Origin of the sequence: Aeromonas sobria, from assembly GCF_050266975.1 — a bacterium.
GTDB lineage: Bacteria > Pseudomonadota > Gammaproteobacteria > Enterobacterales > Aeromonadaceae > Aeromonas > Aeromonas sobria_B.
In genome coordinates this window covers 1-54,598 of the sequence record NZ_JBKISU010000033.1, presented here as the reverse complement: position 1 = coordinate 54,598, position 54,598 = coordinate 1, and the positions used below count along the sequence as shown (strand labels likewise).

The 54,598-nt window shown below is 64.7% G+C and carries 48 protein-coding genes, 1 pseudogene and 1 other annotated feature; of the genes and pseudogenes, 26 read left to right on the top strand and 23 right to left on the bottom strand.

Annotation, left to right across the window (positions count from 1 at the left end):
- Positions 1-298: 298 nt before the first annotated feature.
- On the top strand, positions 299-802 hold the full coding sequence (locus ACLHZ1_RS17055; protein WP_427263045.1) for a DUF6232 family protein: 504 nt from the start codon (positions 299-301) through the stop codon (positions 800-802).
- Positions 803-973: 171 nt separating this feature from the next.
- On the opposite strand, the gene ACLHZ1_RS17050 is transcribed toward ACLHZ1_RS17055, so the two are convergent.
- Positions 974-2,365 carry a DEAD/DEAH box helicase gene (locus tag ACLHZ1_RS17050; RefSeq protein WP_427263044.1) on the bottom strand — a complete coding sequence of 464 codons (1,392 nt, stop codon included), beginning with the start codon at positions 2,363-2,365 and terminating at the stop codon, positions 974-976.
- Positions 2,366-2,686: 321 nt separating this feature from the next.
- Here ACLHZ1_RS17050 and ACLHZ1_RS17045 point away from each other — a divergent pair, with 321 nt between their 5' ends.
- A complete protein-coding gene (locus tag ACLHZ1_RS17045) occupies positions 2,687-3,496 on the top strand; it encodes a substrate-binding periplasmic protein (protein ID WP_427263043.1) in 810 nt (269 codons plus the stop codon).
- An 80-nt stretch (positions 3,497-3,576) separates the two neighbouring features.
- Here ACLHZ1_RS17045 and aroC read toward each other — a convergent pair whose 3' ends face one another.
- Positions 3,577-4,665: a chorismate synthase gene (gene aroC / locus ACLHZ1_RS17040; protein ID WP_427263042.1), complete on the bottom strand. Its 1,089-nt coding sequence runs from the start codon at positions 4,663-4,665 to the stop codon at positions 3,577-3,579.
- Positions 4,666-4,677: 12 nt separating this feature from the next.
- On the bottom strand, positions 4,678-5,613 hold the full coding sequence (prmB, locus tag ACLHZ1_RS17035; RefSeq protein ID WP_427263041.1) for a 50S ribosomal protein L3 N(5)-glutamine methyltransferase: 936 nt from the start codon (positions 5,611-5,613) through the stop codon (positions 4,678-4,680).
- Between the two features lie 78 nt (positions 5,614-5,691).
- On the opposite strand from prmB, the gene smrB reads away from it, so the two are divergent.
- Positions 5,692-6,216: an endonuclease SmrB gene (gene smrB, locus ACLHZ1_RS17030; RefSeq protein ID WP_427263040.1), complete on the top strand. Its 525-nt coding sequence runs from the start codon at positions 5,692-5,694 to the stop codon at positions 6,214-6,216.
- A gap of 305 nt (positions 6,217-6,521) precedes the next feature.
- Here smrB and ACLHZ1_RS17025 read toward each other — a convergent pair whose 3' ends face one another.
- The 6 genes from ACLHZ1_RS17025 to ACLHZ1_RS17000 form a co-directional block, all read right to left on the bottom strand.
- Positions 6,522-6,908, bottom strand: a complete 387-nt coding sequence (locus ACLHZ1_RS17025) for a GFA family protein (RefSeq protein WP_427263048.1) — start codon at positions 6,906-6,908, stop codon at positions 6,522-6,524.
- A 663-nt stretch (positions 6,909-7,571) separates the two neighbouring features.
- Positions 7,572-8,756, bottom strand: a complete 1,185-nt coding sequence (locus tag ACLHZ1_RS17020; protein WP_427263039.1) for a methyltransferase — start codon at positions 8,754-8,756, stop codon at positions 7,572-7,574.
- Positions 8,757-8,889: 133 nt separating this feature from the next.
- On the bottom strand, positions 8,890-9,219 hold the full coding sequence (locus tag ACLHZ1_RS17015; protein ID WP_041997156.1) for a YbaB/EbfC family nucleoid-associated protein: 330 nt from the start codon (positions 9,217-9,219) through the stop codon (positions 8,890-8,892).
- A gap of 114 nt (positions 9,220-9,333) precedes the next feature.
- The gene (dnaX, locus tag ACLHZ1_RS17010) at positions 9,334-12,006 is read right to left on the bottom strand and encodes a DNA polymerase III subunit gamma/tau (protein WP_427263038.1); all 2,673 of its coding nucleotides are present in this window, start codon (positions 12,004-12,006) and stop codon (positions 9,334-9,336) included.
- 303 nt (positions 12,007-12,309) lie between these two features.
- The gene (gene apt / locus ACLHZ1_RS17005) at positions 12,310-12,855 is read right to left on the bottom strand and encodes an adenine phosphoribosyltransferase (RefSeq protein ID WP_427263037.1); all 546 of its coding nucleotides are present in this window, start codon (positions 12,853-12,855) and stop codon (positions 12,310-12,312) included.
- 122 nt (positions 12,856-12,977) lie between these two features.
- On the bottom strand, positions 12,978-13,355 hold the full coding sequence (locus ACLHZ1_RS17000) for a YbaN family protein (protein ID WP_408793198.1): 378 nt from the start codon (positions 13,353-13,355) through the stop codon (positions 12,978-12,980).
- A gap of 190 nt (positions 13,356-13,545) precedes the next feature.
- Here ACLHZ1_RS17000 and dusC point away from each other — a divergent pair, with 190 nt between their 5' ends.
- From dusC to ACLHZ1_RS16980, 4 genes are all read left to right on the top strand, one after another.
- A complete protein-coding gene (dusC, locus tag ACLHZ1_RS16995; protein WP_427263036.1) occupies positions 13,546-14,490 on the top strand; it encodes a tRNA dihydrouridine(16) synthase DusC in 945 nt (314 codons plus the stop codon).
- 58 nt (positions 14,491-14,548) lie between these two features.
- Entirely contained in the window at positions 14,549-15,376 is an 828-nt protein-coding gene (locus ACLHZ1_RS16990) for an AraC family ligand binding domain-containing protein (RefSeq protein ID WP_427263035.1), read from the top strand.
- A 75-nt stretch (positions 15,377-15,451) separates the two neighbouring features.
- The gene (locus ACLHZ1_RS16985) at positions 15,452-16,417 is read left to right on the top strand and encodes a DMT family transporter (RefSeq protein WP_427263034.1); all 966 of its coding nucleotides are present in this window, start codon (positions 15,452-15,454) and stop codon (positions 16,415-16,417) included.
- An 81-nt stretch (positions 16,418-16,498) separates the two neighbouring features.
- Positions 16,499-16,867, top strand: a complete 369-nt coding sequence (locus ACLHZ1_RS16980; RefSeq protein ID WP_427263033.1) for a conjugal transfer protein TraR — start codon at positions 16,499-16,501, stop codon at positions 16,865-16,867.
- Positions 16,868-17,006: 139 nt separating this feature from the next.
- On the opposite strand, the gene rnd is transcribed toward ACLHZ1_RS16980, so the two are convergent.
- From rnd to ACLHZ1_RS16945, 7 genes are all read right to left on the bottom strand, one after another.
- Positions 17,007-18,119 (bottom strand): ribonuclease D, encoded by a 1,113-nt coding sequence (rnd, locus tag ACLHZ1_RS16975; protein ID WP_427263032.1) that lies wholly within the window; start codon positions 18,117-18,119, stop codon positions 17,007-17,009.
- An 85-nt stretch (positions 18,120-18,204) separates the two neighbouring features.
- Positions 18,205-19,965, bottom strand: coding sequence for a long-chain-fatty-acid--CoA ligase FadD (gene fadD, locus ACLHZ1_RS16970; protein ID WP_427263031.1), 1,761 nt, complete (start codon positions 19,963-19,965; stop codon positions 18,205-18,207).
- 178 nt (positions 19,966-20,143) lie between these two features.
- Positions 20,144-20,995 (bottom strand): alpha/beta fold hydrolase, encoded by an 852-nt coding sequence (locus ACLHZ1_RS16965; RefSeq protein WP_427263047.1) that lies wholly within the window; start codon positions 20,993-20,995, stop codon positions 20,144-20,146.
- A gap of 15 nt (positions 20,996-21,010) precedes the next feature.
- On the bottom strand, positions 21,011-21,544 hold the full coding sequence (locus ACLHZ1_RS16960; protein ID WP_427263030.1) for a Slp family lipoprotein: 534 nt from the start codon (positions 21,542-21,544) through the stop codon (positions 21,011-21,013).
- A gap of 29 nt (positions 21,545-21,573) precedes the next feature.
- The gene (gene tsaB / locus ACLHZ1_RS16955) at positions 21,574-22,275 is read right to left on the bottom strand and encodes a tRNA (adenosine(37)-N6)-threonylcarbamoyltransferase complex dimerization subunit type 1 TsaB (RefSeq protein ID WP_427263029.1); all 702 of its coding nucleotides are present in this window, start codon (positions 22,273-22,275) and stop codon (positions 21,574-21,576) included.
- A 23-nt stretch (positions 22,276-22,298) separates the two neighbouring features.
- The gene (locus tag ACLHZ1_RS16950; protein WP_427263028.1) at positions 22,299-24,251 is read right to left on the bottom strand and encodes an ATP-dependent DNA helicase; all 1,953 of its coding nucleotides are present in this window, start codon (positions 24,249-24,251) and stop codon (positions 22,299-22,301) included.
- Positions 24,252-24,310: 59 nt separating this feature from the next.
- Positions 24,311-24,571, bottom strand: a complete 261-nt coding sequence (locus tag ACLHZ1_RS16945; RefSeq protein ID WP_427263027.1) for a hypothetical protein — start codon at positions 24,569-24,571, stop codon at positions 24,311-24,313.
- A 186-nt stretch (positions 24,572-24,757) separates the two neighbouring features.
- Positions 24,758-24,883: a sequence feature (His leader region), on the top strand.
- Positions 24,884-24,912: 29 nt separating this feature from the next.
- Here ACLHZ1_RS16945 and hisG point away from each other — a divergent pair.
- The 9 genes and pseudogenes from hisG to ACLHZ1_RS16900 all read left to right on the top strand — a co-directional run.
- Positions 24,913-25,809, top strand: a complete 897-nt coding sequence (gene hisG, locus ACLHZ1_RS16940) for an ATP phosphoribosyltransferase (protein WP_427263026.1) — start codon at positions 24,913-24,915, stop codon at positions 25,807-25,809.
- 12 nt (positions 25,810-25,821) lie between these two features.
- Positions 25,822-27,147, top strand: a complete 1,326-nt coding sequence (gene hisD / locus ACLHZ1_RS16935; protein WP_427263025.1) for a histidinol dehydrogenase — start codon at positions 25,822-25,824, stop codon at positions 27,145-27,147.
- Positions 27,144-28,211 (top strand): histidinol-phosphate transaminase, encoded by a 1,068-nt coding sequence (gene hisC, locus ACLHZ1_RS16930; protein ID WP_427263024.1) that lies wholly within the window; start codon positions 27,144-27,146, stop codon positions 28,209-28,211. The genes hisD and hisC overlap by 4 nt, the downstream gene beginning before the upstream one ends.
- A gap of 11 nt (positions 28,212-28,222) precedes the next feature.
- A complete protein-coding gene (gene hisB / locus ACLHZ1_RS16925; protein ID WP_427263023.1) occupies positions 28,223-29,356 on the top strand; it encodes a bifunctional histidinol-phosphatase/imidazoleglycerol-phosphate dehydratase HisB in 1,134 nt (377 codons plus the stop codon).
- 79 nt (positions 29,357-29,435) lie between these two features.
- On the top strand, positions 29,436-30,059 hold the full coding sequence (gene hisH, locus ACLHZ1_RS16920) for an imidazole glycerol phosphate synthase subunit HisH (RefSeq protein ID WP_427263022.1): 624 nt from the start codon (positions 29,436-29,438) through the stop codon (positions 30,057-30,059).
- Between the two features lie 5 nt (positions 30,060-30,064).
- Complete coding sequence (gene hisA, locus ACLHZ1_RS16915; RefSeq protein ID WP_427263021.1) at positions 30,065-30,838, top strand: 1-(5-phosphoribosyl)-5-[(5-phosphoribosylamino)methylideneamino]imidazole-4-carboxamide isomerase; 774 nt, start codon at positions 30,065-30,067, stop codon at positions 30,836-30,838.
- Complete coding sequence (gene hisF / locus ACLHZ1_RS16910; protein ID WP_427263020.1) at positions 30,838-31,611, top strand: imidazole glycerol phosphate synthase subunit HisF; 774 nt, start codon at positions 30,838-30,840, stop codon at positions 31,609-31,611. Before hisA ends, hisF begins: the two co-directional genes overlap by 1 nt.
- Positions 31,604-32,239, top strand: coding sequence for a bifunctional phosphoribosyl-AMP cyclohydrolase/phosphoribosyl-ATP diphosphatase HisIE (gene hisIE / locus ACLHZ1_RS16905; RefSeq protein ID WP_427263019.1), 636 nt, complete (start codon positions 31,604-31,606; stop codon positions 32,237-32,239). Before hisF ends, hisIE begins: the two co-directional genes overlap by 8 nt.
- Positions 32,236-32,349: pseudogene (locus tag ACLHZ1_RS16900) on the top strand (bifunctional phosphoribosyl-AMP cyclohydrolase/phosphoribosyl-ATP diphosphatase HisIE); the annotation flags it as partial. The gene hisIE and the pseudogene ACLHZ1_RS16900, both read left to right, overlap by 4 nt.
- A 78-nt stretch (positions 32,350-32,427) precedes the next feature.
- Here ACLHZ1_RS16900 and ACLHZ1_RS16895 read toward each other — a convergent pair.
- Positions 32,428-32,748: a hypothetical protein gene (locus tag ACLHZ1_RS16895; protein WP_427263018.1), complete on the bottom strand. Its 321-nt coding sequence runs from the start codon at positions 32,746-32,748 to the stop codon at positions 32,428-32,430.
- A 66-nt stretch (positions 32,749-32,814) separates the two neighbouring features.
- Positions 32,815-33,492, bottom strand: a complete 678-nt coding sequence (locus ACLHZ1_RS16890) for a helix-turn-helix transcriptional regulator (protein WP_427263046.1) — start codon at positions 33,490-33,492, stop codon at positions 32,815-32,817.
- 58 nt (positions 33,493-33,550) lie between these two features.
- Here ACLHZ1_RS16890 and ACLHZ1_RS16885 point away from each other — a divergent pair, with 58 nt between their 5' ends.
- On the top strand, positions 33,551-33,952 hold the full coding sequence (locus ACLHZ1_RS16885; RefSeq protein WP_427263017.1) for a hypothetical protein: 402 nt from the start codon (positions 33,551-33,553) through the stop codon (positions 33,950-33,952).
- A 158-nt stretch (positions 33,953-34,110) separates the two neighbouring features.
- A complete protein-coding gene (locus ACLHZ1_RS16880; protein ID WP_427263016.1) occupies positions 34,111-34,395 on the top strand; it encodes a hypothetical protein in 285 nt (94 codons plus the stop codon).
- A gap of 154 nt (positions 34,396-34,549) precedes the next feature.
- On the opposite strand, the gene ACLHZ1_RS16875 is transcribed toward ACLHZ1_RS16880, so the two are convergent.
- On the bottom strand, positions 34,550-36,172 hold the full coding sequence (locus ACLHZ1_RS16875) for an acyl-CoA synthetase (RefSeq protein ID WP_427263015.1): 1,623 nt from the start codon (positions 36,170-36,172) through the stop codon (positions 34,550-34,552).
- Positions 36,173-36,507: 335 nt separating this feature from the next.
- Here ACLHZ1_RS16875 and ACLHZ1_RS16870 point away from each other — a divergent pair, with 335 nt between their 5' ends.
- The 5 genes from ACLHZ1_RS16870 (at position 36,508) to ACLHZ1_RS16850 (ending at position 45,981) form a co-directional block, all read left to right on the top strand.
- The gene (locus ACLHZ1_RS16870; protein ID WP_111910563.1) at positions 36,508-37,047 is read left to right on the top strand and encodes a glycine zipper 2TM domain-containing protein; all 540 of its coding nucleotides are present in this window, start codon (positions 36,508-36,510) and stop codon (positions 37,045-37,047) included.
- Between the two features lie 273 nt (positions 37,048-37,320).
- A complete protein-coding gene (locus ACLHZ1_RS16865; protein WP_427263014.1) occupies positions 37,321-40,248 on the top strand; it encodes an AAA family ATPase in 2,928 nt (975 codons plus the stop codon).
- A gap of 521 nt (positions 40,249-40,769) precedes the next feature.
- Positions 40,770-41,882, top strand: a complete 1,113-nt coding sequence (locus tag ACLHZ1_RS16860; RefSeq protein ID WP_427263013.1) for an efflux RND transporter periplasmic adaptor subunit — start codon at positions 40,770-40,772, stop codon at positions 41,880-41,882.
- A complete protein-coding gene (locus ACLHZ1_RS16855) occupies positions 41,879-44,983 on the top strand; it encodes an efflux RND transporter permease subunit (protein ID WP_427263012.1) in 3,105 nt (1,034 codons plus the stop codon). The genes ACLHZ1_RS16860 and ACLHZ1_RS16855 overlap by 4 nt, the downstream gene beginning before the upstream one ends.
- Positions 44,983-45,981: a lipid A deacylase LpxR family protein gene (locus ACLHZ1_RS16850; protein WP_427263011.1), complete on the top strand. Its 999-nt coding sequence runs from the start codon at positions 44,983-44,985 to the stop codon at positions 45,979-45,981. The genes ACLHZ1_RS16855 and ACLHZ1_RS16850 overlap by 1 nt, the downstream gene beginning before the upstream one ends.
- A gap of 149 nt (positions 45,982-46,130) precedes the next feature.
- Here ACLHZ1_RS16850 and ACLHZ1_RS16845 read toward each other — a convergent pair whose 3' ends face one another.
- On the bottom strand, positions 46,131-49,349 hold the full coding sequence (locus ACLHZ1_RS16845) for an ExeM/NucH family extracellular endonuclease (protein WP_427263010.1): 3,219 nt from the start codon (positions 49,347-49,349) through the stop codon (positions 46,131-46,133).
- Positions 49,350-50,101: 752 nt separating this feature from the next.
- Between ACLHZ1_RS16845 and ACLHZ1_RS16840 the strand changes: the two genes are divergently transcribed.
- Positions 50,102-50,680, top strand: coding sequence for a PhnA domain-containing protein (locus ACLHZ1_RS16840; RefSeq protein ID WP_427263009.1), 579 nt, complete (start codon positions 50,102-50,104; stop codon positions 50,678-50,680).
- A gap of 253 nt (positions 50,681-50,933) precedes the next feature.
- Entirely contained in the window at positions 50,934-51,116 is a 183-nt protein-coding gene (locus ACLHZ1_RS16835) for a hypothetical protein (protein ID WP_408793137.1), read from the top strand.
- Positions 51,117-51,354: 238 nt separating this feature from the next.
- Here ACLHZ1_RS16835 and ACLHZ1_RS16830 read toward each other — a convergent pair whose 3' ends face one another.
- A complete protein-coding gene (locus tag ACLHZ1_RS16830) occupies positions 51,355-52,356 on the bottom strand; it encodes a Wadjet anti-phage system protein JetD domain-containing protein (protein ID WP_427263008.1) in 1,002 nt (333 codons plus the stop codon).
- Positions 52,357-52,388: 32 nt separating this feature from the next.
- Positions 52,389-53,261 carry a PhzF family phenazine biosynthesis protein gene (locus ACLHZ1_RS16825; RefSeq protein ID WP_427263007.1) on the bottom strand — a complete coding sequence of 291 codons (873 nt, stop codon included), beginning with the start codon at positions 53,259-53,261 and terminating at the stop codon, positions 52,389-52,391.
- A 186-nt stretch (positions 53,262-53,447) separates the two neighbouring features.
- Between ACLHZ1_RS16825 and ACLHZ1_RS16820 the strand changes: the two genes are divergently transcribed.
- Positions 53,448-53,651 (top strand): hypothetical protein, encoded by a 204-nt coding sequence (locus ACLHZ1_RS16820; RefSeq protein ID WP_427263006.1) that lies wholly within the window; start codon positions 53,448-53,450, stop codon positions 53,649-53,651.
- Between the two features lie 635 nt (positions 53,652-54,286).
- On the opposite strand, the gene ACLHZ1_RS16815 is transcribed toward ACLHZ1_RS16820, so the two are convergent.
- Positions 54,287-54,490, bottom strand: coding sequence for a DUF1440 domain-containing protein (locus tag ACLHZ1_RS16815; protein WP_427263005.1), 204 nt, complete (start codon positions 54,488-54,490; stop codon positions 54,287-54,289).
- Positions 54,491-54,598 lie beyond the last annotated feature (108 nt).

The window sequence follows — 54,598 nt, the reverse complement described above, 5'->3', positions numbered from 1 at the left end:
CGATGTGGTTGAGGATTAGTTCGTGGTTAAACATGGGGATAGTCTGTTGGGTATTAGCTGGTCAAGGATGGCGATCATACCTCAGAAGCCGCGCCACGCCTCGCTCATATGAGGGGATGGTTAAGGTCATCTGGAGTACCACTGGAACGGCAGCGCCATCGCCAACGTGCTGGAGATCAGGCTGTATGGGGAACCATAATTCACAAAGGAAAAGAGCAGAGGATCAGGCCGATACAAATAGCTATGTAATGAAATTGGCTTTTTTTGGAACCTTTGAATTGACCATCTGGACTGAAAAATGCACTCTATTTATCGACGTTTATTCAGTTGTGGCGCGCTACATTTCATGATTTCTTCTCTTCTTTCATGTAATGCAGCTGAAATTTGTAAACATTATGCATTTAATCTGTCACGGATTATGGGTGGATTTATGGAAGAAAAGATCTTTTTTAATCAGGGAAATGTTAGCGTCAGTAACAGCCGGTTTATTGTAGATGGTCAAACGTACGCAATGAATAATGTGACGTCCGTCAAGTCGGGCGTAATAGAACCTAACAGAACAGGTTCCATCATCCTTGGTATCATTGGTCTATTAATGTTGTTTGGAGGTAGTGGGGGTTGGCTCATTGCAGGCTTGGTACTACTGGGCCTTGCCGTTCTAGCTTGGAAAGGCAGCAAAAGGCAGTTCACTGTACTTTTGAACTCATCATCAGGTGAAAACAAAGCCCTAGTAAGCACTGATGAATCTTACATAAGAACAGTAATTAACTCTCTGAACGATGCAATTGTAAGTCGAGGGTAAACTCACTGCATCCAACACTGTCTGTCGCCCCTCCAACGGTTCTGGTATCTAAAACAGCTTGCTAGAATGATGCTCTGTTTTTGAACCAACAACAGATACTGAAAAGCCCCGCCAGATTGGTGGGGCTTTTTATTTCAACCGGACAGCCGGGGAGCCTGGCTCTCTGGTCGCTTACTGGTTGTGGCTGGCGCGGCGGGGGCGACGAGCCTGGGCCGGCTTGCCGGCTGCGGCGCCGTCGGGACGTGCACCGTTACCGGAGCGCTGGCCACCGGCACCGCCGGAGCGGCCACCGCCATTGCCGGAACGGCCGGCGCCCTGACGCTGGCCCTGACCCTGCGGACGGGGCGCGCGGCGCGGCTCGCTCGGATCCCGCGGCTCTTTGCGCAGCGGCGCACCGATACCGCGGGCGATGTTGTCCAGGGTTTCGCGGGAAGCCTCGAAGCCGGCCACCTGCTCGCAGGGGATATTTTGCTTGGTCAGACGCTCGATGGCCTTGATGAGCTTGCCCTCATCGGCCGCCACCAGGGAGATGGCATGACCGGTGGCGCCGGCACGGCCAGTACGGCCGATGCGGTGCACATAGTCTTCCGCCACGTTGGGCAGCTCGAAGTTGACCACTTGTGGCAACTTGTCGATGTCCAGGCCGCGTGCGGCGATGTCGGTCGCCACCAGCACCTTGACGCTGCCATCCTTGAAACCGGCCAGGGCACGGGTACGGGCACCCTGGCTCTTGTTGCCGTGGATGGCGGCGGCGCTGACGCCGTTCTTGTCCAGGGTCTCGGCGACCCGGTTGGCCATGTGCTTGGTGCGGGTGAACACCAGTACCTGCTGCCAGTCGTTGCTGGTGACCAGGTGGCTCAGCAGACCGATCTTGTTGGCCTTGTCGCAGGGGTGCACCAGCTGCTCGATGCGCTCGGCCGTGCTGTTGCGCGGCGCCACTTCGATCACCGCCGGGTTGTCCAAGAGGCCGGTGGCCAGCTCGCGGATCTCGTCGGCGAAGGTGGCGGAGAAGAGCAGGTTCTGGCGCTTCTTCGGCATCAGGGCCAGGATCTTGCGAATGTCGCGGATGAAGCCCATGTCGAGCATGCGATCCGCTTCATCCAGCACCAGGATCTCGACTTCGTCGAACTTGACGGCGTTCTGGTTGTAGAGATCCATCAGGCGGCCCGGGCAGGCCACCAGCACGTCCAGGCCACGGCGGGTCGCCATCATCTGCGGGTTGATGCTGACGCCACCGAACACGACGTGGCTGCGGATCGGCAGGTGTTTGCCGTAGTTGCGCACGCTCTCGCCCACCTGGGCGGCCAGCTCGCGAGTCGGGGTCAGCACCAGGGCGCGAATGCGGTTCGGAGAAACCTTGCGCTTGCTGTCGGTCAGACGTTGCAGCATGGGCAGGGTGAAGCCTGCGGTCTTGCCGGTCCCGGTTTGGGCCGCCGCCATCAGGTCACGGCCAGCCAGGACGGCCGGGATCGCTTGTTGCTGGATGGGGGACGGAGTGTCGTAGCCTTGTTCGGCGACGGCACGGAGCAAAGGCTCGGCCAGACCGAGGGAAGTAAAACTCATAGTTACCTGCTAGGGATTTGGGGCGCCGGGGATTTGTGGTGGGGCTCCTCTGCCGAGCCGATGCCATCTCACAAGATCTGGGCCTATGGAGAAAACAACGATTTCCCCGGGGAGCAGAGCAAAGGGGAAAGAATAGAGGCGCAGTCTAACGGAGTTGGCGCAGTTACACGAGAAAAATGTGATAAGCCTCCCAGCATGGTTGGAAAAGCCGACTATGTCGGGGCAGAATGGCCATGATGGCACTCGTTGGCATCAACCACAGTCGCAACGGACCCGCGAGGGGGTCCATGGAGCGCGACACACAGCAACAGGGAGGTCTGCTTGTTCGGGATACATACCATCATTGGCCGCGCGCTTGGCCTCGGCCTGCTGCTCGCCCTGAGCCTGCCTCTTGGCGCCAAGGAAACACTGTCGGTGGCCTGGAGCCACTGGCCACCCCTGAGCCAGATCGATGCCAACGGGGAGATCGGCGGCCTGGACGTGACCCTGACCCGCCAGATCCTGAAAGACGCGGGTCTGACCCCCAGGTTTCGCAACCTCCCCTGGGCCCGCACCCTGCATCTGATTGAGCGTCGCCAGCTCGACGTGGCCATGGGGGCCCTGGATACCCCGGAGCGCCGACGCTTCGCCCGCTTCTCCGCCCCCTACCGGCGCGCCAGTTTCGTGCTGCTCAGCCATCTGCCTGCGCCAGAGGCCGCCGACCCCTGGCGGGGGATAACGGGCCTCGCGGATCTGTGCCGGCCTTCGGGGCTGCGCCTTGGCAAGCTGCGGGGCACCCGCCCCCTGCCCCTCGGCGCCCCCTGCCCCTCCCTCGGGGCCGCCCGCGAATACAACTCGGACGACAGGCTGATCGCCCTCTTGCTGGCGCGGCGCCTCGATGGGGTCATCATGGAGTGGCAATATGCCCACCACCGGCTGACCCAACTGGGGGCCAACGACTTCATCCGCTGCCAGCTGCTGTTGCACCAGCAGCCGGTCAGCCTGATGTTCGCCAGGGAGGCGGTGAGCGACGAGGAACTTGCCCGCATCGATGCCGCCATCGCCGCCCTGCCCCCGTTGGACGCGGCGTTTGCCCCGCCAGTGTGCCGCCTCGATGGCAGCCGGGCCCGGGATGACGTCGCCCGAGGCTGAACCCTCCAGACATGAGAAAGGCGACCCTGGGGTCGCCTTTTAAACAAAGAGAGTGATCAGCCGCCAGTGCGACCTGGTGATCAGCGCAGCTGCGGCGTGGCGGTATGCACCCCGGCATTCTGGGCGCGGTGGCGCAGCAGGTGATCCATCAGCACCAGGGCCAGCATGGCCTCGGCGATAGGCACGGCGCGGATGCCGACGCACGGATCGTGACGACCCTTGGTGATCATCTCGGTGGCCTCGCCGCTGGTATTGATGGTCTTGCCCGGCACTGTGATGCTGGAGGTGGGCTTGAGCGCCATGCTCACCAGGATATCCTGCCCCGAGGAGATGCCCCCCAGGATGCCGCCCGCATGGTTGCTGGCAAAACCGGCCGGGGTCATCTCGTCGCGGTGCTCCGAGCCTTTTTGCTCCACCACGGCGAAGCCGTCCCCTATCTCCACCCCTTTCACCGCATTGATGCCCATCATGGCGTGGGCGATGTCGGCATCGAGCCGATCGAACACAGGCTCGCCCAAGCCCACCGGCACGTTGCGGGCGATGACAGCCACCTTGGCGCCTATGCTGTTGCCCTCTTTCTTGAGGGCGCGCATGTACTCGTCCAGCGCCTCCAGCTTGCCCGCATCGGGGAAGAAGAAGGGGTTCTGCTCGATCTGGCTCTGCTCGAACGCCTCGGCCTTGATGGGGCCGAGCTGGGAGAGAAAGCCGACGATCTCGATGCCGTGCACCTGCTTCAAGTACTTCTTGGCGATGGCCCCCGCCGCCACCCGCATGGCGGTCTCGCGGGCCGAGGAGCGGCCGCCGCCGCGATAGTCACGCTGACCGTACTTCTGGTGGTAGGTGTAGTCGGCGTGACCCGGACGAAACAGATCCTGTATGTCCGAGTAATCCTTGGAGCGCTGATCGGTGTTCTCGATGAGCAGTCCGATGGAGGTGCCCGTGGTCCTGCCCTCGAACACCCCGGAGAGGATCTTCACCTCGTCCGCCTCGCGGCGCTGGGTGGTGTAGCGGGAGGTTCCCGGCTTGCGCCTGTCCAGATCGACTTGCAGATCCGCTTCGCTTATCTCCAGTCCCGGCGGGCAGCCGTCGACCACGGCGCCCAGCGCCGGGCCATGGCTCTCGCCGAAGGTGGACACCCGAAAGAGTTGGCCAAAACTGTTCCCTGCCATGCTTGCTCCTGCTCAGTTCTTGTAGATGGCGAAATGATCTTGATACTGCACCAGCTCGGCGCGGGTCATCACGAACACCCCGTGGCCGCCGTGCTCGAATTCGACCCAGGTGAAGGGCACCTCGGGGAACTGGGCCTCCAGGTGGATCATGCTGTTGCCCACCTCGACCACCAGCACGCCGTCATCCTTGAGGAAGTCCGCGGCATGGGCCAGCAGGCGCTTGGTCAGCTTGAGGCCGTCAGAGCCCGACGCCAGGGCCAGCTCCGGCTCGTGACGAAACTCGTCCGGCAGATCCGACATGTCTTCGGAGTCCACGTAGGGCGGATTGGAGACGATGAGATCGTACTTGTCGCCGGCCGGCAGGTCCCGGAACAGATCCGAGCGGATGGGGATGACTTGCTGCTCGAGCCCGTGGTCATTGATGTTGCGCTCGGCCACGTTGAGGGCATCGACGCTGATGTCGATGGCATCCACTTCCGCGTGAGGGAACTCGTGGGCCATGATGATGGCGATGCAGCCGGAGCCGGTGCACAAGTCCATGATCCGGGTCGGTTCATGTTTGAGGAAGGGGGCGAAGCGGTTGGCCACCATCTCGGCGATGGGGGAGCGGGGAATGAGCACCCGCTCGTCCACGTAGAACTCCCAACCCGCATACCAGGCCTTGTTGGTCAGGTAGGCGGCGGGGACCCGCTCCTGCACCCGGCGGATGATGAGCTCGGCGATGCGATGACGCTCGGTCGGGGTCAGACGGGAGTGGCGCATGCCCGGATCCACGTCCGGCGGCAGATGCAACGCAGGCAGTACCAGCTGCACGGCTTCATCCCAGGCGTTGTCCGTACCATGGCCGTAAAAGATACCGGCGTCGTTGAAACGACTCATGGCCCAGCGCAACATGTCCTGGATGGTGTGCATCTCGGCAACCACCTCGTCGATAAATATCTTGTCCAAATCCACCTCCAAGTCGAGTAATATCCGGCCCGAGCCCCGTATAGTGGGCAAGATGCATACCTGATAAATGAGTCTCTGATGAAAAAAACGCCCTCACCCACAGACGAGGAGAGCCTGCTGTTTCGCGAGGCGATCAAAGGTACCCGGAAAATCAAGCAAGATACCTTAAGGGCCGAGTTGCGCCCGGTCAAGCAGAAACGCGAATTGCGTGAGAGCCGCGAAAAGCTTGGGGTTGACCACTTTTTCAGCGATGAATATCAGCCCCATCTGGAAGAGGATGGACCGACCCGCTACGTCCGTTCCGATGTCTCGACATTCGAGCTCAAGAAGCTCAAGCGCGGCAGTTATCCACCGGAGATTTATCTGGATTTGCACGGCATGAACCAGCACCAGGCCAAGCAGGAGCTGGCGGCCCTGCTCACCCTGTGCCGCAAAGAGAACATTCATGTCGCCTCTGTGATGCACGGCATCGGCAAGCATATCTTGAAGCAGCGCATCCCGGGCTGGCTGGCCCAGCACCCCGATGTGCGCGCCTTCCATCAGGCCCCCCGCGAATGGGGCGGCGACAGCGCCATCCTGGTGCTGCTGGATATAGAAGAGTAAAGCAGCGTCACCAGACGGGCAAAACAGCGTCAAAGGAGGCGCACGCTGCGCCAAGGCTGCAGAGCATTGCCCCGCCCCTTGCCAGACAGCCCTACCATGCCCTTGTCACAACCTGGCCCCAGCCCCCGGGCAGCGCCAGGCCACTTGCCTTCAGAGTGCACGAACAGGGCGCCCTAGATGTGTAAACCCACCAGAGGGGCGCCCTGGCTCTGCTCATGGCGCATCGCGACTCGCCTCGGCTCGGCTCGGCTCGGCAATCAAGTCATCCTTTGCCGGGGCAAGGAGAGGCGCCTGCCCCGGTGGACTCAGGGCTTGGGGGCAAACAGATCGAACACCTGCTGCCCGGTCAGGGTGGGCGTCTCGTTCTTGAGCGCATAGAAGTCCGGCTTCTCGTCGATGAAGACCTGACTGGCCAGCTCGAAGTGCTGCGTCTGGAACAGACCGGCGGACAGGATGTACTCGTCCGTCGGCAGCAGATGATAGAACAGATGGGTGCCGCAGGTGGGGCAGAAGCCTCGCTCCGCCCACTCCGAGGAGCGGTAGGCCACAGGGGCGAGCCCCTCGAACCGCACCCCGCTGCCGCAATGGACCGCGAACATGGGCCCCCCCGACCAGCGCCGACACATGGCGCAGTGGCCCCCCGTCTCCTGGGAGAAGTGGGCGAAGGCGGTGATGATGGATTTCTTGCAGATGGCATCGGCGTCGCGGCCATCGGTGTACTCCCCGCAGAACGCCGGGAACTTGCCCACCGCCCGCAAGAAACGCTCATAGGTGTATTCCGGCGCCGCCATCTGGGTCAGAAAATCCCATTCGGCCTCGGGGAATACCCGCTCGACCCGCTTGACGTTGTCAGGGTTGCTCGCCGCCCTGGGGTAAATGGCCTCGACGACCCTGTTGGGCCGGGTCGCCAGCGCCTTGGCCCAGAGGGCATACATGGGGTTGGCCGTCTTGGCCTGCGCCTGCGCCTCGATATCGGCCTGGGCGATCAGATAGCCCCCGGCCTGCTCGGGATCGGGCTGGATAGTCATGGCGGCATGACCTGGCAGGGCGCAGGCCGCGGCCACCAGCCAGGCGCAACGGGTGATGTTCAACATGGGCAACTGTCCTTGTCTCAGATGAAAACTCAGCCGAGCATAGACAGGTCAACAACTAAATTCACAGAGGAAAATAAGAAATCTGATGGATGTGTGAGCCGACTCACTGCCCGATGAGCCGACCCGCAAGGGGGATAAGCCGCCCCCAGGCAGACAAGCGCTGGGGAAGCGGGGCGAGGCAAAGAGGTAAACACGCAGACAGTCGGGTGGTGAAGCCCATCCCCATCGTCAGCCAGAACAGAGCAGCCCCCCGCCCCGCCTTCAGCCACGCACGGCGCGGATCAGCAGGTTGCGCGGGGTCATGGGCTTGGCGCAGAACTCGCCAAGTTCCACCCGGTAGCCCTGCTCTTGCAGGAAGAGGGCGCGATCCAGCCCGAGCCAGATCTCCAGGGGGCGGCGAAACAGGTGACGCACCAGCTCCATGCGGGCGACATCCCCATAGCGCGCCTCCCCCCGGGCCAGCAGGCCGTCGTAGTCGAGCCCGGCAGGCAGGGCTATCCCCTTGCGCTCGGCGGCCCAGCGGCAGAAGGCCTCGAAGCTGCCGGTGAGCAGGCTCTTTTGCATATTGGGCACAGGCAGGTACTCATCCACTCCCCTTACCTGGCGCTGCAGGCAGTCAAAGCCCAGGCGCCACACCACCTCCTGCTCCCGCAGCCGGGCGATGCGGGCGCCACCGGTGACCGTCTCTTGCAGGGGCAGGCGCAAGTCTGCCTTGCTCAGCCCCAGGGCACTGGCCTGGGCCGCCCGGGAGAGGGGGCGATAGTGGGTTCCCCGGATCAGGTGATAGCAACAGGGGGAAAGGGTCACGCCGCGGGCGCCGCGCGCGGCCACCCCCTCCAGCAGATGGGTATGCAGCTCGCCACAGGCATGGAGCGCCAGGGCGTGATGTTCGGGGGCGATCAGCGCCACCGATTCGGCGGCGAAGGCATCGGCCTCGATGAAGCGCATGCGGGCGCCGTCCCGCTCGGCGAGCCTGCGCCCCTCCTCGCACAACTGCCCCTGCCACTCCAGGCTGGTCACCTCGGCACGGCGGTGCACCGAGAGCAGCCGGCCCAGGTGCCCCTTGCCGGCGCACCACTCCAGGTAGGGCCCCTCATGGGGGGGCAGGCAGCCGGTGAAGGCCTCGATCTGGGTCTGCTTGCGACCCGGCATGTGCAACGCCATGGCCTTGCCGCACTCGACGGGCTCGGCCTCGAAGCGCGTCAACTCGCTCAGGGCCTGCAACTCGGCCCCTTGGGGGATCCAGGGGGCCAGCAGGCTGGCCAGGGCACTCATGTCGCCATCGAGCCGGTTCAGCTGCGCCAGGCTCAGGCCATCGAGCAGGGCCGCCAGCTCGGGGGCCTCGCCGGCAAAGGCGATCGCCAGGTGATGATAGGGCTGGTATTGCCACCAGGGGCGACAGAGGGTCAGCAGGTGATCGAGGCGTTCGAAGCGTTGGGCCAGCACAAGGGGCTCCCTGAGGGGAAAAAGAGAGGGCGCCATTGTAGCCATCCTGCGCCAGATTGCACCCGCCATGATGGCCGGCGCCCAATAGAAGAGGGGCCACAGGGGCCCCTCTTTGACTCGGTTGGCAAGCGCCTTAGAACGGCAGCTTCATGCCCGGGGGCAGCTGCATGCCACCGGTCAGCTCGCCCATCTTGCTCTTGTTCTGCTCTTCGACCCGGCGTACGGCGTCGTTGCAGGCGGCGGCCACCAGATCTTCCAGCAGCTCCTTGTCATCTTCCATCAGGGAGGGATCGATCTCGATGCGACGCACGCTGTGGCTGCCGGTCATGGTGACCTTGACCATGCCAGCGCCCGCTTCACCCGTCACTTCCATCAGGGCCAGCTGCTCTTGCATCTTCTGCATGCGCTCTTGCATCTGTTGGGCCTGTTTCATCAGGTTACCCATTCCACCTTTACCAAACATATGTCGTCTCTCGCGTTGAAATCCGGCGCACCTGGCCGGGCGTTAGGCTCGTCTGTCCTAGATGGGGACGGCCGAGCGGCATTTCAAGCGGGGAGCGCACTCCCCGCACCTGATTCAGCGATTGAGGGGCTCGATACTCTCCATGTGGAGCTCGGCACCGAATCGCTGACGTAAAAACTGCACATTGGGATCCTGCTCCAGATCCCGCCCCGCCTGCTCGAGCACCCCGAGGTAGAGGCGATGCTCGATCTCCAGCGGCGTCTCCCGCTCGGCCACCGTGCCCAGGGTCACCTCGATGCGCACCTCGCGGCCAAGCTCTGGGCCTATGATGGCCGCGAGCTCGGCCAGGGCGCGATCGCTCACCAGGTGACGCTGCTCAGGCTTGAGGGTCAGCAGGACCCGCTCCTCCTGCTGGCTCATCACCGCATTGATGGCGAGCTGGCGCAGTCGGCCCCCCACCCGGGTGCGGGCGATGAGCTCGCTCCAGGGATCGCCGCAGCTGGCGAGCAGGCTGGCGGGGATGAGCCGGCTCGGCTCGTCCCCCACCTCCTCTTCCTGCTCGCTCTCGATGGCGTTCCAGTCGATGGTCTCAAGGGCCGGGGCCGCCGTCTCTGCCGGGGCCAGGGCGTCTCGCCCTTCAGCCGAGTGCGGGGCGGGGGCGAGCCCGGTCGCAGGGGCAGAAGGGGCGCCATGGTCGACGGGCTGCTGCGCTCCGGTAGAGGGGCCGTCGGGATCCCAGGGGGGAGAGTCCGCATCCCTCGTCCCCTTGCTGCCACTGCGTGGTGCAGGGGCGCCATCGCGCTCCCTCGGCGCCGCCAACGCGGGCGCAGGCGCGCTCGCCGCCCCCTGGGCCAGGTACTCCTGATAGGCCTGAAGGTCGCCCTCCTCCTCGTCCCGCTCGCTCGGCTCATCATAGGGCCAATCCCCCTGCCAGGGGGTCTCCCCTGCCGAAGGGGAGGCTGGCGCCGCGACCGGGCTCGGGGCCGGGATGGCGGCGGGCGCCTCGGCTGCGTCACGCCTAGGCGAGGCAGCCTCCGGACGGGGCTGGCCTGCCCCTTGCGAGGCCCGCAACCGGCTGCGCAGCATGTTGCGGGTGCCCAGCAGGCTCATAATGCCGCCCCCGGCGCTCTCCTCGCCCAACGCGGCGTCGGCTGGGGCGACTGTCGCCACCGGGGCCGACGCTTCCCCCTGCCGGGGCGCCGAGGGGCTCAGCCCCATCGGCTCCCCCCTGTCGGTGCTGGCGGCAGGCGGCTCCCCGCTCCCGGACGGGCGCGCTGGCGACTCTGCCTGCGGACCCGCAGGCATGCTCCCGATCTGGGCAGAAGGCGCGTCTCGATAACCCATCTCGCTCGCCGCCTGCAACAACGCCGCCTGCTCGGCAAAGAGCGGGGAGAGCGCCTCCCCTGTCTCCTCTGGCGCCGCAGCCGGGCCGGGTGGGGTCGCCACCTCGCTCTGCCCTGGCCGCGCCAGGGGAGCGGCAATCTCGCCCGCTCCCGCGCCCTCGGCTGGCGAAGGACGGGCCTTCTCGGCCTCGGTTGGCGGGAGAGGCGCAGGCGTCAGGGCGGCGCCGCTGTCATGGGCAACCGCCGGGGCCTGCGGGGCGGCGGGCTCAGCCGGTTGCGGCTTTCCCAACCCCAGGGGAGCGGCCCCCTGCCCCGCCTGCGCCGGCAGGGCACCCAGGCTCGCCGGGTGTATCGGGTCGCGCCGGGGCGAGAAGGCGAGCATGCGCAGGCAGGTCATCTCCAGGGCGGTGCGACCGTCCGGGGCCCAGGGCAGATCCTTGCGCCCCCCCAGCACTATCTGGTAGCAGAGCTGCACCTCCTCCGGCCCCATGGCCTTGGCGAGCTGGGTCAGGGCGTCCGCCTCCATCCCCTGCTCCTGCACGCTGGCCGGCAGCAGTTGTGCCAGGGCGATGCGATGGAGCAGGGCTTCCAGCTCGGCATGGAGCTGATCAAAATCCGGCCCCAGGGTCGCTATCTCCCCTATCTTGGCCATGGTGGCCTGGGCATCCTGGCGCAGTATCGCCTCCAGCAACTGGTGCAGGTGGTGATGGTCCAGGGTGCCGAGCATGGCCAGCACGCTCGCCTCCCCCACCCGGCCGTTGCCATGGGCCAGGGCCTGATCGGTGAGGCTCAGGGCGTCGCGCATGCTGCCATCGGCCGCCTTGGCCAGGGCCTGCAAGGCGCGCGGCTCGAACGGTTGCCCCTCCTGCTCCAGCACCCATTCGAGCTGCCGGGCGATCTGGGTCTGATCCAGGCTCTTCAAGTGAAACTGCAGGCAACGGGAGAGGATGGTGATGGGCAGCTTCTGGGGATCCGTGGTGGCCAGCAGAAACTTCACATAGGGGGGCGGCTCTTCCAGGGTTTTGAGCAGCGCGTTGAAGCTGTGACGCGACAACATGTGCACCTCATCGATGAGGTAGACCTTGAAGCGGCCGCGGGCCGGGCGATATTGCACGTTGTCGAGCAGCTCCCGGGTGTCTTCCACCTTGGTGCGCGACGCCGCGTCGATCTCCAGCAGATCGACGAAGTTGCCCTGATCGATCTCGCGGCAGGTGTCGCACACCCCGCAGGGGGTGCTGCTGATCCCCTGCTCGCAGTTGAGGCTCTTGGCCAGGATGCGGGCTATGGTGGTCTTGCCCACGCCACGGGTGCCGCTGAGCAGATAGGCATGGTGCAGCCGCCCCTGATCCAGGGCATTGGTCAGGGCGGTCAGCACATGTTGCTGGCCCACCACTTGCTCGAATGTATGGGGGCGCCATTTACGCGCCAGAACCTGATAGCTCATAGAACCTTTGGATGCGGGGATGACAGGGCATTGAGGCCGAATGCTAACACAAATGGCGAGAGCCCTGTAACGGCGATGGCGCCAAGTTGCGGCAAAGCCTGGGATAAGTGCCGCTATTTCAACCAGATAGACGAGCAAGCCACCCCGTTGGCGGCGTCAATCCGCCCCTGGCGGCAAGATGGGGCGCCCCATAAAAGAACAGGGAGCCCGATCCATCGTGGCTCCCTGTGTCAGGCAGGCGGCAAACGCCCCTGTTCGTTCAAATCCCCTGCGCCGCTCGTTCATTCGAGCCGCGAGCGCCCCTTAGGCACCGGCCAGCTCGACCAGGGAGACCACCTTGATGCCGGCGTCGGTCAGGCGGGCATCCCCACCGAGGGACGGCAGGGAGATGATGAAGGCGGCATCGGCCACCTCGCCACCGGCGCGGCGGATGAGCTTGACGGTGGCATCGACGGTGCCGCCGGTGGCCAGCAGATCGTCCACCACCAGCACCTTGTCACCGGGCACGATGGCATCGGTGTGCAGTTGCAGGGTGTCGGTGCCGTACTCCAGGTCGTAGGACTCCTCGATGACGGCGCGGGGCAGCTTGCCCGGCTTGCGCACCGGCACGAAGCCCAGCCCCATGGCGAAGGCAACGGGGGCGCCGAAGATGAAGCCGCGGGCCTCGGTGCCGACGATCTTGGTGATGCCCTGATCACGGTAATGATCGGCCAGCAGATCGATGGTGGCCTTGAAGGCCTCGGCATTCTCGATCAGGCTGGTGATGTCACGAAACAGGATCCCGGGCTTGGGATAGTCGGGGATGGTCTTGATGCTGGCTTCGATAAATTTCAGGATGTCCGGATTCATGTGATGACCGCTTATTTTTCGACCCGGCACCGGCCACTGCGGCGACGGGAAAACAAAAAGGCCCATCGTGCAAAAACGACAGGCCAACTCCATAGCATTATTGCCGCGATAGCTTAGGGACTTCACTTCTTCATTGCAACCGGCTCCAACACAGGCAAACGTATTAACCAGGTGAGCAGGATCACCATGATGGCAATCAGCAGCCAGCGCACCCAGTCGACGGGCACCAGGGCCAGGGAGAAGGCGAAGCTCGCCAGGATGAAGAGGATGGCGCGGCGCCTGGCATCCCGCCGTATGCCCCTGTGGGCCTGCCAGTCGCGGATGGGGGGGCCAAACCAGGGATGGTGCAGCAGCCAGTGGTGAAAGCGCGGCGACGAGCGGGCAAACAGGGCGGCCGCCAGCAGCATGAAGGGGGTGCAGGGCAGCAGGGGCAACACCAACCCGGCGAGGCCGGTGACAAAGCTGAGCCAACCCAGACCAAACAGCAACCAAGATTTCATCCCCGCCTACCTCCCCTCATTTCACTGCTCTGCTGTTGCCATCCTAGCAGCTCAGGCCCGGACCACCTAGCCGGCCCGGTGCCGCCTCTGCGCCCCGCCGGGGGCATCTGGCCATCTCGAGGCTGACAGCGGCAGGCGTTGCCACTACAATCTGGCGTCCATTTCAGCCCTTGCCCTCGGAAAACCGGTTATGCGCGTAATTTTGGCCCCCATGCAGGGGGTGCTCGATCACCTGATGCGGGAGGTGCTCACCTCCGTCAACGATTACGACCTGTGCGTCAGCGAATTCGTGCGGGTGGTCGATCAGCTGCTGCCCACCAAGGTCTTCTACCGCATCGCCCCCGAACTCAGGCAGGGGGGCAAGACCCGCGCCGGTACCCCGGTGCGGGTGCAGCTGCTGGGCCAGCACCCCGAGTGGCTGGCGGAGAATGCGGTGCGCGCCATCGCCCTCGGCTCCCCCGGGGTGGATCTCAACTTCGGCTGCCCCGCCCCCACGGTCAACAAGAGCAAGGGGGGCGCCGTGCTGCTCAAGGAGCCGGAGGCCGTCTATCGCATCGTCAAGGCGGTGCGAGAGGCGGTGCCGGCCCATCTGCCGGTGAGCGCCAAGATCCGCCTGGGCTACGATGACAAGTCGCTGTTTCTGGAAAATGCCCACGCCGCCAGTGACGGGGGCGCGGTGGAGCTGGCGGTGCACGCCCGCACCAAGCGCGAGGGCTATCGCCCCCCCGCCCACTGGGAGTATGTGGATGCCATCCGCCGCGCCCTGCCCATCCCGGTCACCGCCAACGGCGAGATCTGGAACCACGAGGATGCCCTCACCTGCGCCCGGGTCTCGGGCTGTGACAGCCTGATGGTGGGACGGGGCGCCGTCTCCCTGCCCAACCTGGCCCGGGTGATGAAGACGAACTGCCCCCACATGAGCTGGTCCGAGGCCCTGCGCCTCATGGTGAGCTACACAGAGCAGGATCTCGCCGGGGAGAAGGCGGACTACTACCCGAGCCGGATCAAGCAGTGGTTCTCCTATCTCAAACGCGAGTATCCCCAGGCCGATGCCCTGTTCACCGAGGTGCGCCTGCTCAAGCACGCCGACGAGATCCGCGATCGCCTGCTGGTCGAGAGCGAACGCCACCCCTGAGCCGCACGGGCCTGCCGCCCCGCAGTGCCTTATGAAGGCTCAATGACAGGAGGTCAGAATGCAGGGAGTACCGGTCACCTTTACCCATCAGCACGACAGGGCCGATTTTCGCGCCCTGCCGGGGCAGCCTGCGACCGAGCTCTATCGCGCCCACATCCAGCACCATATCTTCGATCCCCATAGCCACGAGGGGTTTGGCCTCGGTGTCATCGAGTGCGGGGCCGAGCGCTTTCGCTATCGTGGCAGCCAGCTCCTGGCGGGCCCCGGCAGCCTGGTGCTGATGAACCCCGATGAGCTGCACACGGGCGAGGCGGCCTGCGAGCAGGGGTGGCGCTATCGCATGCTCTATCTGCCCGCCGATCGGCTCGAGGCCATCAGCGGCGAGCGCGGCTGGTATTTCGCCGACGCCGTGCGAAGCGACCCGTGCACCGCCCCCCTCCTGCAGGCGTCCCTGGACGCCCTCTGGCATTGTGACAGCGAGCTCGCCGCCGACGGCCTGCTGCTCACCGTGTGCGAGACCCTGCGTCCCCACGCCCGGGCCCTGGCGGCCCCGCGCGAAGCGGTCCACCCTCTTGGCCGCGCCATCGACTATATGCAGGCCTATTTCGCCCGCCCCATTACCCTGGCCGAGCTGGCAGGAGCGGTGAACCTCAGCCCCTACCACTTTCAGCGCAGCTTCAAGGCCCGCTTTCACGTCACCCCCCAGCAGATGTTGATGGCCATCCGCCTGCAGCGAGCCAAGGGGTGGCTGGCCGCCGGCATGCCCGCCGCCGAGGTGGCCGCCGCCTGCGGTCTGGCCGATCAGTCCCACCTCAACCGCGCCTTCCTGCGCCGCTATGGCACCACCCCGGTGCGCTACCAGAAACAGGTGCAGGCTGGCCGCTAAAGCGCAATCTGGTTCAATACGCCGCCCTTACCCCCCTGCTAGGCTGGCCTCCTTCTTCTTGACCGGATATGAAACATGTTGATCGGAGTCTTGTTTGCCCTGCTGGCCGGCCTGATGTGGGGGCTCATCTTCGTCGCCCCCCTGCTGGTGGACGGCTATCCCCCCGCCCTGCTCGCCAGCGGCCGCTACCTCGCCTTCGGCCTCATCGTGCTGCCACTCGCCTGGCAGGCCCGCAAGCACCTGGCGGCCCTCTCGGCCAGCGACTGGCGCGAGGCCCTCGCCCTCACCCTGGTGGGGAACCTCATCTACTACTTCTGCCTGTCGGGGGCCATCTTGCGCATCGGCTCGCCCCTGGCGGCCATGTTGATCGGCACCCTGCCGGTGGTGACGGCCCTGGCCGCCAACCGCCTCTATGGCGCGCGGGACGGTCGTCTCTCCCGCGCCCGCCTCTACCCGGCCCTGCTGCTGATGGTGGCTGGCCTCTACCTGGTCAACCGCGCCGAGCTGACCTGGCACACCGAGGCACGCACCGATCAGCTGCTCGGGCTCGCCCTGGCGGTGGCCGCCGTGCTGTGCTGGACCTGGTATCCCCTGCGCAACGCCCGCTGGCTGCGCGAGCACCCAGGCCGCAGCCCGGCGCTCTGGGCCACCGCCCAGGGGCTGGTGACCCTGCCGGTGGCGCTCATTGCCTACCTCGGCAGCCTCGGTCACCTTGCCCTGAGCGCGCCGGACTTCCCCCTGCCCTTCGGGCCGACGCCCCTGCGCTTCGTGCTGTTGATGGGGGCGGTAGGGCTCTTTTGCTCCTGGCTCGGCACCCTGTGCTGGAACGAGGCGAGCCAGCGCCTGCCGACCGTGCTGGTGGGGCCGCTAATCGTGTTCGAGACTCTGGCGGGGCTGCTTTATGCCTTCATGCTGCGCGGGATCATGCCCCCCATGAGTACCCTGGCCGGCGTCGTCTGCCTGGTGGTGGGGGTGCTCCATGTGCTCGCCGGCAAGCCGAGGCCTCAGCCAGAAAAGCGCGCCAAAGCACGGTTAACTTGACGCATGTCATCTTGACTCTCCCATCGACTCCCTATACTGCCCTGACTCTGTAATCGTCTGTTGGGGGCATCTGTGTGTGAAATGACGCAAGCGCAGTTGGCAGGATGGCGCGATCGCCTGCTGACCGACTGGGCCAGAATTCGAGAGGAGCTGATCGTTCAGCTCAAGGCGAGCCGTCAGGGTGACTGGGCCGAACAGGCCAGCCACTGCGAACGGGATCAGTTGGTGGATCTCACCAGTCGGTTGGATCTGCCGCAAGTAGAGCAGAATGTGGCGGCGCTCAAGCGCATCGACGCCACCCTCTGTCAGATTGAGCTGGGGCTGTTTGGCCTGTGCTCGGACTGCGAGGAGCCGCTGACCCTGGACCAACTGGATCAGGATCCGACCCGGCAGCGCTGCCCGCGCTGCGAGCAGCGTTATCGCAAGGGTTTCCACGGCCACGAGCTGTAACGGGCCCCTCGCGGGACCCAACCCCGCCCGTCGAGCCGGCCGCAGAGCCTGGCCGAGCACCCCACCAGCGTCAATGAAACGGGCCCCCGCCAAGGCGGGGGCCCGTTGTTGTTCATCGCTCAACCGCCAGCAGACGGCCTCACTGGGCCAGCAGGTGACCCACCAGCTCATGGCGCCAGCCTTGCAGCAGCATGGGCTTGTCGGCTCGTGCCCGCTCCTCTTCGCTCATGCGCCAGCTCCAGGTGAAGTACTGGTGGATGATCTTCTTGCTGGCCACCAGCTCAGGGGGAATGTTGCTGGCCTTGGCCTTCTCCTCCACCAGGGCCTTGATGCGCTTGAGCTCCCCCTTGTACTGGGGGTAATCCACCAGACGGCGGATGGGCTCGGGCCAACTGTCCGGCTCGCTCTGCTGGGCAGCGGCGACTATGTCCAGCATCCGCTTGCCGTGGATCTTGATCTCGATGGGGGAAAGCCCCAGCTCGTTGAGATCCCGCAGCGAAGCGGGCCGGCGCTCGGCCACCTTGAACAGGTGCAGCTCTTTGACCACGAAGTTGAGGGCCAGATCCCGGCGTACCGCCTCTTTCTGGCGCCAGGCGGCCAGCTCGCGCAAGATAGCGAGCTCGCGCCGCCCCAGCTGCCAGGCATTGACGATGTCGAGATAGGCCTGATAGGGATCGCTGGTCTGGGTCTTGCGGGCACAGTGGTTCTCGCACTCCTGCTCGAACCAGGGGAACTTGCCGCTCTCCCTGAGTCTGGCCATCACCTTCTCGTAGAGGGGCATCAGGTAGAAGACATCCGCCGCCGCGTATTCGAGCTGACGGGGGGTGAGCGGGCGCGCCAGCCAGTCGGTGCGCGCCTGATCCTTTTCCAACTCCACGCCGAGGAACTCCTTGACCAGGGCGCCAAACCCCACTGACACCCCGTAGCCCAGGAAGGCGGTGGCGAGCTGGGTGTCGTGCACCCGGCTGGGCAGATGGCCCGCCTGGTGCTGGATGAGTTCGAGATCCTCCCCGGCGGCGTGGAGGATGGAGATCTGATCGGCCTGGCCGAGGCGCTGCCACAAGGGAGCCAGATCCAGGGTCAGGGGATCGAGCAGGGCGAGGCGCTCGCCGTCATAGATCTGGAACAGACCGAGCTGGGGATAATAGGTGCGGGTGCGCACGAATTCGGTATCGATGGCGAGCGGCACCCGGGCCAGGTCGGCGAGGTAGGCCGCCAGCTCGGCTTGCTCTGAAATGAGTTGAAATTGCATCTTTGCCTGCATCTTGTCGGTGGGCCCAAAAGAAAAAACCGTGGCCTGAACCACGGTTTACCCCATATCGGCTTGATGGCCCGGCTTATTGCCCGGCCTGCCTGGCTATCTCCTCGTCGCGCAGCACGCGGCGCAGGATCTTGCCCACATTGGTCTTGGGAAGTTCGTCGCGAAATTCTACCAGCTTAGGCACCTTATAGGCAGTAAGATGTTGACGGCAATGGGCAATAACTTCCTCCTCGGTCAACTTGGGAGCCTTCCTGACCACGAATACCTTGACCAGCTCCCCGGACACCTTGTGGGGCACGCCAACCGCGGCCACTTCCAGCACCTTGGGATGGAGCGCCACCACGTCCTCTATCTCGTTGGGATAGACGTTGAAGCCCGACACCAGGATCATGTCCTTCTTGCGATCGACGATCTTGAAGAAGCCCTGCGGGTCGCACACCGCGATGTCGCCGGTGCAGAGCCAGCCATCCTGCATCACCTCGGCGGTGGCCTCGGGCCGCTGCCAGTAGCCCGTCATCACCTGGGGACCGCGCACCTGCATCTCCCCCGGGGTACCGGTGGCGGCGATGGGGTTGCCGGCTTCATCCACCAGGCGGATATCGGTGGAACAGACCGGCAGGCCGATGGAACCGTTGTAATCCACCAGATCATAGGGGCAGACGCTCACCAGGGGAGAGCACTCGGTCAGGCCATAGCCTTCCAGCAGCGGCGTATCGGTCAGCGTCTTCCACTGCTCGGCCACCGCCCGCTGCACCGCCATGCCGCCGCCAATGGTGAGTTTCAGCTTGCTGAAGTCCATGCTCTGGAACTCGTCGTTGTTGACCAGGGCATTGAACAGGGTGTTGACCCCTGTGATGCAGGTGAAGGGGTACTTCCTGATCTCCTTGACGAAACCCGGGATGTCGCGGGGGTTGCTGATGAGCAGGTTGTAGCCGCCGATGCGCATGAACAGCAGGCAGTTCACCGTCAGGGCGAAGACGTGATAGAGCGGCAGGGCCGTGACCACGAACTCCTTGCCCCGCTCCAGCACGGGACCATAGACCCCCAGGCACTGCTCGACGTTGGCAATCATGTTGCGGTGGGTCAGCATGGCCCCCTTGGACAGACCCGTGGTGCCGCCTGTGTATTGCAGGAAGGCGACATCCTCGTTGTGGATCTCGGGCTTGATGTACTGCAGGTAGCGCCCCTTGGCGAGCGCCTGGCGCATGGTGCTGGCATGGGGCAGGTTGTATTTGGGGACCAGCTTCTTGACGTACTTGACCACGAAGTTGACGAGCGTCCCCTTGGCCAGCCCCAGGTTGTCCCCCATCCGGGTCAAAATGACGTGCTTGACCGGGGTGCCGTACACCACCTTCTCCAGGGTATGGGCAAAGTTGGAGACGATGACGATGGCCTTGGCCCCCGAGTCGTTGAGCTGGTGCTCCAGCTCGCGGGGGGTATAGAGGGGGTTGACGTTGACCACTATCATGCCGGCACGCAGTATGCCGAACACGGCGATGGGGTATTGCAGCAGGTTCGGCATCATGACTGCCACCCTGTCCCCCTTCTCCAGCTTGAGTTCGTTTTGCAGGTAGGCCGCAAACGCGCGGGACTGCTCTTCCAGCCGGCGATAGGTGATGGTCTGGCCCATGTTGACGAAGGCGGGCTGGTCGGCAAACTGGGTCACCGAGTCTTCAAACATCTCGACCAGGGAGCCGTAGATATCGGGATCGATCTCGGCGGGGACCCCGTCTGGATAGCGTGTCAGCCAGATCTTGTCGACCGGCACGGCCTGCTCCCCGGCGGCGTCGGCCTGCTGCGACCTGGTATTCTCATGCTTGCCTTCATGCTCATGCATAACTCGCACCTGTGCGCTCACTGTGTTGCCTCCGTCCCTGTCCCAATTTCAATCGCTTGTTTTGAGTTACCACTCTAATGCCGGGTATCTTTACATATGGCAACAGGAATTAACAGCCAATTAACATGCGTGAAGTGTGAGGAAGGAGGCAAACCTGAAAGATTGAAAGCGGGGGATTCTAACGAATGTGACAGAATTTTTCGATAACAATGGCGGTTTGCAGCGGATTATCCATATGAAAGTGGTGATTGCCCGCCACCGACTCCCGATGGATCCGCGCAAAACAGTCGCGCCGGGCCAGCCATTGCGCCGTCAGGCTGGCAAAGCCCTGCTCCCCCTGCACGAACAGCACGGGGCAGCGGATCGCCGCCATCAGGGCCCTCGCCTGTCCCTCGCTCATGCGCAGCGGCGAGAGATCCCGCAATCTGGCATCGCTGTGCCAATGGAGCCGCCCATCCCGCAGGATCAGCTGGCGCTCGCAGATGAGCCGGGCCGCTTCGGGAGAGATATCGGCCACCTTGCAGCGGGCCGCCACCGCTTCGTCGAGGGAGGCAAAACCGCCGGGCGCCCGTGCGCGGGTACGAGAGCGATTGAGAATGGCCCGCCGCAGTTGGGCGGGCACCTCCTCATCGGGTTGACTGAGGGGCCCCAGCCCCTCCAGCAGGATGAGCCGCACCACCTGCTCGGGAAAGACGCCGGCATAGGCGCTGGCAATCAAGGCCCCGAGGGAGTGACCGAGCAGGGTGACATCGGACCAGCCTCCCGCCGCCATGATCTGATGCAGATCGTCGAGCCAGTCGGTGAACACATAGGGGGAGGATTTGTGATCGGACAGACCGTGCCCCGGCAGATCCACGCAGACGAGGTGAACCCCCTCGAGGCAGGCGGCCAGCGGCAGGAAGCTGGCGCCATTGTCGAGCCAGCCATGGAGCGCCAGCACCAGGGGCTGGCCCGCCAGGCCCGACTCCAGCAGGGCAACACGGCGCCCATCGGCCAGCTGCAACTGCCCCTCTCTCATCCCTGCACCCATCGTCATGGCCAAGGATCACCAGCGCCGTATCGGCCGCCGCGGCCAGAAGGGATCGTAGAAGGGGTCATGGAAATAGGGGTCCATGTAGCGCACCTCCACCTCCTTGACCGGTGGCCACAGCTTGCTGCCGGTCACCCTGATCACGGAAAACCGATACTGGTGATCGCCAATCCGGCTCTGCACCGGCTTGTCCAGGGTGCCAAGCACCGTCAGGCTGCGTCCCTTGGCGTAGAGAGTGGGATCGACAAAGCCCCCCATCACCGCCAGGAAGCGGCCGGGGCTCTGCTCGGTCTGCATGGGCACACCATTGCTCTTGAGGGGCAGATAGACCACCTCGACCAGGCTGCGATCCTGCTCGTTATGCACGGCGGCGATGACGCCGCTCCAGCGGGCCGGTTTCCCCTCCTGCCCCGCCAAGGCGGGCTGATAGGCCACCAGGGCGGCCTCCGGCTCATAGGCCAGCTCCTTGGGTGTGGTGCTGCAACCGGCCAGCACCAGGGCGGCCAGACCCAGCAGCAGTGGGTGTCTCAACTGACGGAACGCCTTCATCTTGCTCTCCTTCGCCGGGCGCACCAGGCTCATTCCCGCCCGGGCAGCTTCTTCCAGGTCACCTTGTCCCTGAGGTATACGGGGGTGGCCTGCTCCGGGGTCACCGCGGCCCCGGCCAGCCAGGCGGCCCTCGCCAGAGGCAGCATGTCCAGGGCGGCGGGCAGGCGCGCCGCCGGGCAGGGCCTCTGCTCATCGGCCAGGGCGCTCAGGCCGTCAGCATAGGTCTCAAAGCCTGTACCCGCGCTAAACCAGAGGCCGGACAGGGTCGGCTGCTGCGCCAGCGCCTCGGGGGCCGTGACCTGCTCCTCGCCATCCAGCACCATGATGCCGTCTTGCAGCAGATAGCGGCCCACATAGACCTCCCCCATGCGGGCATCGATGGCGCTGATCACCCGCGTTGCCCCCTCCTGGCGATGGGCCCCCTGGGCCATGGCCGCCAGGGTGGAGATGCCAAGCAGGGGCACACCGGCGCCAAAGGCCAGCCCCTGGGCCACGCCGACCCCAATCCGCACCCCGGTAAAGGAGCCAGGCCCCCGGCCAAAGGCGATGGCATCGAGATCGCTCAGGGCAATGCCGGCCTCATCGAGCACGGCCTGCACCATGGGCAGGATCTTCTTGGTGTGATCCCGCGGTGCCTCCTCCCAGCGCGCATAGACGCGCTCCCCCACCAGCAAGGCGGCGGAGCAGGCTTCGGTGGCGGTATCCAGGGCCAGGATCTTCAACTCATTCATTCGCGACTCTTCTCTAACAGGCATCATTGAAACAGATCGGCCGTAGCCGGATCGGGACTCGCCGCATCGGCCAGTCCGCTAAAGAAATCCCCCAGCCCCGTCAGGTCCCGGGTACGGGGGATGGCGGGCAGACTCTTGATAAAGGTGGCGCCATAGGGCTTGTTGACCATGCGTGGATCACAGATGACCAGGACGCCATGATCACGGCGATCACGTATCAGCCGCCCCACCCCCTGCTTCAAGGCAATCACCGCCTTGGGCAGCTGGATCTCGGCGAAGGGATCTCCCCCCTTCAACTTGCAATCATCGACCCGGGCCTTGAGCAGGGGATCATCGGGGCTCGCAAACGGCAGCTTGTCGATGATAACACAGGACAATGCCGCCCCTCGCACGTCTATCCCCTCCCAGAAGCTGCTGGTGGCCACCAGCACGGCGCGGCCGTTCTCCACGAAGGTCGACAGCAGACGCTGCTTGTTGTCCTCCCCCTGCAGCAAGACGGTGCGGCCGATTTCCCGGCGCAGTACCTCGGCCACCTGCCGCATCACCTGATGGCTGGTGCAGAGGAAGAAACAGCCCCCCGGGGTCTTGTTGATGAGGGGGATCATGCGAAGGGCCAGCTGCTCCCCCCGACCGAAGGCATTGGGCTCGGGCAGTTGACGCGGCACGCACAGGCGCGCCTGTTCGCCATAGTCGAACGGGCTGTCGAGGATCAGCTCGCGGCTTCCCGCCAGCCCGAGCTCGCTCTTGAAGTGATCGAAGCCCATGTCCACCGTCAGGGTGGCCGAGGTAAACACCCAGGCCACCTCGGGCCGCTGCACCTCGGCGCCGAACCGTTCGGCCACCGACAAGGGGGTGAGATTGAGGGAAAAATGGAGCCGCGAGCAGTCATACCAGTAGGAGAAACCGGTCTGGTTGATGGCCAGCACCTCGCCCAGACGCGTGCGCAGCTCGCACAATCGTTCGAAACAGTGATCCAGCTGCTCGCCACGGCCCAGGGCCAGCTTGAGCACCTCATAGCAAAGGCCGAGAGCATCGTTGAGGCGAGCCAGCGCCTGACCCCAGAGCGGCTGGCGCAACATGTCGCGGGTGTTGCCCCGCCCGCCATCGACACCGAAGGCCAGACGCAGATCCTGGCTGGCAATGGCGAGCCTGTCCGCCGCCTTGCCAAGCTGTCCCATGTCGTGGGCCTCGGCGCGATAGGCGAGCTGGATGTCCCGGGCCAGATCCTGCAGGGCGCGGCTGCCCACCGACTTGCCGAAATAGTGGCTGGCTATCTCCCCCAGCTGGTGGGCCTCATCGAACACATAGACCTGGGCCTGCGGCACCAACTCGCCAAATCCCGTGTCTTTCACCGCCATATCGGCGAAGAAGAGGTGATGATTGAGCACCACCACCTGGGCCTCCATGGCGCGGCGCCGGGCCACCACCAGGTGGCAGTCGTCATAGTAGGGGCAGTCGCGGCCCAGACAATTTTCATTGGTGCTGGTGATCTGGGGGAGGATGTCGGCGTTCTCCTGCAGCCCCGGAATGTCCCCCACATCCCCGGTCTGGGTCGCGGTGGACCAGGACTTCACCTTGACCAGATCGCTTAAGATCTCGGGTTTTTGCAGGTGGGATTCGCTCAAGAGGCGGTTCATCCGCTCGATGCACAGATAGTTGCTGCGCCCTTTGAGCAGGGCCACCGGCGGCGTGTAAGAAAGTGCCGCCGTGATGGTGGGAAGATCCCGGTAGAAGAGCTGCTCCTGCAGGTTCTTGGAGCCAGTGCTTATCACCACCCGCTTGCCGGATTCCAGCGCCGGCACCAGATAGGCATAGGTCTTGCCCGTGCCGGTCCCCGCCTCCACCAGCAGTCGGCCATGCCCCGCTATGGTGCCCGCGACCGCTTCGGCCATCGCCAGCTGGGGCGCACGGGCCAGGAAGCCATCGATGTGACGGGCGAGGGGGCCGTCAGGGGAGAACAGGGTCTGGATGGTCAAGGAGGGAGTCCCGCAAGCAAAGGGGCAATTATAGCCAAAAGCGAGGGCCAGCATAAGGCTCAGACGAACAGATCTATCCGGTGATCCGGGTCAGGCTTGCGTCCCTGGGGGGCCTCCTCCTCATGCTCGGGCCGCTCTGGCGCCGAGCCCTTGGCTGGGGGGGAATCCCGGGGCGTGCCCTGGCCCCCATCCCGCTCCGTGCCAATCTCATGGGTCTGATGCTTGTGATCGATGGGGGTCACCTCCCGGCGAACGACATCGCTACCGGGCGTGGCGGGCGCCCGTGGCAAGATGGGAAAGAGCAGATCCTGATTGGGCATGGTAGATCCTCCGTACCGTTGCTGTTCAATTATCGGCCAACTCCGCCCTTTCCTTACTTTCTTCGTGATATTTTACATTCCCTTATTGCAATTCTCGTCAAGGTCGGTAAGGTAAATCGGGCGTCAGTTACGACATCTTATTTTGTAAAGGATTGTTTACATGCTGTTTATCTCCCTAAAGACTCATCACCACCATCATCATCCCGAATAGTCTTTCAGGAGGTTGACTGCTGGAAGACACTTAACTGGTGACTTCCAAAAGGACCGCAAGATTCATAAACCCTCGGAAGCACACACTTCCGAGGGTTTTTTTCGTTTTTGACTAGAAGGAAATCGAGCAAATGGAAACACAACGCCTGCGTATCGCCATGCAAAAGTCCGGTCGTCTGAGCCAGGACTCCCAAGCCCTGTTCAAGAGCTGCGGCCTCAAGATCAACCTGCGGGAACAGCGCCTCATCGCCCACGTCGAGAACATGCCCATCGACATCCTGCGGGTACGGGATGACGATATCCCGGGTCTGGTGATGGAAGGGGTGGTCGACCTTGGCATCATAGGCGAGAACGTGCTGGAAGAGGTGCAGCTCATTCGCCAGCCCCAGGGCTTGCCCTTCGAAGTCAAAACCTTGAAACAGCTCGATTTCGGCGGCTGCCGCCTCTCCCTGGCGGTGCCGGAAGACGTGGTTTACACCGGCCCCCAGTGCCTGGCCGGCAAGCGCATCGCCACCTCCTACCCGGGGCTGCTCAAGCGCTTCTTCGACGAGCAGGGTCTGGGCTTCAAGAGCGTGATGCTGGGGGGATCCGTTGAGGTGGCCCCCCGCGCGGGGCTGGCCGATGCCATCTGCGATCTGGTCTCCACCGGCGCCACCCTGGAGGCCAACGGCCTCAAAGAGGTGGAGGTGATCTACCGCTCCAAGGCGGTGCTGGTACAGGCCCCCAATCCCCTGAGCGAGGCCAAGCAGAAGCTCATCGACAAGCTGCTGCCCCGCATCCAGGGGATGCAGCAGGCGCGCGAGAGCAAGTACATCATGCTGCACGCCCCGAAAGAGAAGCTCAACGCCATCACGGATCTGCTGCCGGGCGCCGAGCGCCCCACCATCATGCAGCTGGCCGGTGACACCAATCAGGTCGCCCTGCACGTCGTCTCCAGCGAAACCCTGTTCTGGGAGACCATGGAGCAGCTCAAGGCCCTGGGTGCCAGCTCCATCCTGGTGCTGCCCATCGAAAAGATGATGGAATAAGGAAGGGACATCATGCAGACCCTGATCTGGAATCAGCTCTCCCCCGCCCGGCAGGCCGAGGCCCTGGCCCGGCCCGCCCTGGACAACGAGGCCGATGTCGGCAGCGTGGTACAGGAGATCATCAAGGCGGTGCGCAGTCGTGGCGACGACGCCTTGCGGGAATTGAGCCAGCGCTTCGAGCGCGCGCCCCGCGAACGGCTTCGCGTCGGCGAGGACGAAATCGAGGCCGCCTGCGCCCGTCTGGATGACGACATCAAGGGCGCCATCGAGGCGGCGATTGGCAACATCCGCACCTTCCACGCCGCCCAGGCACAGGCGCCACTGCGCATCGAGACCCAGCCCGGCGTGGTGTGCGAGCTGCGCACCCAGCCCATCAACCGGGTCGGTCTCTATGTACCGGGAGGCAGCGCCCCCCTCCCCTCCACCGTGATGATGCTGGCCATTCCGGCACGCCTGGCCGGCTGCCGCGAGGTGGTGCTCTGCACCCCGTCGCCGGCCAGCGACGAGATCCTGTTCGCCGCCCGCGCCTGCGGCGTCGAGAAGGTGTTCGCCATCGGCGGCGCCCAGGCCATCGCCGCCATGGCCTATGGCACCCAGACGATCCCCAAGGTGGACAAGATCTTCGGCCCGGGCAACAGCTATGTGACCGAAGCCAAGGGTCAGGTCTCCCGGGACTGGCGCGGCGCCGCCATCGACATGCCGGCCGGCCCCTCCGAGGTGCTGGTGATTGCCGACCAGAGCGCCAACGCCGCCTTCGTCGCCTCGGATCTGCTCTCCCAGGCCGAGCACGGCCCCGACAGCCAGGTGGTGCTGGTCACCACCAGCGCCGCCCTGGCCGAGGCGGTCAAGGGGGAGCTGGCCAGCCAGCTGGCCCTGCTCAGCCGCCGCGACATCGCAACCCAGGCCCTGGCCGCCAGCCTGACCATATTGTGTGACAATCTCGATGAGGCCTGCGCCATCTCCAACGCCTATGCGCCGGAGCACCTCATCGTACAGACCAAAGCGCCGCGGGCGCTGCTGGACAAGCTGGAGAATGCCGGATCCATCTTCCTGGGGGCCTGGACACCGGAATCGGTGGGCGATTACGCCAGCGGTACCAACCACACCCTGCCTACCTACGGCTATGCCCGCACCTGCTCGAGCCTGGGGCTCGCCGATTACCAGCGCCGCTACACGGTGCAGGAGCTGAGCGAGGATGGCATTCGGGGGCTAGGCCCCATCGTCCAGCGCATCGCCCAGGCCGAGGGGCTCGATGCCCACAAGCACGCCGTCACCCTCAGGTTGAACGCTTTGGCCACCGATTCACAGCAAGCAGCACAGCAGAAGGATTTGTCATGAGCATTGCCAAGCTGGCCCGCCGCGTGGTGCGGGCCCTCACCCCTTATCAATCCGCCCGCCGCATCGGCGGCCAGGGTCACGTCTGGCTCAACGCCAACGAGGCGCCACTGGCCTACCCCTTCACCATCGAGGGCAGCCGCCTCAACCGTTATCCCGAGTGCCAGCCGGCCGAGGTGGTCGATGGCTACGCCGCCTACGCCGGGGTCAATCCGAGCCAGGTGCTGGTGAGCCGCGGCGCCGACGAGGCCATCGAGCTGTTGATCCGCACCTTCTGCGAGGCGGGCCAGGATCAGATCCTCATCTGCCCGCCCACCTACGGCATGTACGCCATCAGCGCCGAGACCTGCGGCGTGGGCGTCGTCGAGCAGCCGCTCACCGCCAGCCGCCAGCCGGACTGGCCCGCCATTCGGGATGCCCTCTCCGAGGTCAAGCTGGTGTTCCTCTGCTCCCCCAACAACCCCACCGGGGATCTGGTGGGACGCGAGGGGCTGACCGCCCTGCTGGAGGCAGCCCGGGATCGCGCCATCATCGTCGTGGACGAGGCCTACATCGAGTTCTGCCCCGAGGCGTCCGTGGTGGATCTGCTGGCCCGCTTCCCCAATCTGGTGGTGACCCGCACCCTCTCCAAGGCCTTTGCCCTGGCGGGGATCCGCTGCGGCTTCACCTTGGGGGATCCCGAGGTGATCGCCATGCTGGCCAAGGTGATCGCCCCCTACCCCATCCCCGAGCCCATCGCCCAGATTGCGGCCCAGGCCCTCTCTCCCATGGGGCTTGAGCTGATGCAGGAGCGGGTGCTGGAGCTCAACCGGCAGAAGGCGCGCTTCAAGGCCGAACTGGCCAGCCTCCCGTGCGTGCAGGAGGTGTTCGAGGACAAGGGCAACTTCGTGCTGGTGCGCTTCACCGATGGCGCCGCCGTGTTCGCCGCCATGAAGGCCGCCGGCATCATATTGCGGGACTTCTCCAGCAAGCCGGGCCTGGAGCACTGCATTCGCGTCACCATCGGCTATCAGAACGAAATGGATGCCGTGCTGGCGGTCCTGCGTGACCAGCCAGTCAGCTTATAAGGATGTCATTTATGAAGACCCCGTTTTTGTTTATCGACCGTGACGGCACCCTGATCGAGGAGCCGGTCACCGACAAGCAGGTGGACAGCCTCGCCAAGCTGCGCTTCGAGCCCATGGTGATCCCGGTGCTGCGCGAGCTGCAGGCCGCCGGTTACGTGCTGGTGATGGTGACCAACCAGGATGGTCTGGGCACTGCCAGCCTGCCGCTGGAGAACTTCCAGCCGCCCCAGGATCTGATGATGCACCTCTTCGAATCCCAGGGTGTCACCTGGGAAAAGGTGCTGATCTGCCCCCACTTCCCCACCGACGGCTGCAGCTGCCGCAAGCCTCACCTTGGCCTGGTCAAGGAGTACCTGGCCTCGGGTCGCATCGACTTTACCAACTCCTTCGTGATTGGCGACAGACAGACCGACCTGCAACTGGCCGAAAACATGGGCATTCGCGGCATCCGCTATGACCAAAAAGATCACGGCTGGACCGCCATCCGTGATCAACTGCTCGCCAAGGGGCGCACCGCAGAGGTGGAGCGTTACACCAAGGAGACCCGCATCCAGGTGGCAGTGGATCTCGACAAGAGCGGCGGCAACCAGATAGCCACCGGCATCGGCTTCTTCGACCACATGCTGGATCAAATCGCCACCCACGCGGGTTTTCGCCTCAAGCTGAAAGTCAGCGGCGATCTGCACATCGACGATCACCACACGGTGGAAGATGTGGGGCTGGCCCTGGGTCAGGCCCTGCGCCAGGCCCTTGGCAACAAGCGCGGCATCGGTCGCTTCGGCTTCGTGCTGGCGATGGACGAGGTGCAGGCGGTGATCGACGGGCGTCCCCGCCAGGATGCTGACAACACCTCCCTGACCGAGCTGGACGTGGCCACGGCCCTGGACTTGAGCGGTCGCCCCTACTTCGTGTTCGACTGCCCGAGCGGCTTTGGCCGCGACAGCGTGGGCGAGATGGCCACCGAAATGGTGCCCCACTTCTTTCGCTCCCTCTCGGACGCCATGGCCATCACCCTGCAGATGAAGGTGGGCAGCGGCAACACCCACCACCAGGTGGAGGCCCTGTTCAAGGGCTTTGGCCGCGCCCTGCGCCAGGCCATCCGGGTGGAGGGGAGCGAGCTTCCCTCCAGCAAGGGGGTGCTGTGATGGGGAAACAGAAGCTGGTCATCATCGACACCGCATTGATGGCGCCAACCTCGCCAATCGATATGAGTAAGGGCACACGATGAACAATCAAAAACTGGTGATCATCGACACCGGCTGCGCGAACCTCGCCTCGGTGCGCATGGCGTTCGAGCGCCTCGGCGTGCAACCCAGGGTGAGCTGCAAGGCCGCCGACATCGAGCAGGCGGACAAGCTGATCCTGCCCGGCGTCGGCACCGCCGTCGCCGCCATGAAGAACCTCAACGAGCGGGAGCTGGTGCCCCTTATTCGCGCCGCCAAACAGCCGCTGCTGGGCTTTTGCCTCGGCATGCAGATGCTGGCACAGGCCTCCGAGGAGACCATGAGCGCCGATGGCAGCGAAGGAGAGCTCATCGACTGCCTCGGCATAGTGCCCGGCCGGATCCGGCTGATGGAGGTGGGCAAGCTGCGCCTGCCCCACATGGGCTGGAACCAGATAGATCACGACGAGACCCACCCCCTGCTCAAGGGGATCCCGAGCGGCAGCTACTTCTACTTCGTCCACTCCTACGCCCTGGAGGTGACAGAGGCGACCCTGGCCAGCTGCGACTATGGCCAGCCCTTCACCGCCATCGTCGGCCGGGACAACTTCTTCGGCGCCCAATTCCACCCGGAGCGCTCAGGCCGCGCCGGTGCCCGTTTACTGCAAAACTTTCTGGAGCTGTAACAAGGATGATCATTCCCGCAATCGACCTCATCAATGGTCAGGTAGTCCGGCTCTATCAGGGGGACTACGGCCAGAAGACCGCCTACAGCGACAACCCCCAGGCCCGCTTCGACGACTATGTGAGCCAGGGGGCGGCGCAGCTGCACCTGGTGGATCTGGACGGCGCCAAGGATGCCAAGGCGCGCCAGCTGACCCTCATCGCCCAGCTGCTGGCGACCACGGAGGCCCCGGTCCAGGTGGGCGGCGGCGTGCGCAGCGAACAGGACGTGGCAGACCTCTTGGCCGCCGGTGCCAGCCGGGTGGTGATAGGCTCCACCGCCGTCAAGTCCCCGGATCTGGTGGCGAGCTGGATGGAGAAATACGGCCCCGAGCGCATCGTGCTGGCCCTGGATGTCAACATAGACCCGCAAGGCAATCGCCAGATCGCAGTGGCGGGCTGGCAGGAGAACAGCGGCGTGAGCCTTGAGGCGCTGATCGAACGCTTCCTGCCCGTTGGCCTGCGTCACGTGCTCTGCACCGACATCAGCCGGGACGGGACCCTCTCTGGCAGCAACGTCGAGCTCTACCGGGATCTCTGCGCCCGCTACCCCAGCGTCGGCTTCCAGGCCTCCGGCGGCATCGGCGGCATCTCGGACATAGAGGCGCTCAAGGGCACAGGGGTCAAGGGGGTCATCCTCGGCCGCGCCCTGCTGGAAGGCAAGTTCTCGGTCGCAGACGCCATCGCCTGCTGGGGCGCACCGGATCCGGAACAGGCAACGAATGAGCAAGGAGGCCGCTGATGTTGTCAAAGCGTATTATCCCCTGCCTCGACGTCAAAGATGGCGTGGTGGTCAAGGGCGTGCAGTTTCGCAACCACGAGGTGATGGGGGGCATAGTCGAGCTGGCCCGCCGTTACGCCGAAGAGGGGGCCGACGAGCTGGTGTTCTATGACATCACCGCCTCGAGCGACGCCCGAGTGGTGGACAAGAGCTGGGTCACCCGGGTGGCGGAAGTCATCGACATCCCCTTCTGCGTCGCCGGCGGCATCAAGAGTGTGGAGGATGCCCGCCAGATCCTGGAATTCGGTGCGGACAAGGTCTCCATCAACTCCCCGGCCCTGGCCGATCCCACCCTGATCACCCGCCTCGCCGAGCGCTTCGGCGTGCAGTGCGTGGTGGTGGGCATCGACTCCTACTTCGACGCCGAGACGGGTCAGTATCAGGTCAAGCAGTTTACCGGCGACGAGAGCCGCACCCGCACCACCCCCTGGACCACCCTGGAGTGGGTCAAGGAGGTGCAAAAGCGCGGCGCCGGCGAAATCGTGCTCAACGTGATGAACCAGGACGGCATGCGTCAGGGCTATGATCTCGAGCAGCTCAAGCTGGTACGAGCCGTCTGCAAGGTGCCGCTCATTGCCTCAGGCGGCGCCGGTGCCATGGCACATTTTCGCGATGCCTTTACCCTGGCCGACGTGGACGGTGCCCTGGCGGCGTCCGTGTTCCACAAGGGCCTCATCCCCATTCCCGAATTGAAACGCTGGCTGAAAACCGAAGGAGTCGCCATCCGTGAATAATCAAGCAGTAGACAATGCATTGCCCCTGGCCGAGCGCCTGGACTGGGCCAAGTGTGACGGCATGATCCCCGCCATCGTCCAGCATTCGCTAAGCGGCGAGGTGCTGATGCAGGGCTTCATGACCCGCGAGGCCCTGGAAAAGACCCAAACCACCGGCCAGGTCACCTTCTTCAGCCGCAGCAAGCAGCGCCTGTGGACCAAGGGTGAGAGCTCGGGCCATGTGCTGAGACTCGTCGCCATCAGCACCGACTGCGATCAGGACTCCCTGCTCATCGCCGCAGACCCCGTGGGCCCCACCTGCCATCTGGGCAACCCCTCCTGCTTCGACGGCCACCCGCTGCCGCCGCTTGGCTTCTTGGCGGAGCTTGAGCAGATCCTGGCGTCGCGCAAGGGGGCCGACCCCACCACCAGCTACACCGCCAGCCTCTACGGCAAGGGCACCAAGCGCATCGCCCAGAAGGTGGGGGAAGAGGGGGTAGAAGTGGCCCTGGCCGCCATGGCGAAAGACAGGGAGGAGCTCATCAACGAATCCGCCGATCTGCTCTACCACCTGACAGTCTTGCTGCAAAACGAGGGCTTGGGCCTCAAAGACGTAGTGCGGCGCCTCGCCGATCGCCACAACAAGTGATCAACGAATCCATGTTGACCCAGCTCTACCACCTCACGGTGCTGCTGCAAAACGAGGGGCTGGGCCTCAAAGACGTGGTGCAGCGCCTGCATGAGCACCACACCAAGTGATTATTGAATTCCATTCAACAAAACGGGCCCTGATGGGCCCGTTTCATTTGATGGCCGCCGACTGGCAGCACGCCGCCATCAACCGATGCGGGTCCAGAAGCTCATGTTCACCGACTGGTGGTCAAGCAGGGTCAGGTACTCCCCCGCCACCTCGTTGTGCAGCCACTGCTGGCAATAGGCTTCCACCAGCGACTGGCTGGGGGCCATCACCACATCGGCATAGAGGCCGTCGGCGCCCCGCAGCAGGCAGTGCAGGATGAGCCCGGATTGCTGGACAAGAAACTCGGACTCGACCCGCCGTGACAGGGCGAGCAAATCTTCCTCCGTCACCCCTTCCCTGAGCCTGAAGGTGGCAAACTCGACGCCCCCTACCCCTTGCATGTCCCCATTGATGATCATCTCGTCTTCTCCGTTATGAATGGTCTGGAGAAGCCAGCATAACGAAGGGCTACTGACAGCCTTGTGTCAGTGCCCGGCCCCTTTTTCCGGCTCCGCCTCGGCCCGTCGCTGCGCGAGATAGTGCGCCAGGGTCACGCCAGGTGGCGCCCCTTCCCCCTGACGGCACGGCGCCAGGCTCTCGATGCGATCCACCCTGAAATCCCGGTAGTCCCGGCGCAGCGCGCACCAGGCGCCGAGCGTCCAGCGCCCTCCCCAGTAGAAGAGTCCCAGGGGATAGAGGCGGCGCCGGGTCTGTCTGCCCGCGCCATCCTGATAGCTCATCTCGAGCCAGTGCCCCGCCCTGATGGCCTCGTGCAAGCTGTCCCAGCGAGCGTATACCGGATGCGCCGTACGATAGTCGGGCACCCGCACCACGGGGGGCGGCCCGTCCCCGCCGCGAACCGGCAGGGCCGCCTCTATCTTGGCGAGCAGGGCCCGGGCCGGATCCGCCATCCCCTTGCCGGTCAGCACGGCCACCAGATTCACCCCTGTGATGAGGGCCTCCAGCTCGGCCGCGCTCAGCTGCAATGGGGCCATCTCGAACCCCTCACTCAGCCGATAGCCCAGTCCGGCCTCACCGTAAACCGGGATGCCGGCCAGGGAGAGATCGTCCATATAGCGGTAGATGGTGCGCTCGGAGACGCACAGGCGCGCCGCCAGCTCGCGGGCGGTCAGGGGCTGATGGGCCCGCAGCAGGTTGGTCAATTGAAACAGTCGATCCGATTTTCGCACTCTCCCCTCCCGGGATGCCAGGACATGGCCCATGGTAAACGGGACAGGGGTCGATGGCATGCGCTGCTTGATTGCCGCCCCCCTGAACAGGGAGTCGCGCTCCCGTGAGCCTGGGGCGACAATGGCGGCCGACCCCAGCCACCGCAACCGAGATGCCATGAACAAGTATCAGGTTTTTGCCACCCTAGCGGCGCCCGACGCCTTCACCTTGCTCGACATGGCTGGCGCCGATTTTTTCACAGAAAAGCAGACCCTGCTGGCCCAGGGCCTGGAGGTGATGGGGGAGCCCATACTGGCTCCCGATGCCCGGACGGCGGCCCACACCTATCAAGACTACCTGATCAACCCCAGCCTCCCCTACGGAGCCCCCGCCGCCCGCGGTACCCTGGCGTATCTGCTGCTTCATGCCCCCCGGCTGTTTGGCAAGCGGTAGCCGCCTCGCAGCTGGATCTGCCCGCTCAAGGGGAGTCAACGCCCGCTTGCCTGAAGCCAGGCTGAACAACCGACTCCATTTGACGCCGCATATGGGGCCTATCCAGAGCCCAGACCGGCGCGGACAATGTCGCCGAGCCAACCAGAGCCAGAGGGCGTATGAGCAAATATCAGTTCTTCCGTCAGGGACAAGATCCCGTTACCGTCACCTTCCTGCCGATGTCTTCCCCCTCATTCCTGTCGGAAAAAGAGCAGCTGCTCGCCCAGGGCTTCGAGGTGGTGGGGGACTATATCGACGCAGCCAACGAGACAGAGGCGCTCGACAAGTTCAAGAGCGGCATGATAGAGCCGCTCTCTGAGTACACCAAGGCCAGTGAAGCGGGCGGACTTTACCACTTCATCGAAGGGGTCGGGGAAGCGATCGGCAAGCGGCTGAAGGGGTAAGCCTGGGCTGACAACCCTGGCCCCATGGCGCCCAGCTCCCCGGTGGGCCAGGCTCGTCTCGCGGCAAGGCGCGCAGGCGCCTTCCATGACATCAGCCTTTCTTGACATAAAAAAGACGGGCCGCAGCCCGTCTTGGGATGACAACCCCTCAGCGTCACTCCAACTGCTTGCGCAACATGAACTTTTGCACCTTGCCGGTGGAGGTCTTGGGCAGGGGGGTGAAGATGATGCGCTTGGGGGCCTTGAAGTGGGCCATCTGCTCGCGGCAGAAGGCGATCAGCTCCGCCTGGCTGAGCACACGCCCCTCCTTGAGCTTGACGAAGGCGCAGGGCACCTCCCCCCACTTCTCGTCCGCCATGGCGATCACCGCGGCCTCGTCCACGTCCGGGTGGCGATAGAGCACGTCCTCCACCTCCAGGCTGGAGATGTTCTCCCCGCCCGAGATGATGATGTCCTTGGATCTGTCCTTGATCTCCACATAGCCATCCGGGTGCCAGACCGCCAGATCCCCGCTTCGAAACCAGCCCTCCGCCATCGCCTCTTCGCTGGCCGCCGGGTTCTTGAGGTAGCCCTTCATGACGATGTTGCCGCGCAGGAAGATCTCCCCCAGGGTCTTGCCATCCCGAGGCACAGGCTCGCCGCTGACGGGGTTGGCTACCCGCATCTCTCCCTGCAATGGAGAGGCCACCCCCTGGCGCGCCTTGAGCCGGGAGAGCGCAGTGGCATCCTGCCCCTGCCAGCTTTGCTGGGGCTCGCACACCACGCAAGGGCCATAGGTCTCGGTGAGGCCATAGACATGGGTCACGGCTATCCCCATGGCCTCCATGCCGGCGATCACGGTGGCGGGTGGCGCCGCCCCCGCCGTCATCGCCTTGATGGGGTGGTCGAGCCCCAGTTTCAGGGCCGGGTCGGCGTTGTTCAGCATGTTGAGCACGATGGGGGCGGCGCAAAAATGCGTCACCCTGTGTTCGTGCAGCGCCTCATAGATGGCGCCCGCCTGCACATGGCGCAGGCAGACGCTCACCCCGGCGGTGGCCGCCAGGGTCCAGGGGAAGCACCAGCCGTTGCAGTGGAACATCGGCAGCGTCCACAGATAGACGGGGTGTTTGGGCAGCTCCCAGGAGAGCACGTTGTTGACCGCATTGAGGTGGGCACCGCGGTGGTGATAGACCACCCCCTTGGGGTTGCCCGTGGTGCCCGAGGTGTAGTTCAGGGAAATCGCCTGCCACTCGTCATCTGGCAGCCAGCCGGGCTCGTCGCCGTTGCCCCCGGCAATGAAGGCCTCGTAGGTCAGCTCGCCGACCAGCTCTCCGTCCCGATAGAGGGGATCGTCGATGGCGATGACCAGAGGCTGGCAGTCAATGAGAGAGAGCGCCTTGCGCACCAGGGCGCCAAACTCCCTGTCCACCAGCACAACCCTGCTCTGGGCATGCTGGAAGATGAAGGCCATGGACTCGGCATCGAGCCGGGTGTTGATGGTGTTGAGCACGGCGCCGCTCATGGGTACCCCGAAGTGGGCCTCGAACATGGCCGGGACATTGGGGGCGACGATGGAGACCGTATCACCCTCGCCGATGCCGTGCAGACGCAGGGCCGAGGCGAGCTGGCGACAGCGCACCTCGGTCTGGGCCCAGCTCTGGCGCAGGGGGCCGTGGATCAGGGCCGGGTAGCCGGGATAGACCCGGGCCGCCCGGGCCAGAAAGCTCAAGGGGGTCAGGGCCTCGAAATTGGCGGGCGTCTTGCCAAGGCCAGTCTCGTAGATGTGCGGCTTTGTCATCGGGTTCCTTCCTCATATGGGCACAAAGCGGGGGGCGTCTCGCGGATCACGGCGCACAAGGCACTTGGCAGGCGGCGGATCCTGATACCCGACGAGGGTACCAAGGGGGCGCACGCCCAGGTATTAGCGAAACGTCTTAAGGGGGCGGCCCTGCTCCAGACTCTCGCGACGCCATCAATCATCTTTTGTCGCCAATCACAGACGCTCCCTTGCCGGGGCCGTTTTTGGCGCAGCCAGTCTCTGTCGCACCCGAAGGGCCATTGCCTTGAGCCCGGGGGCAAAATTGCCAAGAATGAGCCCAGGCCCCAAGGGCAATCACTGTAAGGAGAGAAGAGATGAACACATCCATGTTGGCAGGTATCGGGATCGGTGTGGCCTCTGCACTGGCATTGTCGGCCGCCGCCAGCGGATCCCTGTTTTCATCAGAGCCCCAGTTTGCCGAGGTGCTGGCCAGCAAACCGGTGACCGAGACCATCAAGACGCCGCGCCAGGAGTGCCGCAACGTCACCGTCACCCACCGCAAGCCGGTGCAGGATGAACACAAGATCCTGGGCACAGTGGTCGGTGCGGCCCTCGGGGGCGTGGTGGGCCACCAGTTCGGTGGCGGCAGCGGCAAGAAGGTCGCCACCGTCGCCGGGGCCGCCGCCGGTGGCTATGCCGGCAACCAGGTGCAGGGCAACATGCAGGCGGGGGACACCTACACCACCACGGAGCAGCGCTGCAAGACGGTGCAGGACAGCAGCACCCGCACCCTGGGCTATGACGTCACCTACCGCCTCGCCGGTCAGGAAGGGGTAGTGCGAATGGAACAAAAACCCGGCACCACCATTCCGGTCAAGGATGGCAAGCTGGTACTGAGCAACGCGCAGGGTTGATGCCCCGTTAGGAGCGCCCTGCCATGGAGAAGGCCCACCCGACGCGGTGGGCCTTTTTCATGGCGCAGCAGGGGGACCCGGGCTGCCGCCCATGGGAAGATCCATGTGGAAAACCCCCTATAATTCAATCAAATAGGCCTCATAAGATCCCCTTTCCCCCGGTTGAGCCGCCCTTTTCCCCCTATACTCAGCCTGCTTGCGTTTTCTCTTGACCACCACAGTGGGCTGACTAAGATGTTTCCGATTGCCAGCCTGTGCTATAACGGTTTGAATATGTCAAAGATATCAAGTACATCGCCTCAATTGCATGTCCGCTTTGGCGACTTCGAACTGGATGAACGAAATGCACGGCTGCTGCACCATGGCCACGCCGTTCCCCTCTCCCCCATCCCATTTTGCCTGCTGTGTACCCTGATCCGCGAGCCTGGCGTGCTGCTGACCAAGGATGAGCTGCTCGATCGGGTGTGGGGCCATCGTTTCGTGAGCGCCTCCGTCCTCAAGGGAGCCATCAGCGATATCCGCACCCTGCTGGGAGACGATCCCCGCCAGCCGAGCTTCATAGAGACAGTCTCCCGCCGCGGTTATCGCTTCATCTGCCCGCTGCGCCCTCAGGAGGCGGGGCTTTCCCCCCTCACCTCTGCCACCACTTCGCTGCCGATGTCGCAACGAACGTCCTCTTCAGGGATCTTCGTCGGGCGAGAGCAGGCGCTGGCGCGCTTGCAAGACACCTGGCAGCGGGCGGCCCAAGGCTTGCGTGCCATCGTCTGGGTCGCGGGTGAACCCGGGATCGGCAAGTCGACCCTGATCGCGCACTTTTGCGCCGGGATCCCTGATGCCCTCTGGGTAAGGGGGCAATGCGTGCAACTGCATGGGGCGGGTGAGCCCTATCTGCCGGTGCTGGAGGCCATCGCTGAGCTGTGCCGTCGCGATGAAGAGGCGGTCTCGCTGCTGCGCAGCGTGGCCCCGACCTGGCTGCTGCAGCTGCCCTGGCTCTGCTCGCCGGCGCAGCGCGAGACCCTGCTCCATGAGCTGGTCGGCGCCCATCCCCAGCGCATGTTGCGGGAGATGAGCGAGTTTCTGGACTGCTACACAGCACAGCGACCGCTGCTGCTGATCACCGAAGATCTGCACTGGGGCGATCCCTCGACCCTGCAGCTCATCGACTACCTCGCCCGCCGCCCCAGTCCCAGCCGCCTGATGTGGCTGGGCAGTGTCCGGCCGGATGAGCCCCTTGTCCCCGACCATCCGCTCCATGCCCTCAGGCAGGCGCTGCGCGGGCAGGGCCTGGGTGAGGAGATAGGCCTGGCCCCCTTCAGCGAGCAGGAGGTGGCGACCTATGTGAGCGAGCGGATGCCGGCCATGAACGGCGCCCCCGGGCTTGCCCTCGCCCTCCATGAGCGAACCGGCGGCGTCCCGCTGTTCGTCGCCGCCCTCGCCACCGAGGTGATGAGCCGGACAGCCCATGGGGACGACACCGAGCCCGCACGTCTGGTTCGCCGGGCGCTGCCCGAGAGCCTCAGTGCCCTGATCGATCACCATGTGGCCAGGCTCACCGAGCCGCGGCGCCGGCTGCTCGCCGCCGCCGCCGTGCTGGGCATGAGGGTCCATGTCGACACCCTGGCGCGGGTGCTGGAGTGCAGCCTGATGGAGATGGCGCAGCAGTGCGAGGCGCTGATCCGGGAGCGACTCTGGTTGATGGTGCCAGCCCCGGAGGCATCGACCGAGGGGCCCCACCGCTGCGTCCAGTTTCGCCATCAGCTGTTTCGCCAGCGCCTCTATGATGGCCTCTCATCCCCCCTGCGCGGGGCGCTGCACGGCAAGACAGGGAGCATCCTGGAGGCGCTGCGGGCCGCAGGCCAGGAGGTGACCGCCGCCGAGCTGGCCATGCATTTCGACCGCGGCCACGCCCCCATCAAGGCCCTTGGCTATTATGCCGAGGCCGCCGAGGCTGCCCTGCTTCATCTCAGTCCCGCCGAATGCATGAGCCTGACCGCCCGAGGGTTGACCCTGATCGAGCAGCTCCCCGAGAGCCCGTCGCGCCACGCCCTGGAGATCACCCTGGCCACCCTGCGCGGCGCGGCCGCCTTCCACACCCTGGGTGCCGGGGAAGAAGCCCGCCATGCCTACCAAAGGGCCGCCGACCGGCTGGCCGAGGTGCCCGCTCACCCCATGGCCGGCCTGGCGCTCCATGGTCTGGGTTTCCTCCATGCCCTGCGCGCCGAATACCCGGAGGCCCTGGCCATCGCCGCGCGCGCGCGGACCCTCGCCACCGCCCAGGCGGATCCCCTGCTGATCCTGGCCGCCTGTACCGTGCAGGGCCAGGCGCTCATGATGCAGGGTCACCATGGCGCGGCCAGGGAGACCCTGGAGCAGGCCCTGCCGCTGCTCGAGCAGGCACAGGCGGGGGCCGAGCACAGCTTCATCGGCTTTATCGCCGATCCCCAGGTGACGGTACTGGCCTTGCTGAGCCTCCCCCTCGCCCAGCTCGGCCTGTTTGCCCAGGCTCGGGGGCGCCTGCAACAAGCCTATGCCCGCGCCCACCAGATCGCCCAGCCGATGGCGCTGATGATCACCCTCTGGTTCGATGCCCTGTGCGGGATCCGGTGCGGCGAGGTGGCGCGGGTGGCGACCCTGGCCGGCGAGATGCGTACCCTGGTCGATGAGTTTGCCCTCGCCCAGGGCCAGGCGCCCTGTCGCTGGTTCCAGGGGTGGGCTGACACCCAGTGGGGCAGGCCCCACGAAGGGGCGCGCCAGATCCGGCAGGCCTACCTGGACAACAGGGCGCTGGGGATGATATCCGGGGGCAGCGAGACCCTGGGCTACCTCGCCGAGGCCATGGTGCTGCAACGAGAGTGGCACCAGGCACGGGAAGTACTGGATCAGGCCCTCGCCCTGGTGCAGCGCCATGGTGAGCGCATCGTGCTGCCGCAACTGCTGCTGATCCAGGGCGCCATAGCACAGGCCGCCGGCGATACCCTGGCCGCCGCCACCTCGGCCCGTCAGGCGTTCGAGGAGGCCCAGGCCCAGGGCACCCCCTGGCTGGCCTTGCTGGCGCTGACCACACTGTGCGCATACCAGACCCCGACCCAGGCCGAGTGGGATGCCCTCGCCGCCCTGACAACCCAGCTCGCCGAGGCGGGAGAGACCCCCCTCCTCGCCCAGGCAAGCCACCTTCTCGCAAGCGGGCCAACCGCCAGATAATCCCGGGGGCCGCCCGTAACGCGCCCCCCCCAGCTCCACTTTGAGCCCCGGAGCCCGCCATGCTCCATCATCTTACTGCCGGGGTTGCGAGCCACGTTCACCGACCGGCACCGGGGCAAGCGGCGCCATCAAGCCCTGGGAAGCCCCGGGCACGCCCTCTTCCAGCCAACCTCATAGCGCCTTGTCACTCCCCCCGCCCTGAGGGGCCTTCCCCCGGCGGCCTCCCCCGTGTCATGAACCAGCGTTGGCCCCTCTGCCCACGAAAAGGGGCCCGACCCATTTCCGACCAAAGTCTGACCGCTTCCTGACCCCAGGCCGGGCGAGCCTTGTTAGGCTGAGCATCCTGTTTCGCACCATGGACGACGCGAGTGTGACCCTGTCTCCAGCCCCTCCTCTCCCGGCGTCATGCCCGACGAGAAGGCGGTGCGCCGCATCCTTGCTCCGGCCTGGCGGCGTGCGAGCCCGTGTCCACCCGCCTCCCGGCGAAATGCCCCATCTCTGCCAACCAACGAGGAATTGTCGTGAAACGCTTCGTCACCGCGGCCAGCGCCGCCACGCTCATCACCCTGCTCTGCGCATGCTCAGAGCCGGCCCCCTCCACGAGTGCCTTGAGGCCGGTGAACACCATGGCGCTGCACTACGACAGCCTGCGCAACAGCCACCGCTATTTCGCCTCGGTCGCCTCCCGCTATGAGGTCGAACAGGCCTTTCGCATTGGCGGCAAGGTGCAGGAGCGCAAGGTCGATGTCGGCCAGGTCGTGAACGAGGGCGACGTGCTCGCCGTGCTCGATGATACGGATTACCTGCTCGCCGAGGAGGCCGCCCGCCAGCGCCTGGATGCGGCCAAGGCCGCCGCCTGGCAGGCCGAAGCCGACTGGCTGCGCCTCAAGGCGCTCAAGAAGAACGGCTCCGTCAGCGCCTCCCACGAGGAGCAGGCCCACAGCACCCTGCGCACCGCCAGGGCGGCAGCACAGGCCGAGGCTCGCCAATTCGAGCTGGCCCGCAACCAGGTCAATTACACCCTGCTGCGTGCCCCCATCAGTGGCGTGGTGACGGCGCTGCGCATGGAGACAGGCCAGGTGGTGGCGGCGGGTCAAGCCGTCATCACCATCGCCAACGAGGGCAAACCCGAGGTCGTGGCCGACATTCCGGAGAATCGGTTGGCCGAGTTCAAGGCGGCGCGCTACAAGGCGTCGCTGGCCACCGAACCTGACCGTTACTTTGACGTCGAATTGCGCGAGCTGTCGGCGCAGGCCTCGGCCCAGACCCGTACCTACCGCGCCCGTCTCAAGCCGGTCGAGCCGAGGCAGTTGCCCCTGGGGGCGACCGCCACCCTGATCGCCGAGCACACCGATGAGGGCACCCGGGTCGCCACCCTCCCCGCCACTGCCCTCACCCAGGAGCAGGGGACACCGGCGGTATGGACGGTGCAGCAAGATGGCAAGGGGAGGACAGGCACCGTCAAGCTGGTCAAGGTGGCCATCCAGGGCTATCGCAGCGATGAGGTGCTGATCTCAGGCCCCGCCGAGGGTGTCCTCATCGTCACCGCCGGGGTGCAGAAGATGGCCCCGGGCCTGCAAGTCGCCCTGCCCACCTCTGAGTCCCGCATTGACAGTGAGGAAGTGACCCGATGAACGCCTTCAATCTCACTCAATGGGCGCTGAACCACCGCGCCGTGGTGCTGTTCCTGCTCATCCTCATCACGGTGGCGGGCACCCTGGGCTTTGGCAGGCTGGGTCAGTTGGAGGATCCCAACTTCTCGGTGCCGTCCATGACCGCCATGGTGGCCTGGCCCGGCGCCACGGCGCAGCAGCTCCAGGATGAAGTGCTCAACCGCATGGAGAAGAAGTTCGAGCAGCTCGATCACTTCGAAAAGGTGGTGACCTTCTCCCGTCAGGGCTTTGGCGGCATGACGATCAGCGTGAAGGGGGGGACCCCCAAGGCGGACCAGCAGGAGGCCTGGTACCAGGCGCGCAAGAAGCTCGCCGATCTCGAGCTCGAGCTGCCTGACGGCGTCGTGGGGCCCATCTTCAACGACGAGTTCGGTGACGTCTACGGCCTGATATACGCCGTCAAGGGCGACGGGGTCAGCCTCGCCGATCTCGCCGATCAGGCGGAGATCATCAAGCGCCGCCTGCTCAAGGTGCCTATGGTCAACAAGATCGATCTGCTCGGCAAGCAGGCGGAAAAAATTTACATCGAGTTCTCCCACGAACGCCTGGCGGCGCTGGGCATCCAGCCAGCGCAGATCATGGCGGCCCTGAAGAGCCAGAACGCCATCCTGCCGGCAGGCTCCCTCGATACCGCCTCCGACCGTATCTATGTGCGCGTCAGCGGCCAGTTCCGTAACCTCGACGACATTCGCAACCTGCCCATTGCCGCCGGTGGCCGGGTGATCAAGCTCGGCGACTTCACCACAGTCCATCAGGGCTATGAGGATCCCCAGTCCTACAGCATCCGCCACAACGGCCAGCAGGTGCTGATGCTGGGGGTGGTGATGACCGACGATGGCAACATAGTCCAGCTCGGCGAGGCGCTCGAGGCGAGCGTCGCCAAGATCCAGAATGAACTGCCCTACGGCCTGGATCTTGAGCTGATCGCCGACCAACCCACCACTGTCAAGGAGGCGGTCTGGGACTTCGAGCGCGCACTGATGGAAGCCCTGGTGATCGTGGTGATCGTGAGCCTGCTGAGCCTGGGCTGGCGCCCGGGCCTGGTGGTCGCCCTGTCGGTCCCCCTGGTGCTGGGCATGGTCGCCATCGTCATGCTGGGAATGGGCTGGAATCTGGAGCGGATCTCTCTGGGGTCGCTCATCATCGCCCTGGGCCTGCTGGTGGACGACGCCATCATCGCCCTCGAGATGATGATCGTGAAGATGGAAGCGGGCTGGGACAAGGTCAAGGCCGCCTCCTACTCCTATCAGGCGACCGCCATGCCCCGTCTGTCCGGCGCCCTGATCACCGTCGCCGCCTTCATGCCGGTGGGCTTTGCCCAGTCCACCACGGGCGAGTACGCCGGCGGCATCTTCTGGATCGTCGGCGCCGCCGTGGTGCTCTCCTGGATCTGCTCGGGGATGTTCACGCCCTATCTTGCCGTCAAGATGCTGCCGGACAATCTGGGTCATCACCACGAAGGGGCCGATCCCTATGACACCAAGGGTTACCGACGGCTGCGTGGCTGGATAGAGGCGGCCATCGCGCGCCGCTGGCTGGTCATCGGCGTCACCTTCGGGGCCCTGGTGCTGGCCGTGCTGGGCATGAAGCTGGTGCCGCAGCAGTTCTTTCCGGACAGCACGCGGCCTGAGCTGATCGTCGAGCTGCGCGTCAAGGAAGGCGCCTCCTTCGCCGCGACCAGCGAACAGGTCCGGCGCATGGAGCAGGTGCTGGCCAAGGACGACGACGTGCGCTTCTTCACCGCCTACACAGGGGCAGGCGCACCGCGCTTCTCGCTCTCACTCACCCCAGAGCTGCCCAATCCGGGTTATGCCCAGTTTGTGGTGATGACCAAGGATCTGGAGGTGCGCGAGCGTCTGCGTTCGCACCTGATGGCCATGGTCGACGAACAGTTCCCCCAAACCTGGATACGCGTCACCCGCCTGGAACTCGGCCCGCCGGTCGGCTTCCCGGTACAGTTCCGCATCGTCGGTCCCGACACCCAGGTGGTGCGCACCATAGCCCGCCAGGTGGAACAGGTGGTGGCCCGCAATCCGCAAACCCGTGACGTCCAGTTTGACTGGAACGAACCGGTGCGTACCCTGGGCGTGCAGCTCGATCAGGAGAAGGCGCGCGCCCTGGGCCTCTCCCCCGCCGAGGTGGCGATGGCGACCCAGTCCCTGATGCAGGGTGCGACCCTGACCCAGCTGCGCGATGGCGAGGAGTTGATCGACGTGGTCGCCCGAACCATTCCCTCGGAGCGGCTCGACGTCGAGACCCTGAAGGACATCAACCTCTATACGGCCCAGGGAACAGTGGTGTCCCTGTCCCAGATTGCGACCGTGCGCCATGAGCTGGAAGAGCCGGTGCTGTGGCGACGTAACCGCGACATGGCGATCACGGTACGGGCCGATGTGGTCGATGGCGCCCAGGGCGTCTCTGTGACCAAGGCGATCCAGCCCATGCTCAAGGAGATCGAAGGGAACTTGCCGTCCGGTTACCGGATTGACGTGGGCGGCTCGGTGGAGGAGAGCGACAAGGCCAACGATTCGCTGGTTGCCGTGGCCCCTGTGATGCTGATCACCATCTTGCTGATCCTGATGCTGCAGTTGCAGAGCTTCTCCCTGATGACCATGGTGTTGTTGACCGCACCGCTGGGATTGATAGGGGTCGTGGCCGCCTTGCTGCTGTTCCAGGCGCCCCTGGGTTTTGTCGCCATCCTCGGCATCATAGCCCTGTGCGGGATGATCATGCGCAACTCGGTGATCCTGATCGACCAGATCCAGATAGAGACCGCCAGTGGCCGGGATCCCTGGAGCGCCGTGGTCGAGGCGGCCGTGATGCGGGCCCGCCCTGTGATGCTGACGGCGGCGGCCACCGTGCTTGCCATGGTGCCCCTGACCCATAGCGTGTTCTGGGGCCCCATGGCCATCGCCATCATGGGGGGTCTGACCATAGCCACCCTGCTGACCATCTTCTTCGTGCCCTCCCTCTATGCGGCCTGGTTCCGGATCGCCCCGCTCGGGCACGACAGCGCCCGGGCCCCCGAGGCCCAGGCCGGGATCGCAGAGGAGCGAGCATAGTGAACAAGGGACGCACTGCCCTGGTGTTGACCGCTCTGCTGCTGAGTGGCGCCAGCCAGGCCACAGACGGTAGCCTGACCCTCACGGTGGAGAACGACGCCTTCACCGGATCTGACAACAACTACACCAATGGTGTGGGGATCGCCTGGGTATCGGGGGACATAGACCCCGATGACCAAGGCGCACTCGGCCAATGGACCCGGCTCTGGTCATTCCTGCCGTTCGTGGCCGATGAGGGCTATACCACTTACGCCTCCTGGGCCCTGGCCCAGGAGATCAACACCCCGGACGACATCGGGGAGCCCCATCCCGATGCCGATGATCAACCCTACTCAGGGGTGCTGGTGGTCGACAGCACCCTCTATGCTCGCAGGTGGGACTGGAGCCACGCCTGGCAGCTCAGGCTGGGGATGGTGGGGCCCGCCTCCCAGGCCGACGACACCCAGCGGGAGTTCCATCGCCTGATCGGGGCCGACAAGCCCCGAGGCTGGGATACCCAGTTGCCGAACGAACCCATCCTCAACCTCAACTACACGCTGGCCCACCTCGCCGCCGCCGGACACACAGCCGCCGAGCTGGAGTGGCGCCTGGTGCCTCTGGCCACCGCCGGGGTCGGCAACTATTTCACCGGGGCCGGGGTCGGTCTCTATGGCGAGATAGGCTGGGATCTGGTGGATGCCCTGGGGGTCACCGCCTTGCGCTCCGGGCTCAATGCCGCCTCCACTGTCGGGATAGCTCCGCGCGATCGCTGGTCGGTCTCGCTCTTTGGCGGCGCCGGCGCCTACGGGGTCGTCCACTACCTGCCCCTCGATGGCACCCTGTTTCGCACCAGTCACTCCGTCGATTCCGAGCCCGTCATCGCCATGGGATCCTTCGGATTCTGTTTGCGGCGGGGCAAGTTGACTCTGGGGTTCGCCCACACCTTTTTCAGCGAAACCTTCGACACCCAGCGAGAGCAGACCGACTTTGGCACCCTGAGTCTGTCATGGGTGCTGTAATCACCATCACAATGGGCCGGTTCGCCGGCAACCATCATCCGGGCTGAGGCTGGCCTTGCGCCAGATGCAAAGGACGGCGGATCGCTTCACTACCCTTCAATAAAAAACGGGAGCCACTATGGCTCCCGTTTTCCTTCCCTCCCTCAGGGTTAGTGGCGACCGAAGGGCCACCAGGGCTTGTCGTTGTCCGCTATGTCGACCCGGGTCTGCTGCACAGCCCCCGGCTGGGCCCCTTTCAGCTTCTCGAGGTTGACGCTGAACTGCTCGGTGGACTCCACGAACCAGTCGTCCAGGATCAGCACCTTGATGGACTTGCTGCCCCCCTCGCCCGCGGCCCAGCTCACCGACTGGCCGAACCAGGGCAGGAAATCCAGCCCCCAGCGCGCCGTGATCCCCTCAAGGCCCAAGGTGGCACGGGCGGGTTTGCTGAGATCGCCGCTGCGCACCAAGGGGATCTCGGCAAACCATGCCCCTTCACCCACCCCCATCGTCGGGGTTGCCATGGCGATGAGGGCCGGGCTCGCCTTGTCCTTGATGGTGATCAGGGTCTGGCTCAGCTCCCCCAGGGTCGCGCCGCTGGCATCGAACAGCTCAAGGGTCAAGGTCTCATCCCCCTCTTGCAGGGCGTCGCTCTGCACCGGGATGCTGATGGTCTGACTCTCGCTCTGCCCCGCGCCCCAGTGCAGGGTGCCTGCGAGCGGCGCCACGTCGTTGGCATCGGCGTTGCCGTAGGCGATGCGGTAGCCGACGCTGGCCTCCCCATGGCTGCCATCGCGGCGGCTGACGGTGAGAGTGAGGGTGCTGCCCTCCTCCACGCTGGCGGCGGCGCGCTCCAAGCTCAACACCCCGGCGGGGGGCTCGGGATAGTCGATGGCAATCAGCACGGGATCGTGATCCGAGGCGCTGAAGGGCCCCTCGGATTTGGCCAGCTGGCCGCTGTACTTCTTGCCGTACTCGAAGAAGTTGCTCTCGGCGGAGTTGATGTGCCAATCCTCGATGCCGATCACCTTGGCCGCGAGGCCGGGACTGGCCAGGGCATGATCCAGGTTGCCGAGCTCCCCTTCATAGCTGTAGGAGTAGCTGTCGGTGCCGTGGAAGCGGGTGTTGAGGTTGACAAAGCCATAGCCCTTGCCAAGGGCGCTGCCGCTCTCCTCGAAAGGCTGACCCGCCAATGTGGTGAAGGAGGCGCTCAGGATCTGGCGCGCCTGGGCGGCCGGATCATAGTCGGTCAGCACCCGGATGGGATCCTCCATGCCGTAGGCGTTCAGATCGCCGATGATGAGCACATCCCCCTGCTCGCCGGCCAGCCGCTGCCCCAACACCTTGGCGGCGGAGACCCGCAGGGCGTTGCAGTGGCCCTGACCATCCAGGGGATCGGCGCTGGCGTAGTCGGGATAATCCTCGAAGCAGGCGGATCCCTTGGACTTGAAGTGGTTGACCACCAGGGTCAGGGGCGTATCCCCCTCGGCCGAGCGGAAGCGTTGCAGCAGCGACTCGCGCATCCCCTGGCGAATGCTCACCGGCTTGCCCGCGCCATCTTGGGTCTGGGCGATTTGCAAGGGGAGCGGCACCAGCTCGGCCGCCCCCTCAAGGGCGATCCGGGCGGGCCGGTAGATGAGCCCCACCGTGATGGCGTCGGTGCCGATGGGCTGGCCATCGGGGGAAGCCACCCAGGCGTAGTGATCCGCCTCGTCCGGCTGGGCGGCGTTCAAGGCCGCCACCAGATTGGCGATGGCGGAGTTGTCGCCGTAGCCGTTGTTCTCTATCTCCATCAGCCCCACCACGTCGGCGTTGAGGCGGGTGATGGCGCTGACGATCTTGGTGCGCTGCAGCTCGAACTCAGGCACCGTCAGGGCGCCTCTGTTGCTGCCGGTGGGGTTGGCATCGCCGCCCACCACAGTGGTGAAGAAGTTGAGCACGTTGAAACTGGCGACCCGCAGATCCCCCGCCTCGGCGAGTTCCGGGGTCTGCACCCTGTCCCAGCCGCCGTGATCAATCTGGCTTGCGTCGATGCGGTTGTCCGCCACCAGCCGGAACAGGTTGTAGGAGTAGCCGAGGGCCCCCTCCAGACCGTTGAGCTTGTCGCCGATACGCAGGTAGCCATCCTCGGCGTTGAAGCCGGGATACCAGGGCAGCACGCCGTCCGGCGCCTTGGCGTCGGTCTCCACCACCAGCTGGTTTTGCTGGTTGCGCAGGGCCCAGTCGCTCGCCTCCTGGCTCAGGGCGGCAAACTTCTGGGTCGACTTGATGAGGGGCGCGCCATAGGCCAGCACCAGGTTGTTGCGCTTGCCGTCGTAGTCGAAGCTGAAGTTGCGGGTCACCACCAGGCTGGATCCCGGCACCAGCCGCACCCGCATCCCCTCGTGGCGCTCCAGCAGCTGACTCAGGCTCTCGCCTCCCACAGGCACCAGATCCACCGCCGGCAGCAAGGCCCCCACCGGCTGGGTCACCACCAGCTGATCGGCACTGAGCTGGGTCTGGTTGAAGTACTCCTTCACCTTGCCCGAGACGCACACCTCGGCCCCCGGCACGATGGCGCCGTTGGCCTGGGTGCTGTGGACGAAGAGGCCGTCGGAGCTGGCCGGATCCCCGTCCCCCTGCGCGTCCTGAATGAAGAAGCCCTTGTAGAGGCCGGAGACCACCTGGGTCACCATGCCGCGGGTGGCATAGGCCTGCTCGGATTCAAACTTGCCGGCCGGCACCAGCGGGCTGCTGGCGCCATCCCCCTGGATGGCCGGGATGGGGATCAGGGCATCGACCGGACAGACGAAGGCGCTGGGCGGCGTGCCATCGCAGGGGGCCTCGCCGTTGCAGCCAAGGCCGCTGGCATCATCTTTCGGGGCAGCCAGGTATTCGAGCGCCGGATCGAAGGGGGAGCCGGCATCCACACGGCCCTGGTTGACCGTGGCCTTGCGCCGCAGCGTCATGTCCAGGGTGCTGACCGACCCCGACTGCCAGGCCGCGCCGGGATCCACCCCGATCTGGCCCAGACTGTCTGCCACCTCATCGCCACGGTAGAGCACCAGGCCGTCGTCACCGTTGAAGGTGAGGTTGCCACTGGTCTGATTGGCCTTGGCGAGAATGTCGGCGCTGGCGCTGGGATGGGCCAGCACCAGGCTGGCGCCCGGGGCGAGCTGGCCTTGCAGCGCCAGGCTGTTGGTGGGGCCCTGGGCCAGGGTGCGGCCATTGGCATAGAGGGCGAGTCGGTAGTCGGCGAGGTTCAGCGCCGTGGTGCCCAGGTTGCTCAGCTCCACCGCCTTGTTGTTGCCGGATCCTTCCAGGTACTCGGTGATGAGCAATTGGGCATGGGTTTGCCCTGACAGGGCCAGGCCAACGGCCGCCGCTATCAGTGAATGTCGTCCAGACATAAGCCAGTATTCCTTGTTATTAACAATGTTATTTATGACCCGCCAGGCGGGCAGCACCTTTTCTCATGACGCACGGCTTTTCATGAGGTAGTTGGCCGAGCCAAATACCGCGCTAATGTGCCAGTTCGGTTCCATTCGCGCCGCGAGCTGGTTAACATTTACAGACATTTGTTGCGCGCCGGTGACAGGCATTATCCCAAGGGGGTGAAAACGGGACGGGAAATAAGCGGCGTCTCGATGCGCAGTGCCCGCCCCCCCAGGCAGGCGACGCGGCACCTATGTGTGCGCAAGGATGAAATATCCCATATTAACAATGTGTTGCCATCAGCTATGGCGTACCCACCTCGGGTGGTCGCCGCTTTCCTCGCCCTATTCTGGGTCCAAAGCCAGTCCCGGAAATAGGGTCAGAAGCTGACGCAAGCCAATGAGACCCGGGCCAAGGCTGGGCGGCCCGATATATATGGTCGCGGCAGGACCGGGCCCGCTGCGTTATTTTTTGCTCGTCCGAGAAGCCGGGCAGAAAATAAGCAAGAGAGCGGACTCACACTCAGCAGCGGCCAGCTCGCAGTGCCTCTGCATTTATTTTTTCATTTATCTCCCCCCTATAGGGGGCCGCCCATCCCCTCGTTTCACCCTGACAACAGCAGGGACTTTGTGCTATATTCTCGCCCCTGTTATGGCGGGCGGCCCATGGGCCGCCCCCTCGAATCCTCAGCCAGGCCCGCTGGCCTGCTACAATCCGGACCCTTGCTATGACCATCAATGCCATCTTGCTGGCGCGTGCAGACGCCAAATGTGAACTGTGCGGCGCCCAGCAGCCCCTGACTGCCTACCCGGTTCCCCACTCCGCATCCCAGGATGATGACCACAGCGCCGCCCTGTGTGACACCTGCCGCGGCCAGCTGGAACAGCCGCAGACCATGGTCGTCAACCACTGGCGCTGCCTGGGTGACAGCATGTGGAGCCAGGTGCCTGCGGTGCAGGTGCTGGCCTGGCGCCAGCTGAAATCCCTGGTCGGTCAGGGAGAGGTCTGGGCCCAGGACTTGCTCGACATGATGTACATGGAAGAAGAGACCAAGGCGTGGGCCGAGGCGGGCAGCGCCAGCGAGGATGACGACAGCGTGCCCACCGTAGACTCCAACGGCGCCGTGCTGGTGGAGGGGGACTCCGTCACCCTGATCAAGGATCTCGAGGTCAAGGGGGGCGGCTTCACCGCCAAGCGTGGCACCCTGGTCAAGGGCATTCGCCTGACCAACAACCCGCTCCATATCGAGGGCAAGGTCAACGGCGTGCAAATCGTGCTGGTCGCCGCCTACCTGAAAAAAGCCTGATAGCCTTCGCCATATCAAGCGCCCCACGGGGCGCTTTTTTCATGGGGCGCCTCCCGTTTATGGTCAGGCGCCCCAGCCATGGCCACCTCGGCTGCGCCCGCGACCATAGCTCCCCCCCCTCTTGTCCGCCGCCATGGCGCCAGCCCATTACCTGCCCGGGATCCCTCTTTGGGGATCCCGGGCAGTTTCTCTGCTTGCGTTTCGAGCAAATTGCACTACAGTGTATATACGTTGGCGATACGCGAGAAACCCGATGGAACCGGTGCCACGCAAACGGGCCAGCAAGCCCAAGAAGGACGCCCAGTTGATCATCCGCCTCTCGAGCGAGGAGCGGGACCAGTTTATCGACCTGTGTGAGCAGCAAGACAGCACGGCCTCCCGAGAGATCCGCCGCTTCATTCGCCAGTACCTTCGCTCACAGCAGGACGATAAGTAACCCTTGCCATCAGTCAGTCGTCGATGGAGAGACAATCCAGGGGCCCAGCCCCCCAAAACAGGAAGAGCAACACATGGCCAAGGTATCCAAGAAAGAGATCAAGAAGAAGATTGAATCCCGCCAGGCGAAGATCGCCAAGCACGAGGGCAAGATCAAGAAGTTGAAGAAAGCCCTGAAATAACCGCTTGTCTGCCTGATACAAACCGCCTTCCCCTGAAGGCGGTTTTTTATTTTGCTCTCATGCCGGCATCTCATCGAGCGGCCATGACTGCCAAGCCCCGGCCGTCACCATCACCTCTTGTTCAACCCACAGCTTGTCGACGGCCAGGTGGGCGAACACCTCGGCCAGCCTAGCGTCGGGCCAAGATGCCACCGGGTTATGGCGCCAGGGGATCTTTCCTCTGCCGCCCTGCTCCCCCGGCAGTCGGCGCGTCAGAGGCTTGCCATAGTGACGAACATAGTCCGTCACCTGGGTGGGCAACCAAAGGGCTGGAGGACGGCTGATGGCCCTGGCCAGTTCAGTGGCAATATCGAGGCCACGCTGATCCAAGTCCCCCGCATGGGCCCAAGGTACGGCAGAGGGCAGCCTTGGGAGCACCTGCTTCGCCAACCGGGTGTTACGCCCGGGCACGTAGATAAGCAACATTCCCGGCAGCAAGGGGAGATCCACGAACGCCCCCTTGTTTTCCACCGTCACTATCTGCGCCCCTTGCCACTCGATCTCCTGCAACCCGGCCAAGCTTCGCTCCGGCAAGGCCAGCTCCCCCAGCATCGTCATGCTCTCATCCCCGCAGTAACGGCGGCCATTCTGCCATCGCAGGGAGAGGGCTCCCTCACAGCGCAGCCGGATCAGCTCATCCCCCCACACCCGGATCCCCAGCTCATCGGCTCTGGTCAGGTGTGCCTGGGACAAGGCCGCCTTGCAGTCCCGCAGCCAGAGGCCACTCAGGGTGGCGCCATTGATGGCGCTGGGCAGATGGCCTCCCAGGGACGCCAGCACGGTTTCACCCGACCAGCCCTCGGTGTGAGTCTCCCGCAGCCGAGTCGTCAGAAAATCACGGCCACGTTCGGTCAGCTGGCGGTTGGCGCCTCGTCCGACCGGCCGCACACCGCCGATATCCGTCAAAAACTCATCCAACTCCCGGCCTGCACGGCTGGTGAGCGGGATCCCCTGCCCCTCAGCCAACCCCAGCAGTCGCTCGCTCAGGGCGCGGATCTCGGCCCGTTCAAACAGTGTCATGGTGCACCTCTCCTTGCGGGCGACGTTTCCCCTCAGGCCGGCATCAGCCGCGCCCCACCGGACACCCGGATTGAGCTGCCGGATTGCGCCGGGATCTCGGCGCGCAGCCGCGACGGCATGCCCATGTCTTCCCCCTGCACTATGTCGATGGCGCCGCCGTGGGGCCAGTGCAGATCGCGCAGATAGCCGGCGAAGGCCGCGGTGGCGGCGCCGGTGGCTGAGTCCTCATAGACGCCGCCGTAGGCGAAGGCGTTGCGGGTATGGAACAGCCTCTCCCCGGCCACATGCACCAGCAGAATGGTCACCAGGCCCTCGCGGCGCATCAGGGTGCGCCCCTCGACCAGCTCGTATGCCATGGCCGAGAGCGCGGCCCGGCTGTGCAGGGCCAGCACCAAATGATCGGCGCCGCCATGAATGAGGGCTGGGGGGATGCGGGGATCCAGGCTGGCCGCGTTGTAGCCAAACAGCGCCAGCGCCTCGGCCACCAGGCTGGCGGGGGCCGGTTTGCTGCGGGTCGGCGGGGATTGCAGCGCCGCCTGCCACTGCCCGGTCTCATCCTGCCAGCCCGAGACCCGGATCTGGGTCTGACTGAGGCTCAATTCATACTCCCCTGCCCCGAAGCGGCGCGCCAACGCCACCCCGAGGGCGATGGTGGCATGGCCGCAAAACGGCACTTCCGCCTCGGGGGAGAAGTAACGTACCCGCCATTGCCGCCCCTCTGCGTCTTGCGCCTCGCTGTGCAGCGGCGCGGCGAAGGCGGTTTCCGAGAATCCGACCTCGGCGGCGATCCGCTGCATCTCGGCCGCCTCTGGCAAGGCGGGCCCTATCCAGACACCGGCGGGGTTGCCCCCTTGCCTGCCATCGGAAAAGGCGGCGATGCGCACCAACTCGGGGATGATTGCCATGTGAGAGCTCCTTGCATGCAAATAAAGTGGACGTCCTGATACCGGGCCTGCGCCCATCGGCTGAACGGACCCAGCTTACCCGTTAAATTAAATGGCGCACAGGTGCCGCTTGGGCGCCGCGGATCCGGGGGATGGCGGCTAGCCTTGTGGTGCGTGTCTGTATACGGTCCTGCAGTGGAGCGCCCTATGTATTCTTACACCCTCAACTTTCGGGAGGAGGTCGACAAGCTGACCGCCCCCGAGCAGGAGATCAGCCTGCAAAGTCCGGCCCAGGCCGGGGATTTCGTCATCCTCTCCGACGGCAGTCGCCACCAGGTGATGTTCGTCACCCATCGCGCCCACTACAGCAGCCTCTACCTCGACAAGGGAATGAGAGTCCCCCAGAGCTAATCGCTACGCTTCCCAGAGCGCGCGACGACGCCCTCCCTGATGACGACTCGCCAACCGGTTCACCATGACGACAGGAGAACCACGCACGCTTATCCAGCCCAGCCCCCGTCAGAGCCAAGCGTAAAATAAGGCGCGATGTGACATCCGGATGATTGGCTGGTGCGAGAAGCGGACGGACCATGGCGCGGCCTTGCTGCCTGCCAGATGAGATGGCGGGGCAAGTAACCGACCGGTATGACAGGAACCGCGACGCACAGGATAGAGGGGGGAATAAGGCAGGAGTGGAGACAGGTCGCCACAGCATTGGCTAAAAGGAACAACCTGAAAATACGGTATGTTCCAATAACATCTATGGTCAGCCTGGGTCTTGCAAGGTCAGATTGATGATCAATACCGACAGGGCAGACTTGCTCTCATCTATCCGGATCCTTGATGGGCAATCATACCCGATCCATGATGTGAGCCGCGCCTGAGAGGCCTCAAAAAACCGTCAGTCTTGAACACTGTTTAATGTGATGGTCAGCCTGACCACACACATTAAACAGGACCCTGACGGCCGCGCATAATAAGCGGCCCCTCGGGTCCTGTGCAGATATCCCTATGGTTTCCTGCCCTGTGCAGGAGACCGGGAAGGATTATTTAAGCGGGAACGAGATCATGTGGACAAAGAGTTGAGCCAAGGCCCCGGCCAACAGACCTTGCCACAGCTTGATTTTCGGAAACTGTTCAGCCACCACACAGTAACCTACCGCAAACACAATCGAGAAAACGATGTGCGTCACACCCACCCAGTTGAAGGCATGCCCGGCAAAGGTGTAGATCCTCAGAGATCCCCTCATTTTTAGAGACTCAAATAATTCCAAGTGTGCGGGTATATAAGCGGTGTTGCTTCAGGTAGTAGATAAATTTATCCATCAACAAGACCGCATTGGTTTCTTTCATTTTAG

What these genes read in the sequence shown, in the direction of transcription:
- ACLHZ1_RS16960 (WP_427263030.1), bottom strand. Translation starts at nt 21,544, where the DNA reads ATGAAGGCGTTCCGTCAGTTGAGACACCCACTGCTGCTGGGTCTGGCC.
- ACLHZ1_RS16985 (WP_427263034.1), top strand. Translation starts at nt 15,452, where the DNA reads ATGTTGATCGGAGTCTTGTTTGCCCTGCTGGCCGGCCTGATGTGGGGG.
- ACLHZ1_RS16885 (WP_427263017.1), top strand. Translation starts at nt 33,551, where the DNA reads ATGGTAAACGGGACAGGGGTCGATGGCATGCGCTGCTTGATTGCCGCC.
- ACLHZ1_RS16945 (WP_427263027.1), bottom strand. Translation starts at nt 24,571, where the DNA reads ATGCCCAATCAGGATCTGCTCTTTCCCATCTTGCCACGGGCGCCCGCC.
- rnd (WP_427263032.1), bottom strand. Translation starts at nt 18,119, where the DNA reads ATGCAATTTCAACTCATTTCAGAGCAAGCCGAGCTGGCGGCCTACCTC.
- ACLHZ1_RS16830 (WP_427263008.1), bottom strand. Translation starts at nt 52,356, where the DNA reads ATGACACTGTTTGAACGGGCCGAGATCCGCGCCCTGAGCGAGCGACTG.
- smrB (WP_427263040.1), top strand. Translation starts at nt 5,692, where the DNA reads ATGAAAAAAACGCCCTCACCCACAGACGAGGAGAGCCTGCTGTTTCGC.
- fadD (WP_427263031.1), bottom strand. Translation starts at nt 19,965, where the DNA reads ATGCATGAGCATGAAGGCAAGCATGAGAATACCAGGTCGCAGCAGGCC.
- hisC (WP_427263024.1), top strand. Translation starts at nt 27,144, where the DNA reads ATGAGCATTGCCAAGCTGGCCCGCCGCGTGGTGCGGGCCCTCACCCCT.
- ACLHZ1_RS16855 (WP_427263012.1), top strand. Translation starts at nt 41,879, where the DNA reads ATGAACGCCTTCAATCTCACTCAATGGGCGCTGAACCACCGCGCCGTG.
- ACLHZ1_RS16880 (WP_427263016.1), top strand. Translation starts at nt 34,111, where the DNA reads ATGAGCAAATATCAGTTCTTCCGTCAGGGACAAGATCCCGTTACCGTC.
- ACLHZ1_RS16870 (WP_111910563.1), top strand. Translation starts at nt 36,508, where the DNA reads ATGAACACATCCATGTTGGCAGGTATCGGGATCGGTGTGGCCTCTGCA.
- ACLHZ1_RS16820 (WP_427263006.1), top strand. Translation starts at nt 53,448, where the DNA reads ATGTATTCTTACACCCTCAACTTTCGGGAGGAGGTCGACAAGCTGACC.
- hisG (WP_427263026.1), top strand. Translation starts at nt 24,913, where the DNA reads ATGGAAACACAACGCCTGCGTATCGCCATGCAAAAGTCCGGTCGTCTG.
- dusC (WP_427263036.1), top strand. Translation starts at nt 13,546, where the DNA reads ATGCGCGTAATTTTGGCCCCCATGCAGGGGGTGCTCGATCACCTGATG.
- hisB (WP_427263023.1), top strand. Translation starts at nt 28,223, where the DNA reads ATGAAGACCCCGTTTTTGTTTATCGACCGTGACGGCACCCTGATCGAG.
- ACLHZ1_RS17055 (WP_427263045.1), top strand. Translation starts at nt 299, where the DNA reads ATGCACTCTATTTATCGACGTTTATTCAGTTGTGGCGCGCTACATTTC.
- tsaB (WP_427263029.1), bottom strand. Translation starts at nt 22,275, where the DNA reads ATGAATGAGTTGAAGATCCTGGCCCTGGATACCGCCACCGAAGCCTGC.
- ACLHZ1_RS16990 (WP_427263035.1), top strand. Translation starts at nt 14,549, where the DNA reads ATGCAGGGAGTACCGGTCACCTTTACCCATCAGCACGACAGGGCCGAT.
- ACLHZ1_RS17015 (WP_041997156.1), bottom strand. Translation starts at nt 9,219, where the DNA reads ATGTTTGGTAAAGGTGGAATGGGTAACCTGATGAAACAGGCCCAACAG.
- hisA (WP_427263021.1), top strand. Translation starts at nt 30,065, where the DNA reads ATGATCATTCCCGCAATCGACCTCATCAATGGTCAGGTAGTCCGGCTC.
- ACLHZ1_RS16815 (WP_427263005.1), bottom strand. Translation starts at nt 54,490, where the DNA reads ATGAGGGGATCTCTGAGGATCTACACCTTTGCCGGGCATGCCTTCAAC.
- dnaX (WP_427263038.1), bottom strand. Translation starts at nt 12,006, where the DNA reads ATGAGCTATCAGGTTCTGGCGCGTAAATGGCGCCCCCATACATTCGAG.
- ACLHZ1_RS16895 (WP_427263018.1), bottom strand. Translation starts at nt 32,748, where the DNA reads ATGATCATCAATGGGGACATGCAAGGGGTAGGGGGCGTCGAGTTTGCC.
- apt (WP_427263037.1), bottom strand. Translation starts at nt 12,855, where the DNA reads ATGAATCCGGACATCCTGAAATTTATCGAAGCCAGCATCAAGACCATC.
- hisF (WP_427263020.1), top strand. Translation starts at nt 30,838, where the DNA reads ATGTTGTCAAAGCGTATTATCCCCTGCCTCGACGTCAAAGATGGCGTG.
- ACLHZ1_RS16875 (WP_427263015.1), bottom strand. Translation starts at nt 36,172, where the DNA reads ATGACAAAGCCGCACATCTACGAGACTGGCCTTGGCAAGACGCCCGCC.
- ACLHZ1_RS16965 (WP_427263047.1), bottom strand. Translation starts at nt 20,995, where the DNA reads ATGGGTGCAGGGATGAGAGAGGGGCAGTTGCAGCTGGCCGATGGGCGC.
- aroC (WP_427263042.1), bottom strand. Translation starts at nt 4,665, where the DNA reads ATGGCAGGGAACAGTTTTGGCCAACTCTTTCGGGTGTCCACCTTCGGC.
- ACLHZ1_RS16980 (WP_427263033.1), top strand. Translation starts at nt 16,499, where the DNA reads ATGACGCAAGCGCAGTTGGCAGGATGGCGCGATCGCCTGCTGACCGAC.
- ACLHZ1_RS16835 (WP_408793137.1), top strand. Translation starts at nt 50,934, where the DNA reads ATGGAACCGGTGCCACGCAAACGGGCCAGCAAGCCCAAGAAGGACGCC.
- ACLHZ1_RS16845 (WP_427263010.1), bottom strand. Translation starts at nt 49,349, where the DNA reads ATGTCTGGACGACATTCACTGATAGCGGCGGCCGTTGGCCTGGCCCTG.
- hisD (WP_427263025.1), top strand. Translation starts at nt 25,822, where the DNA reads ATGCAGACCCTGATCTGGAATCAGCTCTCCCCCGCCCGGCAGGCCGAG.
- ACLHZ1_RS17050 (WP_427263044.1), bottom strand. Translation starts at nt 2,365, where the DNA reads ATGAGTTTTACTTCCCTCGGTCTGGCCGAGCCTTTGCTCCGTGCCGTC.
- ACLHZ1_RS16865 (WP_427263014.1), top strand. Translation starts at nt 37,321, where the DNA reads ATGTCAAAGATATCAAGTACATCGCCTCAATTGCATGTCCGCTTTGGC.
- ACLHZ1_RS17000 (WP_408793198.1), bottom strand. Translation starts at nt 13,355, where the DNA reads ATGAAATCTTGGTTGCTGTTTGGTCTGGGTTGGCTCAGCTTTGTCACC.
- ACLHZ1_RS16840 (WP_427263009.1), top strand. Translation starts at nt 50,102, where the DNA reads ATGACCATCAATGCCATCTTGCTGGCGCGTGCAGACGCCAAATGTGAA.
- ACLHZ1_RS16825 (WP_427263007.1), bottom strand. Translation starts at nt 53,261, where the DNA reads ATGGCAATCATCCCCGAGTTGGTGCGCATCGCCGCCTTTTCCGATGGC.
- hisH (WP_427263022.1), top strand. Translation starts at nt 29,436, where the DNA reads ATGAACAATCAAAAACTGGTGATCATCGACACCGGCTGCGCGAACCTC.